Raw genomic sequence first — 48,428 nt, 5'->3', positions numbered from 1 at the left:
CGCCCATTCGAGCGAGTTGCCGTAGCCCCACGGGTCGTCCACCGTGACGATCTCGCCGTACCGGTAGCTCTTGAAGACGTTCCAGATGAACGGCAGCGTCGAAGCACCGAGGATGTACGCGCCGATCGTCGAGATCGTGTTCAGCGTGGTGAACCCGTCCGACTGCAGGTAGTCCGCGTACCGGCGCGGCATGCCTTCGGCACCCAGCCAGTGCTGCACCAGGAACGTGGCGTGGAAGCCGATGAACGTGGTCCAGAAGTGCCACTTGCCGAGCTTCTCGTCCATCATGCGGCCGGTGATCTTCGGGAACCAGAAGTAGATCCCGGCGAACGTGGCGAACACGATCGTGCCGTAGAGCACGTAGTGGAAGTGCGCGACGACGAAGTAACTGTCGGAGACCTGAAAGTCGATCGCGGGGGCCGCGAGCATCACGCCGGTGAGCCCACCGAAGAGGAACGTGACCATGAATCCCACGCTGAAGAGCATCGGCGTCTCGAAAGTCAGCTGCCCTTTCCACATCGTGCCGATCCAGTTGAAGAACTTCACCCCGGTCGGGACCGCCACGAGGAAGGTCATGAACGAGAAGAACGGCAGCAGTACCGAGCCGGTCGCGTACATGTGATGAGCCCACACGGCAACGGACGTGGCGGCGATGCCGATGGTGGCCCAGATGAGTCCTTTGTAGCCGAACACGGGTTTGCGGCTGAAGACCGGAAGGATCTCCGACACGATCCCGAAGAACGGTAGGGCGACGATATAGACCTCTGGATGGCCGAAGAACCAGAACAGGTGCTGCCAGAGGATCACGCCGCCGTTCGCCGGGTCGTAGACGTGGGCTCCGAGTCGGCGGTCGGCCAGCAGGCCGAACAGTGCCGCGGTCAGGATCGGGAACGCGATCAGGATCAGGATGCTGGTGACCAGGATGTTCCAGGTGAAGATCGGCATCCGGTACATCGTCATCCCCGGGCAACGAAGGCAGACCACCGTGGTGATCATGTTGACCGCGCCGAGGATGGTGCCCAAGCCGGAGATCAGGAGACCGGTGATCCAGAGATCGGCGCCGACGCCGGGCGAGTAGATGGCATTGGACAGCGGCGTGTAGGCGAACCAGCCGAAGTCGGCCGCGCCGCCTGGGGTGAGGAAGCCGGACATCACGAGCAGGCTGCCGAACAGGTACAGCCAGTACGAGAACGAGTTCAGGCGGGGGAACGCCATGTCCGGGGCGCCGATCTGCAGCGGCAGGATGAAGTTCGCGAAGCCGAAGATGCTCGGCGTCGCGTACAGCAGCAGCATGATCGTGCCGTGCATGGTGAACAGCTGGTTGTACTGCTCATTGGACAGAAACTGCATCCCCGGTCGGGCCAGTTCGCTGCGCATCAGCATCGCGAGCGCGCCGCCGATCATGAAGAAGGCGAACGATGTGACCAGGTACAAGATGCCGAGCTGCTTGTGGTCGGTCGTGCGCAGCAGGCGAAGGAGAACGGAGCCCTTCGGTGACGCAGTGCGTTCCGATCCGGGTCGCAGCGCGATGGGAGCGGGTTTGACGACCATGGGGCCTCCGTCCGAGTAACTACTAGTTAGAGTAGTAGATGCTCGGAAGGAGGTGAGCGATCAGGTCTGCCTTGGCGTCAGTCGGAGCCGGAGCAGACGATGGCGGGCTCAGGTTCGTAGCGGACATTGTGGGTCGTGCGGGAGATCTCGGCACCGTTCAGGTCGCGGATCACCCGCGTGTCCGAGGTCGTGAACCCGGACTTACCCTTCGCCGGTCGGCATGAGCCGGCCGACTTGGTGACGGTCGGTGGGCTGGTGTAGCCGTGCTTGGGGCCGGGGATCGATTCCACGGTGACATGCTTCGTACCCCAGAGTCGTACGGTGATCGACGAGTTCGTCCAGACCGTCTGGATCGCCACGCCGGTCGGTGCGTCGTTCTTGAACTTCAGGTCGATGACACTGCTGCCGTCCGGATTCTGGAAGACGGTCGCCTCCCGAGCCGCCGGATAGCGGCTGATGTGGAAGCTGTGCTCTTTGTGGCCGGCGTCGGTCATCCCGGCGAAATACGAGGCGTTGTAGAGAGTCGTGGCGAACTGCGAGATGCCTCCGCCGACGGCGCGCGCGGGTACGCCCTCCTCGATCACGCCCGCCTCGACGTAGCCCTGGGCGCGGCCACGCGGGCCCGTAAAGTCGTTGAGGCTGAACGTGGACCCGGGTTCGACGATCGCGCCGTTGACCTTCTCGGCGACCACGCGGATGTTGACCCCGGAGTCCCTGGCGAAGCCGCGGGTCGTGAACTCCCCGATGACCTCGTTGATGCCGAGCTTGGCGATCTCGTCGGTGGTGACTTGTGCTTGGGTGTTTCGGTACTCGGCGACGGCGACCCGGTTCCCGTCTTTGGAGATGGCCTTGACGAGGGCGGGCAGTGTCTTGTCCCAGTCGACCACGCGCCCTTCGCTGGCGGGAACGACCTGGGGCTTGTCACCCTCGAAGGTCATCCGTGCGTCTTGGCCGGGCTTTTCGGTCGGGGCGAGCTGCTCGGCGAGCTCGCCGAGGTTCGCCTTATCGAGGCTGGGCACCAGCTTCCCGTCGTCGGACGGGGTGAACGTCAGCGCCTCCGCAATATGTGACGCGGACACTGTGGACTCTCGGCCATCGCCCCGTACGGTCGCCGGTCCGGACACCGCCGGGATCGCCACCTGCTCGACCGCCATCTGCACGCTCTCCGCGGTGGCCTTCGGCCGGACCGTCTCGACCGGAAGCTCGAGCCGGTCCGCGGAGGCCCAACCGCTCAGTAACGCATGCCGTGCCACCGCCGGGTCCAGCCGTCGGCCTTCTTGCGGGAGCACTGGAACGGGAGCCAGCCCGTCGAAGCGGACGTTCCCCTCCACGAGGGCGCGGTCGATGCCGGTGCGCAGCTTGTCGATCGTCGCGGTCAGGGCCTGCTCATCGCCTTGCGCGACGACGGGGAAGCTCTCGCCGGAGAACAAGGACGTGAGATGTGTCCAGGGGTTGGCGGACGGTGTTCCCGCCTGGGCGACCGAGGCCGTGAAGTCCACGGTGACGCTCGCGGAGTTCGGGACGAACGCGGTCTCGCGGCCGTCCACCACGATCTGGACGGGCTTGGACAGTCGTGGCGTGAGCGCCTCCCGGAGCGTCTGCTCCGCAACGGCTGGTGTGAGCCCGCCGATCGAAACGCCACCCACTGACGTCCCACGGGGGACCTCGCCCGCCGTCAACGCGACGTCGAGGCCGTAGAGCACGGCCAGTCCGCCGAGGACTCCGGCCGCGACGATCGTGGCAGTGTGCCGCCACCACGGGCGCATATTCCGGTCGGTACCCGCTGGGGGCTCGACCTCGAGCTGAGTGGTGGTTTCTCCAGCGTTTTCCCCTGACGGAACCACAGCTTCCCCCGGTCTTCTCGCAGCGTCACGTATTCCGGAGCCGCATCGTCCGGAACGTGACCTAGGCTACTATCGAACCTAGTTGACCTTGTCGCTGGAGGCACGTTCGCCGGTCAGAACAGGGCCAGTTCGCCGTGCAGTGCTCCCAGAACGACACCGGCCAGCGGGCCAAGGGCCACGGACGTGATCGTTGCGACGTAGGCGGTGTTCGCGGCCCACCGGTCGACGGCAGGTGCCGCACTGTCCCCTGTGGACCGCATCGCCGGAGCGATCCAGCGGAGGTAGTAGAAGACGCTCGCCACCGTGTTGACCGCCGCGACGACGACCAGCCAGGCGAATCCGCCGTCGAACGCGGCGGTGAAGACGGTCAGTTTCCCGACGAAGACCGCCGTCGGCGGCGTGCCGACCAGCCCTAGGAGACAGACCGCCAGGCTGACCGCCAGCCATGGCTTGCGCCGCACCAGCCCCCGGTAGTCGTCGATCAACGGTGCCCTCGGCAGGGCGCACACCACGGCGAACGCACCGAGGTTCGTCACCGTGTAGGCCCCGACGTAGAACAGCAGGCCAGGTAGTGCCAGGGAACTGCGTGTCGCGACGACGACGGCCATCAGCAGGTAACCGACCTGGCTGATCGTCGAGTACGCGAGCAGCCGCCGGACGTTCCGCTGGAAGAACGCGGCGAGATTGCCCAGCGTCATCGTCGCCGCGGCGACGATCGCGATCAGCAGCGGCCAGCCGACGGCGGTCTCGGACATACCGGAGGCGGCGAGCCGGTAGGCGGCGATGACGCCGCCGATCTTGGGGACCGTGGTGAGGAACGCCGCCACGGGAGGCCGGGTGCCCTCGGTGACGTCCGGAACCCAGAAATGCGCCGGGACCGCGCCCATCTTGAACAGCAGTCCGGCGAACACCCCGACGAAGCCCACGGCCACCGCGACGCCGGGTGCCGTCCCCAGCGGCTTGGCGATCTCCGGGTATGCGGTCGCGCCGCCGACGCCGAACAGGATGGTGGCGCCTGCCAGCATCGTGATGCCGAGCAGCGCGCCGAGGAGGTAGAACTTGAGTGCGCTTTCGGTGCCCGTATCGTCCTTGGCGAATCCGGCCATCGCGTACAGCGGGATGCTGGCCAGCAGGAACGCGGCCACCAGCAGCAGGAGATCGTTGGCGCCGGTCATGAGGACCGTTCCGAGCGCGGCCAGCAGCACGAGCACGTACAGCTCGCTCTCCCGTGGCGATGACCGGAACTCGCGCGCGCTCACGCCCAAGGTCAGCACCTCGGCGATGAGGACGATCGCGCGCCCGGCGTTGGTGGCGACGTCGATGGCGTACGTGCCACCGAACACCGTCCGGTCCGGACCTGCCCACGCCAGGACCGTGGCGATCAGACCACCGGTGCAGGCAAGGACGGTGAGCAGCCGGACAGGCCATTGGCGCTCGCGTGGAAGGTACGACCCGAGCAGCAGCGCGATCACGGCGGTCACCGCCAGGATGATCTCGGGCAGCAGTGCCAACGGGTCTTCGTCCATCATCTCCACGGCGCGCTCACCGGGCCAGGAGGTTCAGGACGGATCGGGACACGGGTTCGATCGCGTCGAGCAGGAACCGGGGGAAGATTCCGATGACGACCGTCAGCACCAGTAGTGGCGTGATCGACACAGCCTCCGGGACGGTCAGGTCGGCTACCGGAGCCGCTTGTGGCGGCCCGAGGAACATCTTCTGGAACGCGCGCAGGAACAGCGCGGCGGTGATCAGGATCCCGAGGAACGCCACGATCGTGGCCACCGGTGCGGCGCCGAGCGAGCCGGTGAAGATCTGGAATTCGGCGATGAACCCGGAGAACCCGGGCAATCCCAGCGACGCGAAAGCGGCGACGGCGGTCAGCCCGGCGAACCGGGGAGCCGTCCGCGCGAGCCCGCCGTAGCGGTCCATGTCGTAGGTGTCGCCGCGCTCGTACAGCACGCCGGCGAGCAGGAACAGCGCTCCGGTGATCAGGCCGTGGCTGACCATCTGCGTCACGGCTCCGGTCACCGCCAGCTGCCGGGCCTCGGCGGCCGAGTCCGCCACCAAACCCGCCGCGCCGACCGCGAGGACGATGTATCCCATGTGGTTGACCGACGTGTAGGCGATCATCCGCTTGAAATCCCTCTGCGCCAAGGCGACCAGCGCGCCGTAGACGACGCTGACCACGCCGACGATGACGAAGACGAGCGCGTAGCGGCGCCAGGCCTCGGGAAGGATCGGCATGGCGATCCGCACGAAGCCGTAGGTGCCCATCTTCAGCAGCACCCCGGCCAGGATCGCCGAGCCCGCGGCGGGCGCTTCGGTGTGCGCGGGAGGAAGCCAGGTGTGGAACGGCACCGTCGGGGTCTTGATGGCGAACCCGATCCCGAGCGCCAGCAGGATCAGGCCGGCGGCCCACCCGCTGCCCGCGACCGGGTTCTGCCTGGTCAGCTCGACGATGTCAAAGGTGTGCGGCGACGCGGCGAGGTAGAGCGCGATGAAGCCGACCAGGAGTGCCAGCGAGCCGACGAAGGTGTACAGGAAGAACTTCACCGCGGCGCGCGCGGCATCTCGATGTCCCCAGCCCGCGATCACGAAGTACATGGCCACAATGGACAGGTCGAAGTAGACGAAGAAGAGGATCAGGTCGAGCGCGACGAACAGGCCGAGGCTCACCGTCTCGAGGAACAGGAACAGCGCGGCGAAGGAACGCACCCGCTTGTCCTGCCGCAGCGAGTAGATCGCGCAGGCGAGGAAGAGGCCGCCGGTGAGGGCGATGAGCGGAAGGCTCAACCCGTCGACCCCGATGTGATATCCGGAGCTGACGCTGGGGATCCAGCGCAGGTTGACCTCGTAGACGTAGCCGTCGGAAACCGGTGCCGCCACCCAGAGGGCCACGATCACCACGAACTCCACCGCGGAGACGCCGACCCACCACAAGCGGACGAACCGGGCGGAGGCGCGTGGCACCGCGAACAGGACCACCGCCGCCGCCAGCGGCAGGAACACCACGACGCTGAGCACGCTCTACCTCACGTTCTTCACAGGATCATCAACAGCACAGCGAGGACACCCAGTGCGACCGCGGCCTGGGCGTAGTACTGGTGCAGCTGTCCGGTCTGGGTCTTGGGGGCGAGCCGGCCCAGTGTGCGCGCGGTCCGCGCCACACCGCGGACCGCGCCTTCGATCGACCACTCGACACGGACGTTCGCCAGCCGCCCGAGCGCCGTGCCTGTCGCCGCGGCCATCCGGACGCCGCCGTCGACGACGTGATCGTCGAACCGCGCCAAGGCACCGGCCAGCTGCATCGTCGGCCTCGCGACCACGATCTCCGTGAGCCGTTCCAGACGCAGCCAGTCGGCGAGCACTCGGTTTCGGGACACCGACAGCGCGGGCCGCGACCGTGTCCAGATACCTGCCGCGACCACGCCGACCACCGCGACCGCACCCGATACCAGCAGCTCCACGGCGTTGGGCAGTTCCATAGGCGGACCGCCCAAGAGCTCGGCGAACCAGGCGGCGGGACCGGGCAGTCCGCCGATGCCGAGCAGAGCGGCCGCCGCCGCGAGTACCGGCAACGGCGCGAGCAGCAGCGGACGCAACCGCGTTGCGGAGCTCGCCTCGGTGGGTAGCCACAGCAGCGCCAGGACCCGGCCGACGTAGGCACCGCTCAGCAGTGCGGCAGCCAAACCAGCGACGTACAGGGCGGGGGAGTCGGCGAGTGCCGAGGCGAGAACCGCGTCCTTGGTGACCCAGATGGATAGCGGCGGTATCCCGGCCAGGCTCAACGCGCCGATGGTGAACACCGCGCCCAGCAGGGGAAACCGCCGTGCCGCGCCGCGAAGCCGGTCGAGATCCTTCGTGTCCAGCGCCAGCAACCATGCCCCCGCGCCGAGGAAGAGCAGGCACTTGGTCGCGGCGTGCGCCACAAGCTGACCGGTCCCCGCCGCCGGTCCGCCGGTGCCTGCCGCGAGCACCATGAACCCGATCTGGGAACAGGTCGACGCGGCGAGCACCTGCTTGAGGTTCCGCTGCACCAGCGCCACGGCACCGAGCACGACCGCAGTGCTGACGCCGATCCACGCGACGACGTCGGCTGCCCAGACCGTCGAGGCCAGCAGCGGCTCCACCCGCACGAGCAAGTAAGCCCCGGCGGCGACCATGGTCGCAGAGTGCAGCAGAGCCGAGACGGGGCTCGGACCGTCCATCGCCCGGGAAAGCCAGAAACTGAACGGAAGCTGGGCGGACTTCCCGATCGCGGCCAGCACGATCCCGGCCGCGACGACGTCGCGCCACCCGGCCGCCGCTTCAGGCAGTCCCGCGAGCGTGAGACCTCCGACCCCGCCTGCCAGCGCGGCACCCGCCGCCAGATACAGCCCGAGGTCGGCCGATCGGGTGGTCAGCAACGCGATCGTTCCCGAGTCGACGCGGTGGGTCTCGCGCCACCAGAATCCGATCAAGGCGTACGAGCACGCGCCCATGACCTCCCACGCCATCAGCAGCACGACGAGATCCCGTGCGCAGACGGTGACGAGCATCGCTCCCGCGAAGACCAGCATCAGCCCATGGAAGCGGGCTCGGGACTCGCCGGCGCCGAACTCGGCGGACGCGAACACGAGCACCGCCACCAGGATCACGGCCACCGTGAGCACCATGACCGCCGATAGTCCGTCCACGGCCAAGCCGACACGCAACCCGGCCAGTAGCGGCGCCGAGGCCTCCGGCCGGGTGATCGCCGCAACCACCGCCAGCGCCGCTGTCAGGGCCGCCGATCCGACGCCGAGGGCAGGCGCGAGCCGGTCGGCCGGGTGACCGATGACGAGGAAAACACCGCCGACGACCAGGGGAAGCGCTACGAGCAGCCACAGGACCATCGGCTCAGCCCTTGAGATCCGCGGCGGAGTCGGTCATGTCGACGTCCCGGCGTCGGAAGATCGCGGTCGTCACGGCGAAGCCGACCGCCATGTCGAGCGCCATCAGCGTGACCGCGACGAGCACGACGACCTGCCCGTCGGGCCGCATCGGCGAGACGAAGTACCAGAACGCCGCGCCGGCCACGATCACCGCGTTGGCCATCAGTTCAAGGCCCATCATGATCATGACGATCGACTGCTGGGACAGCGCGCCGTACAGGCCGACACTGAACAGCGCCGCCGCCAGATAGAGAAACACTTGCAGGGTCACCGGTTCAAGCCCCCTCGCACCGGGTCGTCAGGATGCTTCGCGTCGAGCCGGTCGCCGTAACGGTCGTAGCGGCCGCGGTTCGTGGCCAGGATGACCGTGGCGACCATCGTGGCGAACAGGCACAGCCCGACCACCATCATCACCAGCATCTTCGAACCCATCAGCGCCTCACCCAGCGCGCGCGTCGGGTCGGCCGGGCGCGCCGCGTCCGACGACGGCCAGCGGACCAGCGAGATCCCCACGGCGAGCGCCACGAACACGCCTCCGGCGATGGCCAGCGACCCTTTCTGGTTGTGCACCATGGTCATCGGCATCAGTCCGGCGGGGTTCATCATGTACATGATCATGAAGACGACCATGACGACCATCTCCATGATCATCATCAGGATGACCAGGACGCCGAGGTAGGCGAGATTCAGCAGGAAGACCGTTCCCGCGGCGAAGATGAAAGACGCCAGCAGAGCGAACGTCGCCCGCGCCATCGAATCCACCCGGAACACGGCCACGCCGGTGGCCACGGCCCCGACGGCGCACACCCAGAAGGCGATCTGTGTCCACATTCAGCCGGGCTCCTTCCTCATCGGGCGATCACCACGATGGCGACGACGAGTGCCTGCAGAAGGGTCAACGGGATGAGGACGATCCACGCGACCTCCTCGTACCGCTCCATCCGCACCGTCTGGACCCGGCGCCGGACCCACACCAGCAATCCGAGGACGGCGACCGTCTTCAACAGCGTCCACAACCACGAGGGCAGTAGGGGGCCGGCGCCGCCACCGAGGAACAGCGGAACCGCGAACGCAGCGCCGGAAACCAGAAGCAGCCACCGGCCCGCGGTGAACACCAACCGGTCCACTCCGGACAGTTCCGCCATCGCCCCGCCCGCGATGTCCGCACCGACGGCTTGGTCGAACGGTCCCCAGAACGACATCGCCAGCACCGACAGCAAGTACACGACGAAGGCGATCGGCATCCACACGACGAACCACAGCGAGTCCTGCGCGGCGACGACGTCGGACACCCGCAACGAACCCGCCCCGAGCGCCGCGGTGATCAACGCGAACATATGCGGCAGCTCGTAGGCGAGCCCCTGCGCGATGAACCGGTAGCCGCCGACGAGACCGTACGCCGAGTTCGCGCCCCAGCCGACCATCCACACCGCCGCCCAGGCGACGACCTCCATCGCGTTGAACCACACGATCCCGACCGAGAAATCGGCCACCGCCCATCGCCCGAACGGCGTCACCAGCGACGCGAGTACACCGGCCACCACGAGGGCGATCGCGCCACCACGCCAGAGCATGGCGTCCGCCGCGAGCGTGCGACGTCGCTGCTGGACCAGCAGGCCACCCGCCTCGCGGAACGGCAGCGTGAGCGCTGACCTGGCGTTCGCGCCACTTGCCCGCGCGGACAGCAGCGAATCCCAGGACGCCGCCGCGGCGACCAGGACTCCCAGCGCGAGGGGCAGTACGAGTCCGCCCCACCAGGGCAGTTCCTCAACCATGGGCCACCCGCAGACGCTCGAGGTCGGGATCGAGACTCGCGACGATCAACCGTGCCGTGGCGACCTCGGCGCCGGTCAGCAGTCGGGGCAGCGCGTCCAGGAGTGCGGCCGGGTCGTCGTCTTCCGCCGCAACAGGGGACAGCCACTGCATTAGCCGGTCGTACGCGTCACCGGCCGCCGTCGAGTCGGTCCACTTCGGACCGTCCAGGACACCTACGCCGGACAGCGACCAGCGCAGCGTCCGGGAACGGCGAACCCGGCGTGCCCATCGCGTGACGTCGCTCTGGACGTCCTTCCCAGCCAGGATGTCGTCCCTCAACCGGGCTGCGGTGATGGCCGCGTCTTCCCAGCCCGCCACCGTCAACAGTCGTGAACAGCTGTCGAGCCGGCGCGCGGACTGTCGGTTTGCGCTCGCCCAGAACGGCTCCGTTTCCGATGGAGGATCACCGAGTACCTCGACCGCGGCCTCCTGGATCACGTCTCCCTGGAGTTTGGCCCGGACGAGGAGCCCGCTTGGCCAAGCGGGTAGACCTGGTCCTAAAGGGACAGTGAGCTGGTCGAGCTTGAGTTCGTCACGGTCGGGAGCCCGGTCCGCCATCGGAATGCCGCCGGGCATCTCCATACCGCTCATGTCGTGTCCGGCGTGACCACCATGGTCATGGTTCATCGCCATGGGGTCCTGCTCGCGGTGGGACATCGCAGTGTCGTGCAGGTGCTGTTGTTCTCCGTGCTCGTGGTGCGAGTGGCCGTGCTCAGCCATCGTGTTGGACTCGACGTGCGCTTGGCCGCCGTGAGCTGTGATGACCTCAGCCTCTGGCTGTTCGTCCGTTGAACGCACCTGATCCGCACCCGTGGCGAGTTCCGTTTCGACCGCCGTTGGATCCTCGAGATGGATCCGCGCCTTGGGGGCCGGAATCTGCTTCCACATCGAGTCAAGGAAGGGTGCCATCGTCGGATCGACTGGACCAGCCACGACCAGCAGATTGGCCTCCGCCGGATTCAGGGCAGGCCGCCAGCCGCGGATCCGTGCGACGCGCTCGGCAGCGAGCCGCACGTTCGTACCACCCAATGTGGTGACGAACAAAGGGTGTATCGGGGTATGCCGCAGCAGCCAGGTTCTCACGTCCATCGGAACGCGCCTTCTCGCCAGGCGTACCACACTCCGGCGACCAGAACGGCGAGGAACAGGAACATCTCCACGACGGCGGGCGTCCCGACCTCGGCGACGACGAGCGTCCACGGGTACATGAAGACCATCTCCATGTCGAACGCGAGGAAGACCATCGTGATCGTGTACCAGCGGACGTGATACCGCGAGACCGCGTGCTCGGCAGGTGATCCGCCGGAGAGGAACGGCGCCACGTCCCGCACCATCGGAGCCAGCCTGATCAACCTGGCGAACCCGTAGACCGCGGCGACGAGCACGACCACGGCACCGAATGCTGCCACCGCACCCAGCACGGTCTCACCTCACTCGACGTGGGATCTACTACGGAGGCTAGCGGAGCGATCGCATCTCGGCTGGGTGAAGAATCGCCTGGCTCAGGCGGTGACGAACTCAGTGATGCGTTCGGTCCAGGTCTTGATGTCCGCCACCGACGTCGACACGTGGAGCAGGGACCCGGGGATGAGCTCGTGCAGGCGTTCGGCCGTGGACGCGGGGTGCAGGGGATCAGTGTCCCAGGCAAGGATCAGCGTCGGGTGGGTCAACGTCGCGATCGCCTCGGGTGCGGGCAGGTCCGACCTTCCGACGCCTCTCAGAATCGAGGGAAGTAGTTCGTCCGGCACGTCAGGGGAGAACCTGTAATTCGGGTAGCCGGCGAAGATCGGCGGCGGCTCGGCGTGCGCCCATTGCCGGCGCCATTGAGCCGCTCCGACTGCTTCGATGCTGTCCGCGCTGTCGAAGTACCACTGCTTCGCTTGCTCGGCATCAGACGTCCAGGCGACGGGCGGGATCATCAAGACGAGTCGACGGAAGCGGTGCGGGGCCGCGATTGCCGCACGCAGGGCCGTATCGCATCCCAGTGACGATCCGGCGAAGTCCATGGGCTCGGTGATCTTCAGAGCGTCGAGGAGCGCGAGCAGGTCCTGCGCGAAGTTCTCGAAAAGGTAGTCCTCGGTGACTGGACGGCCGGTCGACTGGCCGTGGCCGCGCTGGTCGTAGACCAGCATGCTGCGGCCTTCGCCCAGCGAGTCGAAATCGAAGAGCTCCAAGCTCCGCACGGCTTTCCGGCTCAGCGGAACGCCATGGGCGTAACCGAGCGGGGCCCCGGAACCCTCGAACTGGTAGGCGATCGACGCTCCCGCACGCTCGAAGTACTTGTCGGATGGCACATGCACTCCCTTCCTATACTCTTAGGGGGTATATGTGCCGTAGCGCGCAAAGTGAGCTGTCGACAAGCGGTCCGCTCAGACGGAGTGGGGTTGGGGTCGTCCTGCGGGCGGTCTCATGACAGGCTGTGGGCATGACCAGCAGCGCGACCCGGCTTCGTGACGGCGCCATCGGCGTCGGATACGAGGGACAGGAGATCTCCGAGTTCGTTGACGGGCTCGTGCAGCGTGGCGTGACGCGTCTGGTCGATGTCAGGTTGACGCCGATCTCGCGCAAGAGGGGTTTCAGCAAGACGGCGTTACGTGCCGTGCTGGCCGAGGCCGGGATCGAATACGACCACCGTCGCGAGCTCGGGAACCTCAAAACGAATCGGGCCGGCTTCGCCGGTGACGAGACCGAGCTCAAGCAGGCGAAAGATCGGTACGTCGAGCTGCTGGAGAACACCCAGGCCCAAGCCAGCCTGGACGAGCTCGCTCGCCTGTCTGCCGGTGAACGTGTCGCCGTACTGTGCTTCGAAGCTGATCAGCGGCGGTGCCATCGTGACGTCGTGCTGGCGGAGATCGCCAGCCGCCTACCTCTGAACTGACCGCGGCGGCCAGTAAACGCCGAGGACACTGAACGTCCGGGGATGCGCTGCGACGTTGCCCACGTAGAAGGCGACGTCGCGGTCGGGGCCGCAGACTTCGTGCAAGAACCGCTGCTCGAGCAGTTGGGCCGCGTCGGCGTCGTTCATGCCGCGGAGGTTCCGGATCTGGAACGCGACGAACTCCCAGTCGATGAACCCCTGCTTGTGGCCGTTGCAATCGCGCTCTTCGCACTCGTAGTGGTAGGTGCCGGCGAACCGCGGTGCCCGTAGCGGCGTCCGGTCCTCGTTGCCGAACAGGTCGAGCTGGCCGACGTAGGTGTCGATCTTGGCTTGCTGGGCTTTCGACCAGCCTTGATGCCGGGCAATCCGTAACGCCGTGATCCTCTTCGGACGGATCAGGGCCAGTGACTGCGTGCTCATGGTGGCGCCGCGAACGAGGCGGCACATCGTGGTCTGGTTGCTGATCGCCGGATCGATCCACGGGCGGCGGTGCGACCACTTGGTCAGGTGTTTCCCGAGCCTCAGGGTGGGCATCCGTGGTCGCCAGCTCTCCTGCCTGCTGTCCTGCCTGGCCGGTACTGCCTCGACCGAGACGACGTCGTACTTCGCGAAGCTCGCGTCGGGGCCGAGCTCCCGAAAGTTGATCGGGTAGAGGCGGATCCAGCCTGGGCGATCCGGGTCGAGGCTGAGCCCGGCCACGCAGACCGTTTCGCCGTACTTTTCGGACGGGTTCGGGGCCGCCTTCACGGTGATCAGGACCTGCAGCGTGACGGCATGATCGCCCGCTGGTTTGGCGGTGGGTGTGTCCGGTGGCTGGCCGAACATCGGAAGCTGCGTCATCGGACCTCCCCGATCCGTCCACGTGAACTACCCAACGTAACTCCGGCAGTGTCACCGTGTGAGCGGCCAAAGGGGTGATCTGGTTAGCGCGACAGCGTCGCCACCTCCTCGAGCACCTGGCAGAACCGGTCGATTTCCTCGATCGTGTTGTAGTAGTGGACCGACGCGCGGACGACCTCGTCCAGACCTCGGGTTTCCATGTCCCAGCGCGTCGACGCCACTCGCGAGACACTCACGTTGATGCCGTGGCTCGCCATGAACGCCTTGATCTCCTCGCCGGACAGGCCTTCCGCCGTGAAGGACGTGATACCGCACCGCTCCGAGCCGACGTCACGGACCTCGACTCCGCGGATGGCGCCGAGACGATCACGCAGGCCATCCGCCAGGTGGTAGACCCGATCGCGGATGCGCGGAAGCCCCCAGCCGAGCGCGTAGTCGATCGCTGTACCGAGCCCGATCTTCGCCGCGTAGTTGCACTCCCACGACTCGAATCGGCGCGTCCCTGGCCGGACTTCGTAGCTGTCGCGGGTCACCCAGGTCGCTGCATGCAGGTCGAGCATCGGAGGGCTCAGTTCGTCGAGCCGGTCGGCCCGGACGTACAGCAGGCCGGTGCCGCGCGGCCCGCGGAGGTACTTCCGCCCGGTCAAGGACAGCATGTCGCAGCCGAGGACATCGACGTCGAGCGGCATCTGACCGGCCGACTGGCACGCATCGAGCAGATAGAGGACTCCGGCCTCGCGGGTCACTCTGCCGACCTCGGCCGCTGGGTTGACCAGGCCGCCGTTGGTCGGTACGTGGGTCAGCGACACCAGCCGGACCCTGTCGTCCATCAGCTCGCGAAGGCGCACCACGGACAGCTGTCCCGACTCGTCGTTCGGCGCGACCTCCACCTGAACGCCGTATCTTTGCGCCACCTGCAGATAGGCGATGAAGTTGCTGGCGTACTCGGCTTCGCTGGTCAGGATCCGGTCGCCACGCTGGAACGGGATCGAGTAGAACGCGAGATCCCACGCACGGGTGGCGCTATCGAGGACCGCGAGCTCCGGCGGCGTGCAACCGAGCAGGCGGGCGGCCGAGGTGTACACCCCGCTCACCTCGTCGGCCGCCTCCGCCGCGGCCTCGTAGCCGCCGATGCGGGATTCGAGGCGGAGATGATCGATCACGGCGTCCAGCACGGGCTGCGGCATCAGCGACGATCCCGCGTTATTGAGGTGGATCACCGAAGCGCAGCCCGGCGTCTCTTTGCGGGCCAACTCCACATCGAACGTTTCGCCCGTCATACCGCCTCCTCCCCGCGACGCGGTGCCGGAGCCGAAATCACTGCCGAATGATCAACGAGGCGGAGGAACGACCTGGCTCGTTCCTGCGACGGTCGCGTGAAGAACACGTCCGGAGCGGCCTCCTCGACGATCACCCCGCCGTCCATGAACACGATCCGGTCGGCGACCTCCCGCGCGAAATGCGTCTCATGGGTGACGATCACCATCGTCATGCCATCGCGAGCCAGACTCTGGATGACGTCCAGGACCTCGGCGTGGAGTTCCGGGTCGAGCGCGGAGGTCGGCTCGTCGAAGAGCACGACCTCCGGTTCCATGGCCAGCGCACGGGCGATCGCGACGCGTTGCTTCTGCCCGCCGGAAAGGCGCGACGGGTACTCACCGCTCTTGTCCGCCAGCCCTACCCGGTCCAGAAGTCTTTCCCCCAGCTTCTTTGCCTGGGCCTCGGACAGTTTCCGCACCTGCCGTGGCCCTTCGATCACGTTGCCCAGTGCCGTCATGTGCGGGAAGAGATTGAACTGCTGGAACACCATCCCCGCGTGCCTGCGAGCCCGTTGCTCCAATCGCTTGCGCCCCCGGTCACGTCGAGTTCCGCATTTGAAGTCGCACCCGCAGATCCGCACGTGACCGCCATCGGGCTCCTCCAGGAGGTTCATACACCGGACCAGGGTGGTCTTCCCCGAGCCGGATGGGCCCATCAACACCACCACCTCACCCCGTTCGACGGCGAGGTTCACACCACGCAGTACGTCGAGTTCACCGAAGCTCTTCCGGATGTCCGTCAGTTCGATCGTGAAGTCGTTCATGCTCAGTACGCCCTTCCCAGCCGCCTTTCGAGCATCCCCTGCCCGATGGACAACACCGTGTTGATCATCCAGTACATCAAGGCCGCGACCAGAAATGCTTCCATGTATCGAAAACTGGCGTTGCCCACGCTCTCCGCAACCCGCGTCAGCTCGACTACGGTGACCGCGGATGCCAGTGAGGTGTCCTTCATCAGTGCGATGAACCGGCTACCCACGGCAGGGGTCGCGATTCTGATTGCCTGTGGAAAGACGATCCGCCGGAACGTACGCCAGTACGGCATGCCGATCGACGACGACGCTTCCCACTGTCCTTTGTCGACGCCCAGGATCCCGCCGCGGAAGTTCTCGCTCAGGTAGGCGGCGGAGAACAATGTCAGTGCCAGGATCGCGGAGGGGATAGGTGCCAGCTGGATTCCGAGCTGCGGAAGTCCGAAGTAGAGCAACATGATCTGGATCAGCAGCGGAGTTCCCCGAAACACCGAGACATAGGAGATCGCCACCGCTCTCAGTGCCCGGAAACCGGAGATCCGGGCAAGAGCGATCAGCGCCCCGAGAAGAGATCCGAAAACGAACGATGTCACGCCGAGCAGGACGGTGACACCCAGCCCCTGCAACAACATCGGGAACGCGCCGGCCAGTAGGTCCACGACTTCCTCCTCACCACACGTGTTGACTAACCTCTCAACCTGCCGGCAGCGCCTTCAGTTCGGCCGCCATGTCCAAGCCGCCCAGCCACTTCTGGGAGATCCGCGTGAGCGTTCCATCCGCGATCATCTCGTCGATCGCCTTGTCGACAGCCTGCTTCAGAGCTCCGGAATCCTTCCGGAAGGACATCCCGTTGACCTCGCTTTCGAGCAGGGGGCCGACCGGCTGGACACTCAGGCTGTTCTTGCTCGCCAGATAGGCGCCCTGGAAGCGGGAGACCAGCATGGCGTCGGCGTTGCCACGGGACAGGTCCGTGAGGCCGAGCGTGGCGTTGTCATAGGTCTTCACGCGTACGTCCTGGATCTTTTCCGTGGCGTATTTGTGCTGGGTGGTTCCCGCCGACACTGCGACGGCTTTCCCCTTCAGATCGGCGAGTGAGCTGATCGATGTGTTGCCCGTGGCAACGAAGATCGAGATCCCGTTGACCTCGTAGGGGCGCGAGAAGTCGACTTGCTGTTTGCGTTCGGCGGTGATGGTCTGCCCGGAGATGACCATGTCGAACCGGTCGGCCTTCACGCCCTCGATGAAGGTCTGGAAGCTGGCTTGCACGAACTCGACGCCACTGGCGCCCAGCCGCCTGGCCAGATCGTGCGCCACGTCGACGTCATACCCCGCCGGCGTGCCCGAACCTTCGACGAAGTTCCACGGTGGATTCGCCTGGGTGAGTGCGACACGGATCTTCCCGCCGCTTCGCAGCTTTTGGAGGACGTCGCCGGACGCGGTACTTGAACATGCCGCCACAGAGCCGATCGAAGCGATGACGGCAGCGGACAGGAATGCCCTTCGGGATAGGTGGATTGGTGACTTTCGCATAGCGTCTCCCTCACGAACGAGGGCCTGCGGCGCTGCCGCACGGCGTGCCGCCCGGCGGCGTCCGAAGCTGCCGCCGAGCGTCAAGCGCGGCCCTGTGGTGGTGCACTTACGCGTCACTCGAGTGAGTGGGACTGTATGCCCCCATAGGGTATAGGTCAACACGGTTTGGGTAAGCGCACGGCTAAGTAACCTCGTCGCAACAAGCCAAGCCACCGAAGGAAACCCGATCGATTGTTCGTCCACGAAGTGTCTTAGTAGGACTCTTGGAGGCTGGTTTATGGTGTCGTTGAGGGAAACCGTGTAGACGCTGCACTGGGGTATAGCTGTCGTGTTCGGTTGCGACCCAAGGAGGTCTACTATCGAAGTTTGTAACTCGACTGAGACCGTGCGGTCGGCGGTGAAAGCTGTGACAACCCTTGTCCGCTGCGCGTCACGGGAGGTCGCAGCTCCGGTCTCCGCTGTCGCATATTCGGTCTCGGAGTGGTAACCGCCGTAACGGCAGGTAGTGGGCCTCCGACCCCTGAGGGCAACGGTCTAGCGGTCGTCGAGGTCACTCGGGGCCGGGCAGGGAGCGGGGTGTGAATCGTGAATGTGGACCCGTGGGGCGAAGACGTCGACGAGACGACGTACGCGCAGGGCAGGCTTCCCAGTAGGACCTACGCGTCGGCCAGCTTCCCGATCTCGTGGCCGAACTCCGCAGACAACGGCCAGCCGGCCCGGTTCGTGTGCAAGGTGTTCGATCCCGAGGTGGAGACAACCGCGGAACTTGATGGTGAGCAGTGGCTGGTCTCCGAGTCTCCGGCCGGCCGGTACCAAGTCAAGCTGCTGATCGCGCGGGAAGCGGGCAACGTCCGTGAGCTCTGGGTGCAGCGGGTACCGGCCAAAGGTCAGGGAAAGGTGGAGACGAGGCTGAACCTGAGGCAGCCGGAAGCGGGACGGCTGGTGGAGTTGCTACGCACCCTTGAGTGCATTCCGGTCGACGGCGAGCAGACCGTACGGGTTGATGACTCCCTGGTGCGGGAGCTGTTCGCCAATCCGGAGTCGTTGGCGAAAATCTATCGTGAAGACCCGTCGCAGCTGCGGCAGTTGATCTCCGACGATGAGTCAGCACGCGATGTGATCGCGTTGTCGCATCGCCGCGGTCAGCTGCAGAAGTTCCGGCGTCTGCTGAGTGATGACGACTATTTCGACGCTGAGGTCGAGCAGGCACCCGGGAGGCGGCGGGAGGGGGTGTGGCAAAGGTTCTTCGAGGACAACCCATGGATACTCGGAGTTCCGCTCATCGGCCAGTTGCTCACGTCATGGAGTGACCAGAAGCTGGAACAGGTCGTCGCTGGCGCATCGGTCGTCAGCGTGGGCAAGCGGGCCGACGCGCTGCTCCGTACCTCCGGCCGGATCAAGTCGATGGTGTTCGCCGAGATCAAGACCCATCGCACCGCGCTGCTGTCCGCCAGCGAGTACAGGTCCGGGTGCTGGCCGCCCTCCGACGAGTTGGCTGGCGGAGTAGCACAGGTGCAGGGCACGGTGCATCGAGCGGTGAACGAGATCGGTGAACGCCTCCAAGACGTCGCTCCCGATGGCTCGGACGTGCCAGGCGGGTTCACCTACATGCTCAAGCCCCGGGCATTCCTGGTCATCGGCTCGCTTGACCAACTTCTTGGACATGACGGCGGGCATCATCGCGACCGCATCCGCTCCTTCGAGCTGTATCGGCGACAGCTCCACGAACCCGAAGTGGTGACCTTCGACGAGCTCCTCGCCCGTGCGGAATGGCACGTCACGATGGCTGAAGACGACGCCGCGCCCCGAGAGACTTAGCGTCGGAGGGACCCGGCGCTTGGGTGACCCGCTCGGCCAGTGCTCTGGGCAGGTCGGCATCCGAGGTGTTCTTCGCCGACCGCCCTCCTGAAAGCTGGATGCGAACATGTGTTCTATTGTCGTGCTAGGTTCGTGGTCAAGCGCCGCATGGCGTGCAGGTCAAGGAGGTGGACGGGCTGGGCTGGCTGGTGCGCGAGCGTGTCACCGGGCGTGAGTGGCGCGTCGAGACAAGTGACATGGCGTGGGAAGCTGGAGGCTACGACCTCAGGCGTTTCGAAGTCCACGTCATCGGTGAACGGGTGGTGGGCGCTCCAGACGGTTACCCAGACCGGACGTCCTCCGAGAGCTTCACGAGGGGACGTTGAGGCGGCGGAAGGGTCGCGACGGAGACTGTGCTGTTCGACGACGACGGCGGCAGAGCCGGGCTGGGCCCGCTGGTAAGCGTGCGAAACCTCACTGAGGGGGTCCGCGAAGTCGGCTTCCGCCTTGGCGGCAACGTCGAGTGTGGCCTAAACGGCTGCAAGCGGCTGGAGATTGCCGGCCAGTGTAGTCATCCATGCGATTGATTCATCTGCGTCCAGTGCGTGGGTTTTAAGCTTCTTGAACTCGTCGCTGTAGAACCTGACCTCGCTTTCGTCCTGGGAAAATATAGTCGCGAAGGGTGTTTCGATCTTCGTCAGCGCAGGGAGTTCGGAGTCTTCGAAAAGTCCTACTGGCCCGGGTATGACTGGAACGGGAATGTCTGCTGGTATGATCCTGATGCAACATTGCGAAGTCGATGCCATGAATGCCAGGTGTAATAGCTGGTCTCGTATCATCGAAGCGTCAATTGGTTGACGACACAAGCCTCGCTCATCGAGATAGAAGGTTGCTTGCATGCCGTTGACATTGGAGAACCGTCGCTGCCGGAGTTTTCGTGCTTCGAGCAAGGATTCATGGGCGCAAACGGGGGTGTCGAGCGTCGCGAGTTCAGCTCGGATGTACGACTCGGTCTGGAGAAGGTCTGGTACTCCGGTGGGGTCGAAGATCATCGCGTTCGCCGCTCGCTCCTCGAGTGCGAGCAGTGGGCCGACTTGATCGGGGAACCTTGCAGGGTGCCTTAATGTGCAGGTCTTTGAGGATGCAAGCCCCGCTAGGGTCATTGCGTCTGAGAATTCCCCGGGTGTTGCTTTGATGAGTCCGAGAATAAACGCTACCTCGAAATTGTTCAGGCTCCGGGCGCCCTTCTCAAGTCTCGAAATGCTTGATGACCCGATGCCGGTCATGCGGCTAATGTCGACTGCTTGATACTTTGCACGCTTCCGTATGCGACGTATCTCGCTGCCGAGAAGTCGGCTTGGGAGGGATGGGTCATCTTTGCTCATAGCTGTCTTTCCTTTTGCTGCCTGAATGTTCGCGGGATGTCAGTTCATGATGATCCAAACGCCGCTGCTCTCTGACGCTGCGAAGCTGGATTTGCAGCCTGGCCATATCTCGATACACCAGGTTGAGCCCGACAGAGTACTTCTGCGCAATTGCCCGAACTGATCTCTGGTCTCTTTCATATTCGGCTCGGAGTTGCGCGTCGGTGTATGGTCTGGGCTTGCGTCTTGCTCCTTTGGGGCGGAGTTCGACGCCAGAATTTTCGATTGCCCTCTGTATCCATGAGGGTGACGTCCCGTAGTTCTTTGCGAGTTTCGCCGCGGTGAGGTTGTAGTCGCGCTCGTACTCTCGTGCAACACGTTTCTGTAATTGGGGGCCGTAGACGTGGTGTGCTCGTACCTCGCGGGACGGAAGGTTCACCAATGCCCAGTCAAGGTCGAACGTCGGACGCGTCCTGCTCGACGCCTGAATGTCTGGTCGTTGGGCCTCGTCGCAGTGCGTCGACGAGGAGTTTCCGCTGGTGAACATTGATCCTCTCGATGAGTCCGTACGACGGCGCGAAAAGTGAACGCGAACGCTGCGTTGCTACAGACTTCGACCTGGTGTCCAGAGGAGGCGGTCCGCGCGGGCAATGGCGAGGGAGGGCGCACGGGAAGATTCCGGGGGCGGCAGTTCGTTCAATCGGTCCACAACGTCCGCGAGGCCGCCGTCCTGCTGCCACACGATCTCGTCGTCGGGATTCACCCGAAGCGCGGCGGCATCGCTGCTGTGGCGAACCAAAAGCGCGTCGGCCCATCCGTGCACCCAGGCGCGTACTCCGCGGATCTCGGTGACTTCGCTTGCCGTGACGACGGGGAAGAAGGACCACTGGGCGGTACTTCGAAGATCGATCAGCTTGCGCAGTACCGGGAACTCCTCAACCGCTCGGCGCTCCGCTTCGGGCGCGCTCATGTGCTCGCCAAGGGCAAGGCCCGTGGGCACCGCTGCATTCCGTCCTGTCGACGCCCCGTGGCCACTCCCCGCTCGAAGGCAGGCGTCAGCAGGGTGCAGGTCGGCTGTTCACCCATCGCTCTTGTCCTCGGAGTGGTCATATGTCCACCCTGGTTTCGAGTTGCCACCTGGCGGAACGCCGGATGCCTGGGATGTCAAGGGGAGGATCAGGGGAGGTTTACAGGGAGAGCTCGAAGGAGTAATGGGCCAGTTACTGTGCGATCATCACGAGAGACGAGCACTCCCGGGAGGCGGTCGTGTCTGGACCGAACGATCAACTTCGGCAACTTCGAACGCGCACGGAATCGGCGCAAGTGCCAGGCGAGTTCCTGAGCCGGGCTGAGCTTGCCGAGCAGGTCAACGCCTGGGTGCATGATCATCTGAACCGGAAGATCGAGCTCGACGGCAACTACATCGGCAAGCTGGAACGTGGTGCTATCAGGTGGCCGCAGGCGGACTACCGAGACGGACTTCGCGCTGTGCTCGGCGTCGCTACGGACGCCGAACTCGGCTTTCGTCGGTCACGGTCGAGGGTGGCTAGCCTGGGCACCGTGAAACGGTCCGACTTCTTGCGTGCCGCTCTGGGGGTCACCGCCGGAGCCATGGTGGCCCCGCTGGGCGAGGCGCTGCTGACGCAGCAGCCGACACCGGTTCCCTCCGTCGTCGGTCAAAGGGAGATCGAGCAGGTCCGGACCGCCGCGCAGCTCTTCGGCACTTGGGACCATACGTACGGCGGCGGCCTGGTTCGTGAAGCCGTCGCAGCCCAGCTGCGGTATTCCGCCGGACTTCTCAGCGCCCGGTGCAGCGATCGACTCCACAGCGACCTGCACTCGGCTGTCGGGTTCTTAGGCCACACCGCGGCTTTCATGGCGTTCGATGCCTACGCCCACGACGACGCTCGCCGGATGTTCGAGTTCGCTCTTGGCTGTGCCGAGGAGGCCAACGATTGGCATCTTCGCGCGAAGGTGTTGTCCAGTATGGCCAGGCAAGAAATTTGGTGTGGGAATCCCGATGCCGGGTTGACGCTGGTCGAGCTGGCAATGGTTCGCGCCGACAGGCTCACGGCGTCCGAACGAGCCATGCTGCTGACCGCGCGCGCTCGAGCACTCGCCAAGCTTCACCGGGTCTCTGAAGCTGCATCCACGGTGGGCCTCGCAGATGAGCAGTTCGCCAATGCCGAGCCCGACAACGACCCCGTCTGGATGCGGTACTACGACGAAGCCCAGCATGCCGGCGACACCGGCCACGCTCTTTTCGATCTCGCTGTCGACGGGCGTTTCGTCGGCGAAGCACGCGATCGCCTCGCACTCGCCGTCGCCGGCCATTCTCAACCGTACGCGCGGTCGCGCGCCATCTCCGGTATCAAGCTGGCCTCGCTGACGATGCGCGCGGGCGATCCGGTCGAAGCAGCCCAGATCGGGACGCGGGCCTTGCGGGAGGCGGGCACGATCACTTCGAGGCGAGCCGCCGACGACCTGCGGGAGCTGCGCACATTCGCACACGAACACCATCGAGTGGCCGAAGTGGCTGAGCTGCAAAGTGGAATCGGTGATCGGCTCGGGGTCGCGTGACCGGGCTGACTGACGAACAGGACGCCCTGAATCTACTGACACGCGCGTGCGCGATCGCGGGACTCGATACGTCGAACGCTTCGGTCATCCGCCTTGGCGAGAACGCGATCATCAGCGTGGCGCACGGCCTGGTCGCCCGAATCGCCCGTACCGGCCAGGTCGCCTCAGCTCGCAAGGAGGTCGAGGTCGCTCGATGGCTGAATGAGGCGCGCATCCCAGCTGTCGAGCTCGCAGGCCCTCCAGGCCAGCCTGTGATCGTGGATGGCCACGCGGTGACGTTCTGGCGAGAACTGCCGCCGCATAAACATGGGACGCCCGTAGAAGTCGCCAAGGCGCTCCGGCGGCTCCATGATGCCGACCCACCCCGAACCTTCGAACTCTCAGAGATTCAGCCCTTTGTGAGGCTCGCCGAGCGGATCGATCTGGCAACGACGCTCAACTCGTCGGACCGGGACTGGATGCGGGACTTGCTCGGAGATCTCAAAGACCGTTGGGTCCGTCGTCCAGACGGCTTGCCATGGTGTGTCGTACACGGCGACGCCTGGGTAGGCAACGTCGTGTCGACCGCTGATGATCGCGTCGTCTTCCTCGATCTCGAGCGGGCCGCGATGGGCCCGCCTGAATGGGACCTCGTGCACACGGCGATCAAGTACCGATCCTTCGCTTGGATAAGCCGGGAAGAATACGACGGCTTCTGCGCCACCTACGGACACGACGTGAGTCAGTGGGACGGCTTCGATCTGTTCAGAGACATCCGTGAGTTCCGGATGACGTGCATGGCGGTGCAAGTCGCAGCGCGAAACCGCGCGGCACAGGAGCAGGCGGTATGGCGTCTCGAATGTCTTCAGGGCAAGCACGGAGAGCGCCCCTGGCACGGCTGGCGTGCTCTGCCGTAAGCCTCACGTCTGTGCCCGCGCCGAGTACTGATTTCGCTTCAACTGCGCGGTGTTCACAGCTGGTGATCGCCTTATTACCTTCGATGGAGTCGAGCTTTTCCGAGCCCATTGGAGGTCCTGCTGTGTCTGTACCCCTTGTTACCCAGTCGGAGGCGGTCGCCGCGTCAGACGAGCGGCTTGAAGTGACCGAGCTGGCGGCCCTGGTCGCCGAGACGATTCCCGTCCGGAACGGACTGGATCGGATGACGCCGTCGCGCCTCGAGGAGTTCATGACGCCGGTCGCACTGACCGCGCACCTGTAGGGCGATGGGACCGCGAGCTGGAAGGACGTTCTTTTGATGACTAGTGATCGGCAACGTGTCAGCTTGGAGTTCACTGCCGGCCCGCGGTCCCTCAAGCCACCTGAGGCGTGGTCGCTGGCGGACATGCTGTTGGCGAACCAGTTGCCGCCTTCGTTGTTTCAAGCCTATGTCGTCGACGATCAAGAGGGATTGCGGCCGACGCCGATGACGACGGTGCTGAACGAGGTGCCGGCGGCTCACCGGGTAGTGCTGCGGTGCATCCGGAACACCGACATCACCACACTTCGAGCCCCTCAGGTTGACCTCGTCGCCCACGACGAGAATCCGGTTGTGGCACTGCCGGATCTCGACGTGGGCAGCCACCAGCCGATGGCACGGGCACATCTCGTAAACGAGACCATGTTGCGGGAGATGGTGGCGAGCAGGATCGGTCACTTCCTTGCCCAGTACGAAGTCACCGGACCGATCATGGCCGGGATCTCCGGCGGCGGGGACAGCAATACCTTGGTCAACGGACTCAAGCAGTTCGTTTCCGCGACCGGGCAGCCGGCCGGCAACGTCGTCTGCTTCACGCTGGCGATGGAGCCCTTGTGGCCGGAGTCCGCGGTCGATCGTGCTCGAGAGCTGTGCGAGAGCGCGGGGTTCGAGCACGTGGTCCTGTACGCGCAGGACATGGCGGATCTACTCGGCATGACGAAGTCCCCGGCGGAGTTGTGGGAGTCGTTCAGGAGGGATTTCGGCCCGGACACCGTGCACTTCTTCGGGACGTTTTTCGTGAACCTGGTCGGGCGGCGCCTGTGCACGGATCGGGGAGCTCGCTCGCTGGCGGTCGGCTACAACCGGGAGGACCTGGCGGCCGAGCTGCTGTTCTGTCTGTTCAACGGCCGTAAGCCTCTTCCTTATCCGGTCCGGCGGATGGGCACGGTGGACTGCTTGTTCCCGCTGTGGGAGATCCCGAAGTACCTGCTGGACGCCTGCTATCCGCGCTACAGCGCGAGCAACTACCGAGAGCGGGTGGACTCCACGACGCCGCAGCGGTCGGCGATCTACGTCCTGGCGCACGCCCTCGACGCGCTCAACCCGCAACTGTCGTTGTCCCTGCTCAAAGGTGTCTCGAAGCTCATGAACGACGTCGGCGGCTGGGAGCCGCTGAACCCGATCGAGGGCACGCCACTGATGCGGACCGGGCTCAGCGACGAGGGCAGCGAGCGGCAGGTGCTCAGCCTGCTGCGGGAGTTCTTCGGGGACTGGCACGAAGCATCCTGACTGGGGCCGGTCCCGTCACCAGGTCGGGTGTTCGGCCAGAATGACCATTCAATCCACTACGTGTGAAGGGCTGGTTCATGGCGAAGGTCGAGCCACCATCAGGTACCCGCGACTTCGTAGGCGACGAGGTTCGTCGCCGGAAGCTCGCGTTCGACCGGGTGAGCACGATCTTCGAGCATCATGGTTTCCAGCCCTTGACCACACCGGTGTTCGAGCGGCTCGAGGTCTTCGCCGGGAAACTCGGGGAGGAGGCGAGCAGCCTCATCTTCAAGATCCTCAAGCGCGGTGTCCACGAGGCGACCGGAGAAGCCGACCTGGCTTTGCGCTACGACCACACCGTCCCGGCCGTCCGCGCGGTGGTCACTCATGGGAGCCGGTTGTCGCTGCCGTTCAAGCGGTACGTCATCGACAACGTGTGGAGGGCGGATCGCGCCGCCCGCGGGCGATTCCGCGAGTTCGTCCAATGCGACATCGACATCTTCGGCTCGGCGTCTCCGTTGGCCGACGCCGAGATCGTGTGGGCGATCAACAGCGGACTCGAGGCACTCGGCGTCAAGGAGTTCGTCTTCCAGCTCAACTCCCGGCTGGCACTGGCCGGTCTGCTGGAGGCCTACGGCATCCCGGACGAGCTGGGCACGCGCGTGCTCGGATCACTGGACAAGCTGGACAAGGCCGCCCCGGAGGCTGTGATCGCCGAGCTGGTCGAGCGCGGTCTGACCACGACCGTCGCTGAGAGTTTGGTCGCTGACGTGATCGCTCCGGACAGCGAGCGGGTGCGCGAGCAGCTTGGCACCACCGAGCGCGGCCGCGCCGGTCTGGCCGAGGTCGACCGCTTGCTCGCCTTGACCGAGGACCTTCCGGCGGGCCGTGTCCGGTTCACGCCGCGCATGGTGCGCGGCTTGGACTACTACACCGGTCCCATCTGGGAAGTCTCCGCAGTGGGGTACCCCGGCTCGATCGCGTCAGGAGGTCGCTACGACCAGCTGGTCGCCAAGCTCGGCGGGCCGGACATGCCGGCCTGCGGCGGTTCGATCGGCCTGGAACGCATCCTCGCGATCCAGGAGGCCGAAGCGCCGACGGAACAGGGCCTCGACGTCGCCCTGACCGTCCTTGGCGCTGAACGCGAGATCGTGAGCTTGGCCGGCCAGCTCCGCGGCCGCGGCCTGCGCACGGCTGTCTACCTCGGCTCCTCCGGCAAGCTGGCGAAGCAGATGAAGTGGGCCAACGAGCAGCGTTCCCGCTGGGTCCTGCTCTACGGCCCGGACGAGCAGGAACGTGGGACGGTGACCGTGCGGGACATGGAGTCCGGCGAACAGAGCCAGGTTGCGTTCGCCGACGTCGCCGCAAACCTCGCGGGACGGATGGCGTCGAACCCGTAGGCGCCTCTCCGCAGTCGACGAGGTCTTCGGAGAACGGGCCGAACGAGGCCCGTTCTCCGCGGATCAGCGGCCGGCTGTCAGCTCGACCTCGGCAAGCGGAAGCTTCCGTTGGCCACGCCGCCGACGAACGCCTCCCATTCGCCGTGATCGAAGACCAGCACGAAGCCGTCCGGGTTCCGACTGTCCCTGAGGCCAACGGCGTCCTTGGTGATCGAGACCTCGACGCACTGGTTGTCCGGCGGATTGCTCAGAGGGGACTTCTCCCACTCCTTGAAATCGGTATCGAGGTGGTCTTTATGGGCGTCCTGGATGTTCATCTACCTGCTCGTCCCCTTCTGATCTCGACGAAGCCGCAACCGGCTACAACGACGAGGCGATGTCGAGCAAGGTGCGGCGCGTCTGCTCTGGCCCGCTGGCAGCTGCCTTCTGGTGGTCCCAGAGCGTCAGGTACCGCGCCGTCCGCTTGCTGTTGTCGACGTACTCGCCGCCGTCATGTTGCTCGAGATAGATGATGTCAACCGCGGGGTTCGTGTCGTAACCGAAGATGGTGTAGTCGTGCCCTTGGCCCATGTAGTAGCCGGTGGCGAACGGCACGATCTGCAGTTCGATGTTCGGGCGATCGATGGTCTCTATGAGCTTCTTGATTTGGGCCTTCATGACTGGACCGCCTTCGGTCCGATGGAGCGCAGCCTCGTCGAGGATGAACCAGAACTGCTGGTCGGTGTTGTCCAGCACTCGTTGCCGCGCCAGACGATCGGCGGCGTACTTGTCGATCTCCTCGGGAGTCAGCGAAGGCCGCCAGGCACGCGCGTTCGTGCGCATGTAGTCCTCCGTCTGGAGAAGTCCGTGGACGACGAGTGCTTGGTATGAGGAGTACCTGAGGCAGCTCGGTTCCATGTCGACCAGCAGTCGCAGGTACTGGCGGAACCGGGTGCTGAAGGCGCCGCGCTTGGTTCGGCGGTTGCTCTCGGCTTGAAGGTCCCGCGCGTAGGCCCGGTCGGACTCGTTCGCGTCATAGCGGTCGAGCAGCGCGTTGAGCTCGATCAGCTTGATCCCGCTGCCGCTCTCGATATGAGCGATCTTCTGCTGAGTGCATCCCAGAACCGTCGCCGCGTCGTCTTGCGTAGCCTGAGCGGCTTCCCGCAGCCTGGCCAGCTGGTTGCCGAGAACGACCTTCATGACGGGCGGCGGCAACTGCAGGTGTTGCGTCACGGAGTCCTTCACCTCCACAGGGTGTCCTGTCGCGGAGCGTATCCGCAATTCACTCATTCGGTGGCCTAGTTAATTTGAGTACACAAGTTACAGTCGAGGTGGAGCGGATAACACCAGGTCCCGAAGGAGCGTGAAGCGATGTGTACACAAGTTAGCATCGCCGCTGCGAAGGCCGTGGTCGTCCCCAGTGCCTTCGAAGCCCCCACTGAAATGTCCAGGGGGTCTGGGGTGGCGATCGCAGTGGCGCTCCTTCTTCTGGTGGGCTGCGTGGTCGGAGTCGGTGTCGGCTGGTGGTACGTGGCTGAGCAGCGCCGGATTCAGCGCTGTCGTCATTTGCCATCGCGTCCAGCCCCCGAGGCGCCGCTGACGACGTCGGACTCGACCCTCGCCTCCCGGGGTCTCGAGCACCTCGTCGCCCGGCCGCGCAGCCCACGGCAATCCGTCAGCAACGAGCGATTCGCGACTCACGGATTCGAACCCAAAGCGCGCCCCGCGCTCTCTGACCGCCCCTGTGCAGAAGGAGGTGGCTTGCGGTGACAACTTCGACGCCTGGCGGCCCAGCTACATGTTCGGGCTCAACTCCGGAAGAGCGGTGCGCCTTCTACCGCAACGAATATTGCCTGCCTGCTGCCGTTGATCCCTTCGCGCAGCGGATCCTCCTTCCCGTGGGAGGCTTGTTCGGCGCGGTCAGCATGCCCCGCGACCTTGGTCGTCGAGTGCTCGCAGGCCTGCGCGTTCGAATTCTCGCGGGTCCTGTGATCGAGCGGCCCCATACCGAGCGGTGGACGTTCATCACCGGGCCCGGCCATAAACCGAACGAGGCCGTCTTCGCCGATTTGCTCCGGTTCGGTGCGTCCGTCGCTCCCTCGGGAGACCACGTCGTCCTGCCGTCTCCGGACGACGAACGGCTCGATCTCTGGCGCTGGGAGTGCAAGCCGACGGCGCGAGGTGACTTCCCGCCACAGTCCGCGGTAGTCGCCACCACAAGAGCGATGGCGACGTCCGTCGCTCGGTGACAGACCTGCTCCCGCGGCACTGCGGGCGCTTTACAACTCCGGTGGCCCGATGTGGCCCCCGATCCGGATCGGGCCACCGGTTCCACTTCTGCCGCTCTTCCGCTCACGAAAACGGCGCCATGGAAGGAAAGATCAACGGTGATGCCTTCGCTGATTTCGTGGGCTCAGGCGGCTGGGCGTCACCAACATGTCCGTCGAACCGCGTGGGTTCGGTGAACCATGCGGCAGACGCAGGTGCAGCCATTGCTTTTCTGGGGTACCAACCAGCAGGGCGGGACTGCGGACCGTTACGCCGGTCGTGTCCACGTCGTCTGGCCGAACGACGAGTGCTTCGGTCTATGCGGGCTTCCGATCGAAGAGATCTGGGAGCAGCGACCACCGGTCCCGGACACCTTGTGCCCGCTGTGCTGCGTGCGCGCTATGGCTGCTCTCTTCCCGGCCTTCGCTGTTTCCTTGCTCGGCTCAACTGGGCCGGGGCGACACGAGCTCGCTGAACCTGGCGATTCGCCTCCCTGACAGCAGTCAGGCAGGAATGCGCTTTTGTTGACTCAGAACGGAATTGGGGTACGCAAACGGTGGTTCAACTTATTGATCGTTCTGGCGAGAAGGGCGGCTGGCGTAGGCGTGTTCGCTGTACGCGTCGGAGTGCCTCGGGAGCCCAAGCATCCATTAGCGAAGTTCCGGGGAGAAGCGACTCCCGGCTGATCATCGCCGTCCGGAACGGAGACATTACGGCGTATGGAGAGCTCTACGAGCGGCACGTCGCGTCGGCTCGGAACCTGGCCCGTCAGCTTGCTCGTTCGAGCTTCGAGGCTGATGATTTGGTGGCCGAGGCGTTCAGCAAGGTTCTCAAGATAATTCGTTCTGGCCGAGGCCCTAGTGCCGCTTTTCGTCCGTACCTGCTCACGGCACTGCGTTACACCGCCTATACGAAGACGCGCAGAGATCGGAAAGTCGAGCTGTCGGAGGACATCACGGCGACTGTCGATCCTGTGCTGGTTAGCGTGCCCTTCAACGACACGGCGATAGCCGGCCTGGAGCGGGGTTTTGCGGCCAGGGCGTTCGCGCGGTTGCCTGAGCGGTGGCAGGACGTACTCAGGCGCATCGAAATCGAGGGTAGGACACCTGCGGATATCGCGCCCGAACTGGGGCTCACGGCCAATGGCGTGTCGGCTTTGGCTTACCGAGCACGAGAAGGCCTTCGTCAAGGTTATCTTCAGGCTCATTTGACTGTCGACAACGCGAAACGATGCGCTCCCACAATCAAACGCCTCGGGGCATGGACCCGGGACGGCTTGCTGAAGCGCGAGGCCGGCCAGGTTGAGGAGCACCTCAGTGCTTGCGAATCGTGCCGTTTGCTATCGGTGGAACTGGCCGAAATCAATCGTGCCTTCCGCATCGGCAGACGAACTGGCGCCGGTCCTTTGTGGCCGGTCAAACCTCGTGTTCACGATGAGTGACAGGGTGCCTGCGATCGGGTGAAAGTTCGCTGATGGTATCCAGATGGCGACTCTCCGGGCATACCGTGGCTGGTCCAGACGTGTGACGCCTTCACGGCGGACTGGAGCACAAACCGCGCGTGGTGGGGAGGCCAAATGCGGCGTGTGAGAGGGGCCGGACTGATCGACTCGTTGAGAGTCGGCGAGTTTCGTGCGCTCTGGTCGGCCGAAGCCGTGTCGATCCTCGGTGATCAACTTGCGAGGGTCGCTCTCGCGGTTCTCGTCTTCGACCGGACCTCCTCGGCCGTACTCACCGCGCTGACCTACGCTCTGACGTTCGTTCCTGCCGTGCTCGGCGGTTTTCTGTTGTCCGGCCTGGCCGACAGATTTCCGCGCAAGCGCGTCCTCGTACTGACCGATCTACTGCGTGGCGCATTGGCGGCGTCAATGGCCATTCCCGGCATGCCGCTATGGGTACTGTGGGCCTTGATCGGCTTGCTGACCATGGCGGCGGCCCCATTTAAAGCGGCGCAACTAGCTCTGCTGCCGGACGTGCTGGGCGATGACCGATACCAGCCTGGACTAGCGCTTCGTCAGATGACGGTCCAGATCGCCCAGGTGGCAGGGTTCGGGTTCGGCGGCATTCTCGTCGGCGTGATCAGCCCGTCAGGTGCGCTGATCGTCGACGCCGCTACCTTCGGGCTGAGCGCGTTGATCATCTCGACGGGCGTCCGATCGGGCGAGGCGACGAAGAGGGCCGCGGTCGGCGAGGTCGGCGCCGATGCTTACCAGCGCGGCATCGACTTCAGGCTGGCGGTGCCGTTCGTCCTGGGGGCCTTGATCGGGCTCTTCGTAGTGCCCGAAGGTCTCGCCGCTCCGTACGCGGGAGCTCTCGGAGCGGGAGCGGTCGCGATCGGCCTGCTGATGGCAGCCGATCCCGTGGGCAGCGTCATCGGCGCATGGTGGGCGGCTAAGACCGGCTCGTCGACAACGCCGACTCAGCGTTCTGTCGTGGTCCCGGCGGCGCTGGCGGGTGTGCCGCTTATCGCCTGCGCGTTCTTGCCGGGAATCGCCTGGGCGATCGCGTTGTGGGCGCTGTCTGGCGTCTTCTCGACGATCTACTTGATCCGTTTGCAGCCCATGATCGTGGCTCTTGTCCCGGATTCCCGCCGCGGGGCCGTGATGGGGAAATTCAGCACGACCGTCTACGCAGGTCAGGGCGTTGCGATCCTGGGCGGCGGAGTCGTCGCGGAACTGATCGGGCCCAGGTACACCGTCGCGGTCGCGGGCGTGTTGGCCACGGTCCTGGTTGTGGCCGTCGGCGCGGCCTGGAAGATGGCTCGTCCTCGACGCGTCAGGATTACCGAGGACGAGCCTGCACAAGCTGATCAGGCGGCGCGAAGATCATCAGACTTCCTTGTTACGCATCGCGGCCTCCTCCCGGGACGTCCGGCTGAAGGAGGAGGTCCCGCCGACCAGGAAGCGGCGACTTCGGAGACCGGCCCCTCCTCCGAAGGGAACGGAAGTGCGGTCAGTATGCAGGGGAAGTCACAGAGCGCGCATGGGGGTAGCCCAATTGGACGCGTAGGTTGGTCTGTCTGGTCTCACTCTGTGTATGCGCGTGCGTTCGTCGTGTTCATCGAAATGGCCGCAATTGCGGCGGTCGGCGTCAGCGCAGCGCTTGATCCGCCCTCGTGGGCAGACGTTCGCGTCTGTCTGTTCGTCATGGTCTTCGGGGTGATCGCGGCCGAGTTGGCGCGCAGCGTTGAACGGCGTCGGAGGCGCTTCGCGGACACGCCACACGTCAATTTCTCGTCAGTGTGGACGCTTGCAGGCGCTCTCATCCTGTCCCCGTCTCTCGCCGCCGGTCTCGCTGTCGTTCTTTATGTCCATCTGTGGCTGCGTTGCTCGCGTGGCGTGGCCGGGACCTTCGCGTCACGGTTCGCGTTCAATGCGGCCAACGTGATCCTGTCCTGCCAAGTCGCGGGGTGGCTTGCCAAACAGATGCACCTCGTGCCGATGACGCACGAGTTCGACGGTTCGGATGCGCTGGCGTGCGCGGCGGTCGTCGTTGTGTACTTCACAGTCAACTCGCTGATCGCCGCGATCACGATCGGGATCGTGCGTCCCGACAGGACCGCGAGGAGGCTCCTCGGTCCGTTCAGCGAGAACGCGCTCGAACTCGCGACGTTGTGCATGGGTGTCGTGACCGCTCTCTTGCTCAGCATGCACCCCACGCTCGTCGTGCTGATCTTCGTGCCGCTGTATGCGCTGCACAGGTCGGTGCTGATCCGGCAGTTCGAACACGCGGCCACCATCGACTCCAAGACCGGCTTGCTGAACTCGACCGCATGGCACGCCCTCGCTGAAGCTGAGTTCACGCGAGCTGAACGCACCGGTACGAGGGTCGGTGTGCTGATGATCGACCTTGATCACTTCCGCCGGATCAACAATGCCTTCGGCCACCAAGCCGGAGATCGAGCACTTCGCGCCGTTGGTCAGGTTCTCCAGAGCGTCGGCGGGGAGGACTGCAGCGGCCGCTTCGGCGGCGAAGAGTTCGTTGTGATTCTTCCCGACGTAACTCAGGACGAGCTCAGAACCGTTGCCGACCGGACGTGCGAGACCATCTTCGGCCTGCGCGTCGACGGGATCCACGATCACGCCGCGGGCGACCAGCACCCACTCAGTGCATCCATTGGAGCCGCCCTGTACCCGGATGCCGGGAAGAGTCTCGAGGATGTGCTCCTGGCTGCCGATCTGGCCTTGTTCGCCGCGAAGGACGGTGGGCGAAACCAGGTTCGCCTGATGACTACGTGATCAAGTCTCGTCGGCCTTGCGGGCGGCTTCTTTCGCCAGGCTGTCGCGGTTCTGCTGCGCCCATGTCGCCAACGGCCGCAGGGCGCGCAGAAGCTCCTTGCCGCTGGGAGTGAGCCGGTACCAGACGCTGCCGCCGATCTGGCTTCCCTCTGCACGGCGCACGACAAGCCCGTTGTCCCGAGCCCGTTGCAGGGTGTCGGTCAGCACTTTGTCCGTGACCGGCTTCGGGTGCGAGACCCATCCGACGCGCTCCTCGACGCCGTTCACCTCGGCCATCAGATCCTTGTAACGCCGCTCGCCGAGCGCGAGCGTGGCCAATACCGCCACCGTCCATTGACCGGAGAGCACGGCCAGTGCCTCGTGCAGGCTTTGGCGGTACGGGACGTCCCAGTCATTGGCCACGGCCACTACCTACCACGAGAGGACTTGCGCCGGGGCAAATATGCGGTCTGGTGTCCACTGTTCGAGTGAAGATCAACGTACTGAGCCAAGGCTCAGTACGTACTTACCTTGCAGATAGTCGGGGCTGACCAGCTAGAACGGACTGGCCCGGACGTTTCAGCTCCGGGGACGGAAGTAGGTGACCGGCTCGGTTCGGAGCCGGCGATTGCTCCGGACCAAGCCGGTCACCATCACCGACAAGGAGGGCGAGGCCATGATTCGCTCGTGCTTGCGCGCTTCGCTGGGGAGTGCCAACAGTGCCGACCTTGGAATCTGTAGTCGGAGTCGGGAGCTTCGCAGCAGGGCCGGCGTTGCTCGCCGCTGCGGAGCGCTCGACGAGCACGGTCCTGGTGACCAGGCCCCGTGCACGGTTCGCGGTCGCGGCCACGATGTCGACGGCGACGGCGGCGGCCAGCTGGATCGGCTGGCTTCGGATGGGCACGACGCCGAGCTGGCTGGTCTGGTGCTGGGTCTGCGCGCTGGGATGCGGCCTCGCCCTCACGGATCTCCGGTGCCGACGACTCCCGTTCCCGATGGTGACGGCGCTGGCAGGCGGTTGTGCCGTGGCGTTCTTCGGCATCACGCTCATGGACGAAACTTGGTCGAGGTTCGGTTTCGCCTGCGCGGCTGCCGTGGTCGCGTTCGGTCTCGCGTCTCTGGTTCAGGTCTTCGCGCCGGACCACACCGGCGGAGGCGATACGGCGCTGTACGGCGCGCTCGCGTTGTTCCTCGGTTGGTTCGGATGGGACGGTCTGCTGCGAGGTCTGCTGATCGCCACCGGACTGACCGCAGTGGTCGCCCTCGTGGTCGCGGTGTCGTCCAAGAGCGTGAATTCCACGTTCGCCGCCGGGCCGTCGCTGCTCGGCGGAGCGCTGGTGAGCGTCCTCATGGCATAGACATTCTTGTGACCGTGCTGGCGAGGTCTGGCTCGGCATCGGAAGCACTAGGGGGAGGAATCTGTGAGCAACCCTGGCCCGCGTTGGTGGCTGCTAACCCTCATCTCGAGCGGCGTGGTCATCCTGCTCTCCGCAGGGTGCGGAGGCGACGGCGCGCCGACATCGTCGACCGCGCCCACGTTGTCGGCTCCAACACAGGCACCATCGACGCTGATGTCATCCGGTCAGGATCAGCGGCAGGCTGTCGAAGCGGCTTATACCCAATTTTGGCCGCGGTCGCTGGCCGTGCCGAATTCTCCGGAGGACACGTGGCGGGATGCAATGGCTGCGCTCGCGGTAGACCCGCAACTGTCTACGACCCTAGAAGCCATGCGCCGAAACAAGCTGGTTGGGGTTAAGCCGTATGGGGATGTCACCACGCGAATCAACAGCGTTGATGTTCGCGGCGATCAGGCTACGGTGCAGGACTGCCAGGACGGATCTCGCTCGGGGCAAGCCGACGCGACTACCGGTGACCGCAAGACCGTCGGTTCTCCTCGTATCCCCATTCACGCCCAGATGGTTCGCGATATGGCGGACGGGCGTTGGAAAGTGTCACAGCTTGACTACCCAGGCGGGCCGTGCTGATGAGGATTCGGAACGCAGTTGCCTATGCGGCAGGGGTTGTCGCTGTTGTCGGTGGCACGGTTGGACATGCGGCAGCGTCGGCAGAGGCTGCCCTTAGCCAGCCCAGTCCGCAGGACGACGGCCAAGTCATTGTCGTCCCTAACAACACGGATCAGTTCGGTCAGTACGCTCCGCCACGCGTTGACATGCGGGCGTTAGACCTAGGAGGTCAGGCACCTGTGCGGCCAGGCGGACCGGGGCGGAAGCCGAGCAGTCAGGATCGGCAGGCGGCTGGTTTGAGCGGATCACCGGAGTCGTCGGACGGGCTTCCTGCGGGCTGTTCGCTCGGTGGTTTCGGTGTGGGTGGTTCACCTGGCGTTGGTCGGCCGGGTGGCAGTGCGTTCGGCATCCGCTGCGTCCCCTCGCTGCCTGTCGACGAACTCGCGGCTTCAGGTGGACCGGCGGCTCCGCCCTTGCCGACTCCGGCGGAGCTTGCTGCGCGCGCATTCGAGCAGCTGCAGTTACCGTTGCCGGTTCCTCGGCATTCGCCGGATGTGCGGTTGCCCGATGGCAGGACCGCCACGATCGTGGGGGAGAACACCTGGATCTGGACCGATCGCAGCGTATGGAAACCGGCAGTTGAACGGGTGCAGGTCGGCCCGGTGTGGGCCGAGGTGACCGCGACACCGACGGGCATGACGTTCAACTCGGGTTCCAGCGGGTCCATGAGCTGTTCGGGGCCGGGAACACCGTATGACCGTTCTCATGGACTGCACGCCGCCAGCCCTGATTGCGGCTTCGTGTACACCCGCAGTTCGGTCGGACAGCCCAACGACCAGACCACTGCGGAGTGGGCGATCCAGTGGTCGGTGAGCTGGATCGGCTCGGATGGTTCCGGTCCCGTGGGCGGTGACTTCCCGCTGATGCAGTCCCGGGCGAGGGCGGCCTTCGCCGTCGCCGAGGTTCAGGCCCTGCGCACGAAGTAGACCCCTGCGAAAACGCAATTAACTGCGTTCTAGCCGCAATTCTGAATTGTGGAGGAATACCACTATGGGTACCGCTTTGTCTTTTTCCCGACCATCGAAACCGCACGGCGGCGAGTCGGGCTTCGTCGACCAGCTCGAGGACGACGAGGTACCGCGGGTGCCACGACGACGGCGCTGGTGGTTGTTGGGCGTTGCGGTGGTGCTGGCGGCGGTCGTCGCGTTCGGCAACTACGCCCTGATCACGGGGCAGGACGAGCGCGTCGATGTTCTCGCACTCACCCGCGAGGTGAGCTGGGGGCAGACGATCGAGGAGAGCGATCTCGGTGTCGTCAAGGCCGTCCCGGACCAGCCGCAGGCCTTCATCCCGGTCAGCGACAGGGACATGGTCGTGGGCCAGGTCGCGCGATCGATCTTGCCCGCGGGGACGGTTTTGATGCCTGCTCAGCTCTCCGCACAGCCGATTCCAGGGCCAGGGGAGCGGCTGGTGGGGTTGCCAGTGCGGCAGGGCCACCTGCCTGCCCGTGGCTTCTCTGCCGGGGACCTGGTGCAGGTCAACCCCGTCTCGAGCGGCGCTGGACCCGACGTCGGGCAGGCCCCGGCGAGCACGTCCGGTCCGTTTCGTGCGCGGGTGCTCGGCGTCGGCCCGCCGGATTCCGCCGGGGCGGTGACGGTCGATGTCGTCGTCGGCGATGACGCCGCGCAAGCCGCGACGAGCGCCTCCGCTGGGCAAGTCGTCATGGTTCAGCTCGGGCCGGGCGCGTGAGAACACCAACTGCCGAAGGAGTGGTGAGGGAGATGGCGATGATCACGATCGTGTCGGGCAAGGGGTCGCCCGGCGGGACTGCGACGCTGGCCGCGTTGGCGGTGTCCTGGCCCGCACCGGTGCTGTTGGCCGACTGCGACCCCGCCGGGGGCGACCTGGCGCCGGGCTGGCTGGGACATTGGGTCGTGAACGGGTTTCTCCGTACCGACGTCGGTGTGTTGTCGCATTTCATCGCGACCCGGCACGCGACGTCCGGGGACCCGACGTCGCTGATCGAGCACGTGCAGGCGGTGCCGCCGGCGCGGCATGTCGGTCTCCTGTCCGGGCTGGGCACGCCGAGCCAGCACACCGCGATCGGCACGGCCGGATGGACCCGCCTGACCGTCGGCTTGGCCGCCTTCAAGACCGCGGCCGGGCATCCGGCTGACGCGCTGGTCGACCTTGGTCGCTTCAGCTCGGCGACGCCGTGGCCGGTGCTGCTCGCGGCGGATCTCGTGCTGGTGGCGGTGCGCCCGACGCAGCGGCACGTGCTGGCCGCGCGCCCTGTACTGGCCGAGCTCGCCGAGCGGATTCTGCCGCAACGGCTGGGGCTGGCCGTCTGTGCGACAACGCCCGCGGGCACCCGCGAAGTCCGCGTGGCGCTGGGACGGGAGGCCGCGGTGGAAGTCCCGATGGCCGCGCGAACGGCGGCGGTGTTCTCCGACGGCATCGACGGAGGAACACCTCCGCACCGGTCACCGCTGCTGCGCACCGCACGCCGCGTCGCGCGCCGCCTGCACGGCACTTACCACAGCTACGCGCCGAGCGAGCCGCGCATTCCGGCCGCGGCCGCACCGTCCCGCCTGCTTTCCGGAGGTACACGATGACGTTGCCACGCAACGGGTTCCGCTTACCACATGATCCGGTGATGCCGCCGTATCCAGTGACGTTGCCGCCTCCGCGCAGCGACTCGGCGGGACCCGCAACAGCGATACCGCGTACACCGCCGCGGGACAGTGTGCAGACAGGGCGGCTCGACCCCGAGGTTGTCCGGGAGATCCGGGAAGCGGTCGCTGCCCGGCTGGAGCGCGTCGCTGCGGGCGAGTCCCATGTGGACACACCACTGACGGGCGAGGAACAGCAGGCGCGGATGCGTGCCTACGTGGCCGACGAGGTCTCCGGCTGGGTGCAACGCCGCGCGACCGCCGGACACGCGCCGCTGCCCGTTGCCGAAGAACGCCGACTGACCCGGGCGGTCATCGCGGCGTTGAGCGGGCTGGGTGCCTTGGAGGAGCTGTTGGAACGCGACGATGTCGAGAACATTCACGTGCACGGCTGTGACCGGATCCTGCTGGAGCTGGCGGACGGCACGGTCGAGCAGTGGCCGCACCCGGTTGCCGACACCGACGCCGACCTGGTGGAGATGCTTGCGGCGATGTTCGCCCGCCAAGGCCAGACCTCCCGGGAGTTCAACGCAGGCCGCCCGCTGGGAAACCTTCGGATCGGCGCTGGTGGCCCATTGGGGGCGCGGGTGGCCGCGGTGATGGAGGTCTCCGACCGGCCGCGAGTGGCGATCCGCCGCCACCGCCTGGTCGACGTCGGCCTGAACGATCTCGTGGCCAACGGCACGCTCGACCCGCTGCTCGCGGCCTTCCTGCGCTCGGTGGTACGGGCGGGCTGCAACGCGATCGTGTCCGGCGGCCCGGCCGCGGGCAAGACGACATTGCTGCGCGCGCTGTGCACGGAAATCCCGGACTACGAGCACGTTGTCACGGTGGAGGAGGAGTACGAGCTGGGGTTGCACATCGGTGCCCGGCCCTTGGTCACCCCCTTGGAGGCGCGTCCGGCGAACTCGGAGGGGATCGGGGAGATCTCCTTGGACGACCTGCTGAAGCAGACGCTGCGACACTCGCCGAGCCGGGTGATCGTCGGGGAAGTCCGGGCCGGGGAAGTCACCGCGATGCTGCGCGCGCTCGGGAACGGCGCCACGGGCGGCATGTGCACCCTGCACGCCACGAGCGCTACGGCGGTGTTCGACCGGATCGGCGCGCTCGGGCAACTCGCTCATCCACCGCTGGCGATCGACGCCGCTCACCAGTGGACTGCCTCGGCGATCGACCTCGTCGTGCACGTCGCCCGCGCCGACCACGCCACGGCTGGCGGGCGGCGCAGGCAGCGGTTCGTCACCGAGATCATCGAGGTCGGCCCAGTCGGGGATTCCGGCCGACCGGACACCACCAGGATCTTCGCCCCACGCCCGGCCGACGGCCGCGCCGTCCCGGCCTACCCACCGACCCGTGACCTGCTGGAGCGCTTGACGAGGCACGGGTTCGACCGCCACATGTTCGACACCGCCGGAGCCGACACCTGGCAGACCACCGAGCTGCCGGGCGGAGGCAGGCGATGACGGGCGTCTGGGCCGGCGTGCTGGGTGTCGCCGCGGTAGCGGCGATCGCCTGCGCCGTCGTCGCCTTCCGCCCACCCGCCGCGCGGTCGACCACACCGGCCACAGCACGCAGCACGCGCTGGAGGACGTTCGCGGCGAGGATACCGAGGCGGCGGGTCGTCGTCGCGGTGGCCGCGGGCGGTGTCGTGTGGTGGAGCACCGGCTGGCCGGTCGCCATCGTCCTGACCGTCGCCGCGGTACTGACGGTCCCGATCCTGGTCCGCGGGCACGACGCCCGCCGCGTGATCGCGAGGCTGGACGCCCTCGCGAGCTGGGTCCGGCGTCTCGCCGATGTGCTTGCCTCCGGCGCCGGCGGACTGGAGCAAGCGATCGCCACCTCCGCCCGCACCGCCCCCGAAGCACTAAACAGCGAGATCGAAACCCTCGCGGTACGGCTGCGGACCCGTGGCCTGGAGGCCGCGCTCCGCGCCTTCGCCGAGGAGGTGGGCGACGAAGCCGCCGACGAAGTCGTACTAGCGCTGATCCTGCGTGCCCGCGCGGGCGGACGCGGACTGGTCGACATTCTCGACAGCAAGGCCACCGCCCTGGAACGCGAGGTCGTCGCCCGCCGCGACATTGAAGCCGACCGCGCTAAACCCCGCACCGATGTCCGCGCCATCCTCGGCATCACCGCGCTCCTGCTCACCGGCCTGGTGGTCTTCGCGCACGAGTTCCTCACCCCGTTCAACGACCTGCTCGGCCAGCTCGTGATGGCCGGAATCGGCGGTCTGCTGGGTGCTTCCGGGTGGTGGATGCACCTGCTCACCCGAACCCGCCGCCCCGCCCGCCTGCTCGGCGCCACCTCGAGGATCCCTCCCGGGACACCGAAACCAAGGCGCACCGTGGCGGAGGTGCCACGATGAACCCCGGGATCACCGCAGTCGTGCTCGGTGCGCTGGGCGGGCTGGCTCTGGTCTGCGTGCTGTTGGCGCTGCTGCGCCCGGCACCGGTCAACGTGGCCGCCGCGGTCGCCGAGCTGGACGACCGTGCCGCCCGCCGTGCTGACGGGTCACCGCCACGCAGCCGCTGGTCGACCCGGATCGAACGTCTGGCCGGGGTCTCCGGACGGTCGTCGAACCGCTGGTGGGGCATTCCCGCCGCAGACCTCGACGTCCTCGATCAGAGCGCCGACCGCTACCTGGCACGCCGCCTGACCTGGGCTGCTGCCGCTGCCGGAACCGTGTTCGTGGTGGCCGGGCTTGGTTGGTTCGGCGGCATCGACCTCTCCGCCACGGTGGTGGCGTTGGCCGTGATCGCCGGTGCGGCGGCCGGATCGGTGGTGCCGGTCCTGGCCGTGCAGGAGGATGCCGCCCGGGCGCGGGAGGAATTCCGCCGTGCCACCGCCGCCTATCTCGACCTCGTCGCGCAGGAACGCGCCACCGGCCGAGCCCCCAGCCAGGCCCTGGGGGAGGCCGCCGCAGTCGGGGACTCGTGGGTGTTCGCCCGGATCAGCCGCACCCTCGGCCGCGCGACACGGGCCGGGCATACCCCGTGGGAGGCCCTGTCCCGCCTCGGGAAACGCATGGGAGCCATCGAACTCGCCGACCTGGCCGACATCCTCGCCACCGCGGCCGACGGCGCCGCCATCTACACCACCCTGATCGCCAAATCGAGCTCGCTGCGCGCCGCCGCGCTGGCCACCGACAAAACCGACGCCAACGCCCGATCCCAACGCCTCGCGCTCCCCGTCGCGCTGCTCCTGGTCGCGTTCCTGCTCTTGGTCATGTACCCCGCCATGATCCGGCTGGCCGCAGGCGGTGGCTAGCCGGTACGCCACCGACATCGCGAACTTTCCCGCTCAGGGAACAAAACTGTTTCTTGTTAAGGAGAAACTGATGCGCCACCACGATTCGCCTGCGACGGTGCCGCCGGTGCTCGACTGCGTCCTCCCTGACGGCTACGACACCGTGCTGCTCAATCCTTCGATCACCCTGCGTCAGTGGCGGCGCAGGCAAGCTCTCGGGCTCGTCCGCCTCATGACCATCCTCAAAGGACTCTTCGCCGCTGGTCTGGCCGTGCAGATATCCAGCGCAGGCCACGGATTCGGCGAGAAACTCGGCATCGGCCTGGTGACCTTGATCCTGGTACTGGGTGTATTGCGCGTCCTTAGCCGCCCAGCTGGAGAGAGCCCGTTCGAGCGCGAAGGAGCGCCACGGCCTCGGCTCCGGAAAGGGGAGTTTTTTCAGTGCCACGATTTCGACGACCTGGATACCGGCTCTCGTGAACTGGTAGCAGAATTGCTGACAGGGCTAAAGGAGCTGTACCGCAGCCCGGCACGCGCCTGGCTTGACCCCGCTCTGCCGAGTGAGGTCCACACAGTGGTGTGGCGTGCCTTGTGCTGCCTTGACCGCAGCCGCGAGACCCGTGCTCTTGCTCAGGAAGTCGACTCCGAGTTCGACACGGGCGACGACCTGGTCGCCGCCACGCGACGAGCGGTCGACGACGTCGACGCCGGCCTGCGAGGGGTAGCTCGGCATGTGCGTGGTTGCGTCGTGCTCTGCCGCGCGTGGGAACAGAAAATGCGGCGACACGACCTCGCTGCCCGGGCGGGCCACACGCTGGCCTCTGTTCCGGGACAGGACCACCTCGCCAGGCTATTGCGAGCTTCCGAAGTGTTGCCGCGAAGCGTGTTCGCTCACGTAACCGCAGCACGGGATATCACCCGTGCTGGGTCGTTCCCGTGGGAGCAGCCGCAGTCCCGATGGACCGACCTCGTTCTCTTTCCGTCACACGAATCCTCAACCTCACCGACTGCCAGGAGACGACCATGAGCACCTGCCAGACAGAGAAGCTTTGCAAGACACCCGATTCGTCGGGAGGGAGTTCGATATCTATGCACAACATCGTGAACCGCTATGTGACCACTGTCCGGCGATGCGGCGTCCGGCTCGGACTGATCCTGACCAAGTGGGTGCTCGCTCTCGTGATCGCTACAGAAGAGCAGTGCACGCGAGCCCGCGCGTCGGGAGACCGCGGATCGGAGTCCGTGGAGAAAGCGGTCCTCGTTGCGATTGGCCTTGCTGTGGCGATCGGGCTTGGCTTCGCGATCCGCGCCGCCGTCCAGACCTATCAGGGCCAGATCAAGTGAACCTTCCGCAACCGGAAGCCCTGAAGAACAAAGGAGTCCACCATGCCTACCGCCGAGGAGATCGAACGACGTGTCGAAGCAGCCGACGCTGCCCGGAGCGAGAGGAGGTCTGCCGCGGCGCGACGCGTCGGCGACTTGGCAGAGCGTCACGCCGAGCTCGCCGAGGAACTCGGCGAGCTCGAACGAGAGCTGGGTGAAGTGCTGTCAGAGTCCGGTGACGTCATTGAGATCGAAGAGCTGGCAGTGTTTACCGACATACCCGCCTCCGACCTTGTCCGCTGGCTGGACAACACCAAGCCCAGCCGTACCAAGCGGAAGAAACCCGCCGGAACGAGCCACACGAAGACCGCCCAAACCCGGAAACCGGATGCGCCCAACTCACCAGCGAAACCAAAACCCGCCGCGGCACGAGATGTTCCGCTCGCGCGCGACGCCATCATGCCCACACCGGCGGTGGCGTCGTGATCACGCCAGCACTTCCTCGGCGAGCAGGCGAGCGGCCAGTGTGGACACACTGTCGCGAATTCTGGCGAACGCGGATGTACGACGACAGGGGAGCTGAGTCTGTCGGCCTGGCCGTGCTGTTCCCGTTGGTGCTGCTGCTGATTCTGGCGGCCGTGCAAGGCGGGTTGTGGTGGCACGCGCACTCCGTGGCCGCTCAGGCAGCCCAGGCTGGCGTGGACGCCGGGCGTCCAGTCGGCGCTACCCAGTCCACCGCGGCCGCGGCCGCGCGGTCGTTCGCCGAACGCGCCGGCCGCGGCGTCCTCGCCACACCAGGGGTCCGCGCCACGGTGTCCGCCGACATCGTGCAGGTCGCGGTGTCCGGTAAGACCGTCCGGCTGCTGCCGATCCCCGGCCTCGATATCGAGGTCGAAGTGACCGCACAAGCGGCCAAGGAGCGCTTCACCACGTCGCTTGCCGGGGGTGGCTCGTGACCAGCCAGGCACGCGCGTATCGCATCGGTCGACTGTGGACAGACGCGGGTTCCGTCAGCGTCGAAGCCGCGGTGCTCGTGCCCGCCGTCATCATCGTCGGACTGCTGATCATCGCCGGTGCCCGGATCAGCTCCGCCCAGCAAGCCGTCGACAACGCCGCCACCGCGGCTGCACGCGCCGCCTCGATCGCCCGCAGCCCTCAGGCGGCCCAGCAGGCTGGAACGGCTGTGGCCCGTGACCGTCTCGGGCGCGAAGGCATTACCTGCCAGGAAACCAGCGTGGCGGTCGACGCGAGTCAGATCGCCGTCGGCCGCGCCGGCATGGTGCGGGCCAGCGTGACATGCCGCGTCGCGCTCCACGATCTCGCGCTGCCTCTTCCTGGCGGGACCCGCACGATCACCAGTTCCTTCACCAGCCCCACTGATCCGTACCGAGGATCCCCATGACCGCCCCGGCACGGCCACGTGATGCCGGGTCGGTCACCGTGATGATCGCGGTCCTGGTGCCCGCGCTCCTGTTCGTGCTCGCCCTGGTCGTCGATGGTTCGGCCCGCCTGCGGACCATCGCCCGCGCCGATGCCCTGGCCGCCGAAGCCGCCCGCGCGGCGAACACCGCCGTGGACACCCGCGGCCCGCACGTCGGCATCGACACCGGCACGGCCGCCCGCACCGCGGCCGGCTACCTCGCGCGAGCCGGGCACCCCGGCCAGGTCACCGTCACCGGAACCCGCACGGTCCGCGTGACGGTCACCGTCACCGAGCCCGCGCCCATCGGACTGCTCGGCCGTAGTGTCCAGGCCACCGGAACCGCGCTGGCCGAACTCGGCGTCGGCACCCGCGACGGCGGTTTCCCATGACCTCCCCGGCGGCACAGCGCGTTCGCGGCGTGCTCGCCGCGCTGGCGCTGCTCGCCTTCGTCGCCGGCATCCCGAATGGACTTCTCGTCCTCGGTGCTGATCCCGCCCGCCTGATTCCCGACCGCTGGCCTGACCCGGTACCGATCGACCGCTGGCCCGAACAGATCTGGGCCACGCTGCGCTGGGCATGGATCACTGGTGACCTCATGATCTGGCTGGTCGTCGCCGTGGCATGGGCAGGCTGGCTGGCACTCACCCTGTCCGTGATCGTCGAAGTGATCCGCCAGACCGGACACGGCGTCCGTACCGCCCGCGGTCTGCTGCGCCGAGTACCGCGTGGCCGATGGATCGCCGGACTTGTGGCCGCCGTTCTCGTGGCCACCTCCACCGGTACCGCAGGGGCATCGACAGCCTCGGCAACACCCGCTGCGGCCACCGCGCCGCCATGGCCACACGAACACCCCGTTGCGGCAGCACGGGGCTCCGCGACCGATCAGCCTACGGGGACCGTCGGCGCCGCGACCACGCCGGTTCTCGCGGCGGCGCGAACATACGACGCTGTGCCCTACACGGTGGTACACGGCGACACCTTGTGGGACTTGGCCGAACGTCACCTCGGCCGTGGCACCCGTTACCACGAGATCGTGCGGCTCAACCCCGCCCTGCTGGCCGATAGCCCCGGCGATCTGGAACCGGGGTGGACGCTGTTGTTCCCGCCGGACGCCATCGCCTTGCACCGTCCTGCGGGCATCACCACAGCGAGCGGGCGCACCGTCCCCGTCGAGCCCACCGACACGCTCTCCGCGATTGCGGAACGCGAACTCGGCGACCCAGATGCCTGGCCCGCGATCTTTGACCTCAACGCCGGCCACACCCAACCCGACGGCCGCGCGCTGCGCCACCCCGACCAGATCCTGCCCGGCTGGCACCTCATCCTGCCCGCCCAAGTGGCACCGCCACCAGAGCAGCCCGCGACGCCACCGAGCAGCCCGACGCCCGCGCCCGCCCCAGAGGGCCCGGCTACCTCCGCCGAGGAGCCCGCCTCGCCGGACGCACCTCGAGGAGAACAGCCGGCTCTGCCCGAGGCACAGCCCGGAACCGGTATCGCCCTGCCGACCGGTGCGTTCGTCGGCCTCGGACTGGCTGCCCTGATCACCGTCGCGATGATCACCGTCCGACTTCGGCGCCGCCGCTGGTACCACCCTGGCGTACGCGACGAGGCTGACCCTGCCGGCCTCCCGGTCGTCCGCGCACTGCGCATCGCCCACGACACCGCCACGAGCACGCCCGCTGACGACGACAACCCGACCGCTGCACCCACATCACCCGGCCACGCACGACCGGCCGACATCCACATCCGCGACCGAGCCCGAGCCACGGTCCGTGCTGTGCTCCCGGCATCCCAGAACACCGCGCTCGGCGTACGCGACGGGCACGCCATCGCACTCGACCTCGCCAGCACGCGGGGACTGGGACTCACCGGTCCCGGTGCCCACGCCGCCGCACGGGCCTTGATCATGACCCTGCTCGCGCAGGCCACGAACGACGGCCTCGACGCGATGATCGTGATGCCCGCCGACGATGCCCGCGCACTATTCGGACACGACCTGGCGGATCCCGTCCCGGACCGGCTGCTCATCGTCGATGATCTGCCCGCAGCGCTAGCGACGTTGGAGGCCGAGCTGGTCGCCCGCACCGACACCAGCGACGTCGCGCGGGACGACCCGCCAGCGAACAGGGCGCACCCGCGCGGCGACATCGGGCCTGCCGTGGTAGTGGCCACGCCCACCGCGGACAGGAACCGGCGCGCGCACGCCGTCCTCGACAACGGCGCGCACCTCGGTCTGGCTGGCGTGTTCCTCGGCCCCTGGCGCCCGGGCGGCACCGTGCGCGTGCGCGACGACGGCACCGTCGAAGCGACCAGCCCCACCCTGAGCGAAGACTTGGCCGACGCCCGACTGTTCACACTGCCGGACGCCGACGCTCGTGACCTGCTCGCACTCCTGCACGCGGCCGAGCCCGGCAGCGACGACCCGATCCGAGACTTCACCCTCGCCTGCAGCGCCGTGGAACCGGGCACACAGCGGCAAAGCCGGGCCGAGAGCACGACTGCGAGTGTCGAGCCACTCGTCTTCGAGTACGAGTTCGCTACGGCACCCGACGCCGCAGCCGTGGCCCCACCGACGGAGACCGCCAGCGACAACCGCGGCGAGAACCCGACGACCGGGCCGTCCGGACCGGCTGAATCAGAAACGACCGAGCCATCCCCGCCGGAGGCCAGCAACCACCCGCGCCCCTCGGCCGCCCAGCGCGACGACGACCAAACGACCGCGCCGCGCCCGGCCACAGATCCAGCCCCGGTCCCGCCGCTGCACCTGCAGGTGCTCGGCCGACTGCACCTGACCAGAGTGACCCCCGAACCCCGTGACCTCATCGCCGTTCTCGCTCCGCGGCAACGCGAGATCCTGGTCTACCTGGCACTACACCGTGACGGGCGCCGACGCGAAACCCTCAGCGCCGCGCTCTGGCCGGAAGCTCCCGGCGAACGTCCCTACAACAGCTTCCACGCGACCCTGTCCCAGCTACGCCGCAGCCTTCGCCAGGCGAGCAACGACGACACCTTCGACATCATCGTCAACCAGGACAGCCACTACCGGCTCGACCAGACGATCCTGACCGCCGACCTTTGGCGGCTCCAGGACGCCATCACCGCCAGCCGCCGAACCTCGGCAACAGAGGCCGTCGAGGCCTCGAACCGCGTCACAGAGCTATACCGCGGAGACCTCGCTGAAGGCATCACCGCGGACTGGATCGACGGACCCCGCGAAGCACTCCGGCGAGACGTCCTCGACACGCTCAGCACCCTGATCCGCAAGCTCAGAACCGACAACCCCGAACAGGCACTAGCCCTGCTGGAACAAGCCCGCCGTCTTGACCCCTACAACGAGGCGATCTACCGCGACCTCATGCGCCTACAAGCGCGACTCGACCAGCACGACAGCATCCCACGCACCCTGCACCTGCTCACCACATCGCTGGCCGAACTCAACCAACGCCCCGCCCGAAGTACCCTTAGCCTCGCAGACGCCCTGCAACAGCCGAGAAAAAACATATCTAACCGGCAAGCCAGCTAAGCGAACCTTGCGCCTCGCAATGGAAATAGCCTCGATTTTCATTGCGACTTCCCAGTTTCCGGAGGCTACCTCGGGAGGCTGTCCTTCACGGGCCAACCTAGTTATACTGGGCTGGTTCCTTGCGGAGGCGTGAACGCCGTGACCATGAACATATTCGTGTATTCCGGGGAAGCAGCGATGGCGGCCGCAGAGGAGATCCGCAACAGAACTCAAGGCCGACGCTCTGCCGTGTGTACAACCGGCACGGGTCGGTGGCGAGAGCCGGTAGACCTCTCGCCCGTCCACCTTCCTCTCCGCCTTCTTCTCTGGCTTCCCCTGTGGGGTCCCGCTAGAGGAGAAGGGGGAGCCTCGCCCCTTGTAGTAGGTCAACGGCTCGCTGCGCCTGCCACCGTGCCCCCCGACTTCGGCGCCGGCAGGCACATGAACAGTCGGCTTGGGTGGTATGTGAGTTATCTGGTTGTCGCCTTGTCGCTGCCTCTGCATCTTTAGGCTCTGGTCCTCTTTCTATTGATCATTCCACTTGTTTGCTTTTTCTTTCATATTCCTTCTTTCGTCTTCTCTTGTCGATTGAGTGGCAACGGCGGGTCGACGCCTTCGGTGGTTGCATTCCCGTTCGCGAAAACCTGGGATTCCAGAAAAGTATCTGTCGCAATCGGTTGACAATCACAGAATTCGCACACATTCAAAGGCTCTGCTTGGGAAATTTGAAGAATGTGCATTGGAAAATTTCTGCGTATGCAACCGGGCGTCTCGATAACTTGCGCGCGCGGCTCCCCGCTTCGGGCGCG

At 66.2% G+C, this 48,428-nt stretch carries 46 protein-coding genes; 24 read left to right on the top strand and 22 right to left on the bottom strand.

What is annotated here, in order from left to right; genetic code table 11:
• The 11 genes from ctaD to ACFVM3_RS13670 form a co-directional block, all read right to left on the bottom strand.
• The coding region (gene ctaD, locus ACFVM3_RS13720; protein WP_378438520.1) for a cytochrome c oxidase subunit I at positions 1 to 1,551 on the bottom strand (1,551 nt) is incomplete at its 3' end.
• Positions 1,552 to 1,628: 77 nt separating this feature from the next.
• Entirely contained in the window at positions 1,629 to 3,317 is a 1,689-nt protein-coding gene (locus ACFVM3_RS13715; RefSeq protein WP_378438518.1) for a VanW family protein, read from the bottom strand.
• Between the two features lie 191 nt (positions 3,318 to 3,508).
• Positions 3,509 to 4,924, bottom strand: coding sequence for an NADH-quinone oxidoreductase subunit N (locus tag ACFVM3_RS13710; protein WP_378438528.1), 1,416 nt, complete (start codon positions 4,922 to 4,924; stop codon positions 3,509 to 3,511).
• 13 nt (positions 4,925 to 4,937) lie between these two features.
• Positions 4,938 to 6,419, bottom strand: a complete 1,482-nt coding sequence (locus ACFVM3_RS13705) for a NuoM family protein (protein ID WP_378438517.1) — start codon at positions 6,417 to 6,419, stop codon at positions 4,938 to 4,940.
• 17 nt (positions 6,420 to 6,436) lie between these two features.
• Entirely contained in the window at positions 6,437 to 8,269 is a 1,833-nt protein-coding gene (locus tag ACFVM3_RS13700; protein ID WP_378438515.1) for an NADH-quinone oxidoreductase subunit L, read from the bottom strand.
• Between the two features lie 4 nt (positions 8,270 to 8,273).
• Positions 8,274 to 8,579 carry an NADH-quinone oxidoreductase subunit NuoK gene (nuoK, locus tag ACFVM3_RS13695; protein WP_378438513.1) on the bottom strand — a complete coding sequence of 102 codons (306 nt, stop codon included), beginning with the start codon at positions 8,577 to 8,579 and terminating at the stop codon, positions 8,274 to 8,276.
• A complete protein-coding gene (locus ACFVM3_RS13690; RefSeq protein ID WP_378438511.1) occupies positions 8,576 to 9,139 on the bottom strand; it encodes an NADH-quinone oxidoreductase subunit J in 564 nt (187 codons plus the stop codon). Before ACFVM3_RS13690 ends, nuoK begins: the two co-directional genes overlap by 4 nt.
• Positions 9,140 to 9,156: 17 nt before the next feature.
• Positions 9,157 to 10,083: a complex I subunit 1 family protein gene (locus tag ACFVM3_RS13685; protein ID WP_378438509.1), complete on the bottom strand. Its 927-nt coding sequence runs from the start codon at positions 10,081 to 10,083 to the stop codon at positions 9,157 to 9,159.
• Complete coding sequence (locus tag ACFVM3_RS13680; RefSeq protein ID WP_378438507.1) at positions 10,076 to 11,212, bottom strand: hypothetical protein; 1,137 nt, start codon at positions 11,210 to 11,212, stop codon at positions 10,076 to 10,078. The genes ACFVM3_RS13685 and ACFVM3_RS13680 overlap by 8 nt, the downstream gene beginning before the upstream one ends.
• Positions 11,203 to 11,532, bottom strand: coding sequence for an NADH-quinone oxidoreductase subunit A (locus ACFVM3_RS13675; protein WP_378438505.1), 330 nt, complete (start codon positions 11,530 to 11,532; stop codon positions 11,203 to 11,205). Before ACFVM3_RS13675 ends, ACFVM3_RS13680 begins: the two co-directional genes overlap by 10 nt.
• Before the next feature lie 93 nt (positions 11,533 to 11,625).
• The gene (locus ACFVM3_RS13670) at positions 11,626 to 12,297 is read right to left on the bottom strand and encodes an alpha/beta fold hydrolase (protein ID WP_378438503.1); all 672 of its coding nucleotides are present in this window, start codon (positions 12,295 to 12,297) and stop codon (positions 11,626 to 11,628) included.
• Positions 12,298 to 12,548: 251 nt separating this feature from the next.
• Here ACFVM3_RS13670 and ACFVM3_RS13665 point away from each other — a divergent pair, with 251 nt between their 5' ends.
• On the top strand, positions 12,549 to 13,001 hold the full coding sequence (locus tag ACFVM3_RS13665) for a DUF488 family protein (protein ID WP_378438501.1): 453 nt from the start codon (positions 12,549 to 12,551) through the stop codon (positions 12,999 to 13,001).
• Here the strand turns inward: ACFVM3_RS13665 and ACFVM3_RS13660 are convergent.
• The 5 genes from ACFVM3_RS13660 to ACFVM3_RS13640 all read right to left on the bottom strand — a co-directional run bounded on the left by ACFVM3_RS13660 (position 12,987) and on the right by ACFVM3_RS13640 (position 17,526).
• Entirely contained in the window at positions 12,987 to 13,841 is an 855-nt protein-coding gene (locus tag ACFVM3_RS13660) for a hypothetical protein (RefSeq protein WP_378438500.1), read from the bottom strand. The two genes, ACFVM3_RS13665 and ACFVM3_RS13660, sit on opposite strands and share 15 nt — an antisense overlap.
• An 83-nt stretch (positions 13,842 to 13,924) precedes the next feature.
• Positions 13,925 to 15,121, bottom strand: a complete 1,197-nt coding sequence (locus ACFVM3_RS13655) for an aminotransferase class V-fold PLP-dependent enzyme (protein WP_378438498.1) — start codon at positions 15,119 to 15,121, stop codon at positions 13,925 to 13,927.
• A complete protein-coding gene (locus ACFVM3_RS13650; protein WP_378438496.1) occupies positions 15,118 to 15,924 on the bottom strand; it encodes an amino acid ABC transporter ATP-binding protein in 807 nt (268 codons plus the stop codon). The genes ACFVM3_RS13655 and ACFVM3_RS13650 overlap by 4 nt, the downstream gene beginning before the upstream one ends.
• Before the next feature lie 2 nt (positions 15,925 to 15,926).
• On the bottom strand, positions 15,927 to 16,571 hold the full coding sequence (locus tag ACFVM3_RS13645) for an amino acid ABC transporter permease (RefSeq protein WP_378438494.1): 645 nt from the start codon (positions 16,569 to 16,571) through the stop codon (positions 15,927 to 15,929).
• 34 nt (positions 16,572 to 16,605) lie between these two features.
• The gene (locus ACFVM3_RS13640; protein WP_378438492.1) at positions 16,606 to 17,526 is read right to left on the bottom strand and encodes a transporter substrate-binding domain-containing protein; all 921 of its coding nucleotides are present in this window, start codon (positions 17,524 to 17,526) and stop codon (positions 16,606 to 16,608) included.
• 501 nt (positions 17,527 to 18,027) lie between these two features.
• Between ACFVM3_RS13640 and ACFVM3_RS13635 the strand changes: the two genes are divergently transcribed.
• On the top strand, positions 18,028 to 19,260 hold the full coding sequence (locus ACFVM3_RS13635) for a Shedu immune nuclease family protein (protein WP_378438491.1): 1,233 nt from the start codon (positions 18,028 to 18,030) through the stop codon (positions 19,258 to 19,260).
• A gap of 509 nt (positions 19,261 to 19,769) precedes the next feature.
• Here the strand turns inward: ACFVM3_RS13635 and ACFVM3_RS13630 are convergent.
• Together ACFVM3_RS13630 and ACFVM3_RS13625 are read right to left on the bottom strand one after the other, a co-directional pair.
• Positions 19,770 to 20,525, bottom strand: coding sequence for a DUF5753 domain-containing protein (locus ACFVM3_RS13630; RefSeq protein WP_378438489.1), 756 nt, complete (start codon positions 20,523 to 20,525; stop codon positions 19,770 to 19,772).
• A gap of 682 nt (positions 20,526 to 21,207) precedes the next feature.
• The gene (locus tag ACFVM3_RS13625) at positions 21,208 to 21,603 is read right to left on the bottom strand and encodes a hypothetical protein (protein WP_378438487.1); all 396 of its coding nucleotides are present in this window, start codon (positions 21,601 to 21,603) and stop codon (positions 21,208 to 21,210) included.
• Between the two features lie 266 nt (positions 21,604 to 21,869).
• On the opposite strand from ACFVM3_RS13625, the gene ACFVM3_RS13620 reads away from it, so the two are divergent.
• The 4 genes from ACFVM3_RS13620 to hisS all read left to right on the top strand — a co-directional run bounded on the left by ACFVM3_RS13620 (position 21,870) and on the right by hisS (position 27,026).
• The gene (locus ACFVM3_RS13620; RefSeq protein WP_378438485.1) at positions 21,870 to 23,183 is read left to right on the top strand and encodes an XRE family transcriptional regulator; all 1,314 of its coding nucleotides are present in this window, start codon (positions 21,870 to 21,872) and stop codon (positions 23,181 to 23,183) included.
• Complete coding sequence (locus tag ACFVM3_RS13615; protein WP_378438483.1) at positions 23,180 to 24,079, top strand: phosphotransferase family protein; 900 nt, start codon at positions 23,180 to 23,182, stop codon at positions 24,077 to 24,079. Before ACFVM3_RS13620 ends, ACFVM3_RS13615 begins: the two co-directional genes overlap by 4 nt.
• Before the next feature lie 365 nt (positions 24,080 to 24,444).
• Positions 24,445 to 25,647 (top strand): hypothetical protein, encoded by a 1,203-nt coding sequence (locus tag ACFVM3_RS13610; RefSeq protein WP_378438482.1) that lies wholly within the window; start codon positions 24,445 to 24,447, stop codon positions 25,645 to 25,647.
• A gap of 77 nt (positions 25,648 to 25,724) precedes the next feature.
• Entirely contained in the window at positions 25,725 to 27,026 is a 1,302-nt protein-coding gene (hisS, locus tag ACFVM3_RS13605; RefSeq protein WP_378438480.1) for a histidine--tRNA ligase, read from the top strand.
• Between the two features lie 77 nt (positions 27,027 to 27,103).
• Here the strand turns inward: hisS and ACFVM3_RS13600 are convergent, their stop codons facing one another.
• Positions 27,104 to 27,343 (bottom strand): DUF397 domain-containing protein, encoded by a 240-nt coding sequence (locus tag ACFVM3_RS13600; RefSeq protein WP_378438478.1) that lies wholly within the window; start codon positions 27,341 to 27,343, stop codon positions 27,104 to 27,106.
• Positions 27,344 to 27,386: 43 nt separating this feature from the next.
• A complete protein-coding gene (locus ACFVM3_RS13595) occupies positions 27,387 to 28,250 on the bottom strand; it encodes a DUF5753 domain-containing protein (RefSeq protein ID WP_378438476.1) in 864 nt (287 codons plus the stop codon).
• 743 nt (positions 28,251 to 28,993) lie between these two features.
• Here ACFVM3_RS13595 and ACFVM3_RS13590 point away from each other — a divergent pair.
• The 3 genes from ACFVM3_RS13590 (at position 28,994) to ACFVM3_RS13580 (ending at position 33,510) form a co-directional block, all read left to right on the top strand.
• A complete protein-coding gene (locus ACFVM3_RS13590; RefSeq protein ID WP_378438474.1) occupies positions 28,994 to 29,254 on the top strand; it encodes a hypothetical protein in 261 nt (86 codons plus the stop codon).
• Positions 29,255 to 29,922: 668 nt separating this feature from the next.
• Complete coding sequence (locus ACFVM3_RS13585) at positions 29,923 to 30,714, top strand: sigma-70 family RNA polymerase sigma factor (RefSeq protein WP_378438526.1); 792 nt, start codon at positions 29,923 to 29,925, stop codon at positions 30,712 to 30,714.
• A 135-nt stretch (positions 30,715 to 30,849) separates the two neighbouring features.
• Positions 30,850 to 33,510, top strand: a complete 2,661-nt coding sequence (locus ACFVM3_RS13580) for an MFS transporter (RefSeq protein WP_378438472.1) — start codon at positions 30,850 to 30,852, stop codon at positions 33,508 to 33,510.
• Here ACFVM3_RS13580 and ACFVM3_RS13575 read toward each other — a convergent pair whose 3' ends face one another.
• Positions 33,511 to 33,912, bottom strand: coding sequence for a winged helix-turn-helix transcriptional regulator (locus ACFVM3_RS13575; RefSeq protein WP_378438471.1), 402 nt, complete (start codon positions 33,910 to 33,912; stop codon positions 33,511 to 33,513).
• Positions 33,913 to 34,301: 389 nt separating this feature from the next.
• Here ACFVM3_RS13575 and ACFVM3_RS13570 point away from each other — a divergent pair, with 389 nt between their 5' ends.
• From ACFVM3_RS13570 to ACFVM3_RS13500, 15 genes are all read left to right on the top strand, one after another.
• Complete coding sequence (locus ACFVM3_RS13570) at positions 34,302 to 34,847, top strand: methyltransferase (protein WP_378438469.1); 546 nt, start codon at positions 34,302 to 34,304, stop codon at positions 34,845 to 34,847.
• A 63-nt stretch (positions 34,848 to 34,910) separates the two neighbouring features.
• Positions 34,911 to 35,474 carry a hypothetical protein gene (locus ACFVM3_RS13565; protein ID WP_378438467.1) on the top strand — a complete coding sequence of 188 codons (564 nt, stop codon included), beginning with the start codon at positions 34,911 to 34,913 and terminating at the stop codon, positions 35,472 to 35,474.
• 566 nt (positions 35,475 to 36,040) lie between these two features.
• Positions 36,041 to 36,439: a hypothetical protein gene (locus ACFVM3_RS13560; protein ID WP_378438465.1), complete on the top strand. Its 399-nt coding sequence runs from the start codon at positions 36,041 to 36,043 to the stop codon at positions 36,437 to 36,439.
• A 64-nt stretch (positions 36,440 to 36,503) separates the two neighbouring features.
• Positions 36,504 to 37,202, top strand: coding sequence for an SAF domain-containing protein (locus tag ACFVM3_RS13555; protein WP_378438463.1), 699 nt, complete (start codon positions 36,504 to 36,506; stop codon positions 37,200 to 37,202).
• 38 nt (positions 37,203 to 37,240) lie between these two features.
• The gene (locus ACFVM3_RS13550) at positions 37,241 to 38,068 is read left to right on the top strand and encodes a hypothetical protein (protein ID WP_378438461.1); all 828 of its coding nucleotides are present in this window, start codon (positions 37,241 to 37,243) and stop codon (positions 38,066 to 38,068) included.
• A 41-nt stretch (positions 38,069 to 38,109) separates the two neighbouring features.
• Positions 38,110 to 39,588, top strand: coding sequence for a CpaF family protein (locus tag ACFVM3_RS13545; RefSeq protein ID WP_378438460.1), 1,479 nt, complete (start codon positions 38,110 to 38,112; stop codon positions 39,586 to 39,588).
• Positions 39,585 to 40,490 carry a type II secretion system F family protein gene (locus ACFVM3_RS13540; protein WP_378438458.1) on the top strand — a complete coding sequence of 302 codons (906 nt, stop codon included), beginning with the start codon at positions 39,585 to 39,587 and terminating at the stop codon, positions 40,488 to 40,490. The genes ACFVM3_RS13545 and ACFVM3_RS13540 overlap by 4 nt, the downstream gene beginning before the upstream one ends.
• Positions 40,487 to 41,392: a type II secretion system F family protein gene (locus tag ACFVM3_RS13535; protein WP_378438456.1), complete on the top strand. Its 906-nt coding sequence runs from the start codon at positions 40,487 to 40,489 to the stop codon at positions 41,390 to 41,392. Before ACFVM3_RS13540 ends, ACFVM3_RS13535 begins: the two co-directional genes overlap by 4 nt.
• 70 nt (positions 41,393 to 41,462) lie before the next feature.
• Positions 41,463 to 42,398, top strand: a complete 936-nt coding sequence (locus ACFVM3_RS13530; protein WP_378438454.1) for a hypothetical protein — start codon at positions 41,463 to 41,465, stop codon at positions 42,396 to 42,398.
• A gap of 62 nt (positions 42,399 to 42,460) precedes the next feature.
• On the top strand, positions 42,461 to 42,715 hold the full coding sequence (locus tag ACFVM3_RS13525; RefSeq protein WP_378438452.1) for a hypothetical protein: 255 nt from the start codon (positions 42,461 to 42,463) through the stop codon (positions 42,713 to 42,715).
• A 42-nt stretch (positions 42,716 to 42,757) separates the two neighbouring features.
• Positions 42,758 to 43,180 (top strand): hypothetical protein, encoded by a 423-nt coding sequence (locus ACFVM3_RS13520; protein ID WP_378438450.1) that lies wholly within the window; start codon positions 42,758 to 42,760, stop codon positions 43,178 to 43,180.
• Between the two features lie 74 nt (positions 43,181 to 43,254).
• Entirely contained in the window at positions 43,255 to 43,650 is a 396-nt protein-coding gene (locus ACFVM3_RS13515; RefSeq protein WP_378438449.1) for a TadE/TadG family type IV pilus assembly protein, read from the top strand.
• Positions 43,647 to 44,096, top strand: coding sequence for a TadE/TadG family type IV pilus assembly protein (locus tag ACFVM3_RS13510; protein WP_378438447.1), 450 nt, complete (start codon positions 43,647 to 43,649; stop codon positions 44,094 to 44,096). The genes ACFVM3_RS13515 and ACFVM3_RS13510 overlap by 4 nt, the downstream gene beginning before the upstream one ends.
• Positions 44,093 to 44,506, top strand: coding sequence for a hypothetical protein (locus ACFVM3_RS13505; protein ID WP_378438445.1), 414 nt, complete (start codon positions 44,093 to 44,095; stop codon positions 44,504 to 44,506). The genes ACFVM3_RS13510 and ACFVM3_RS13505 overlap by 4 nt, the downstream gene beginning before the upstream one ends.
• Positions 44,503 to 47,640 carry a BTAD domain-containing putative transcriptional regulator gene (locus tag ACFVM3_RS13500; RefSeq protein ID WP_378438443.1) on the top strand — a complete coding sequence of 1,046 codons (3,138 nt, stop codon included), beginning with the start codon at positions 44,503 to 44,505 and terminating at the stop codon, positions 47,638 to 47,640. Before ACFVM3_RS13505 ends, ACFVM3_RS13500 begins: the two co-directional genes overlap by 4 nt.
• Before the next feature lie 536 nt (positions 47,641 to 48,176).
• Here ACFVM3_RS13500 and ACFVM3_RS13495 read toward each other — a convergent pair.
• A partial coding sequence (locus ACFVM3_RS13495) for a hypothetical protein (RefSeq protein WP_378438441.1) occupies positions 48,177 to 48,428 on the bottom strand: 252 nt, incomplete at its 5' end.

Source organism: Amycolatopsis sp. NPDC057786 (genome assembly GCF_042797905.1).
Taxonomy (GTDB): domain Bacteria; phylum Actinomycetota; class Actinomycetes; order Mycobacteriales; family Pseudonocardiaceae; genus Amycolatopsis.
The sequence above is the reverse complement of the archived record's forward strand: the minus strand, read 5'-3'. Positions and strand labels throughout refer to the sequence as shown.

What these genes read in the sequence shown, in the direction of transcription:
- ACFVM3_RS13525 (WP_378438452.1), top strand. Translation starts at nt 42,461, where the DNA reads ATGCACAACATCGTGAACCGCTATGTGACCACTGTCCGGCGATGCGGC.
- hisS (WP_378438480.1), top strand. Translation starts at nt 25,725, where the DNA reads ATGGCGAAGGTCGAGCCACCATCAGGTACCCGCGACTTCGTAGGCGAC.
- ACFVM3_RS13535 (WP_378438456.1), top strand. Translation starts at nt 40,487, where the DNA reads ATGAACCCCGGGATCACCGCAGTCGTGCTCGGTGCGCTGGGCGGGCTG.
- ACFVM3_RS13715 (WP_378438518.1), bottom strand. Translation starts at nt 3,317, where the DNA reads ATGCGCCCGTGGTGGCGGCACACTGCCACGATCGTCGCGGCCGGAGTC.
- ACFVM3_RS13505 (WP_378438445.1), top strand. Translation starts at nt 44,093, where the DNA reads ATGACCGCCCCGGCACGGCCACGTGATGCCGGGTCGGTCACCGTGATG.
- ACFVM3_RS13710 (WP_378438528.1), bottom strand. Translation starts at nt 4,924, where the DNA reads ATGATGGACGAAGACCCGTTGGCACTGCTGCCCGAGATCATCCTGGCG.
- ACFVM3_RS13580 (WP_378438472.1), top strand. Translation starts at nt 30,850, where the DNA reads ATGCGGCGTGTGAGAGGGGCCGGACTGATCGACTCGTTGAGAGTCGGC.
- ACFVM3_RS13500 (WP_378438443.1), top strand. Translation starts at nt 44,503, where the DNA reads ATGACCTCCCCGGCGGCACAGCGCGTTCGCGGCGTGCTCGCCGCGCTG.
- ACFVM3_RS13650 (WP_378438496.1), bottom strand. Translation starts at nt 15,924, where the DNA reads ATGAACGACTTCACGATCGAACTGACGGACATCCGGAAGAGCTTCGGT.
- ACFVM3_RS13700 (WP_378438515.1), bottom strand. Translation starts at nt 8,269, where the DNA reads ATGGTCCTGTGGCTGCTCGTAGCGCTTCCCCTGGTCGTCGGCGGTGTT.
- ACFVM3_RS13690 (WP_378438511.1), bottom strand. Translation starts at nt 9,139, where the DNA reads ATGTGGACACAGATCGCCTTCTGGGTGTGCGCCGTCGGGGCCGTGGCC.
- ACFVM3_RS13665 (WP_378438501.1), top strand. Translation starts at nt 12,549, where the DNA reads ATGACCAGCAGCGCGACCCGGCTTCGTGACGGCGCCATCGGCGTCGGA.
- ACFVM3_RS13515 (WP_378438449.1), top strand. Translation starts at nt 43,255, where the DNA reads ATGTACGACGACAGGGGAGCTGAGTCTGTCGGCCTGGCCGTGCTGTTC.
- ACFVM3_RS13530 (WP_378438454.1), top strand. Translation starts at nt 41,463, where the DNA reads ATGCGCCACCACGATTCGCCTGCGACGGTGCCGCCGGTGCTCGACTGC.
- ACFVM3_RS13660 (WP_378438500.1), bottom strand. Translation starts at nt 13,841, where the DNA reads ATGACGCAGCTTCCGATGTTCGGCCAGCCACCGGACACACCCACCGCC.
- ACFVM3_RS13545 (WP_378438460.1), top strand. Translation starts at nt 38,110, where the DNA reads ATGCCGCCGTATCCAGTGACGTTGCCGCCTCCGCGCAGCGACTCGGCG.
- ACFVM3_RS13630 (WP_378438489.1), bottom strand. Translation starts at nt 20,525, where the DNA reads ATGACCGGCATCGGGTCATCAAGCATTTCGAGACTTGAGAAGGGCGCC.
- ACFVM3_RS13550 (WP_378438461.1), top strand. Translation starts at nt 37,241, where the DNA reads ATGATCACGATCGTGTCGGGCAAGGGGTCGCCCGGCGGGACTGCGACG.
- ACFVM3_RS13600 (WP_378438478.1), bottom strand. Translation starts at nt 27,343, where the DNA reads ATGAACATCCAGGACGCCCATAAAGACCACCTCGATACCGATTTCAAG.
- ACFVM3_RS13540 (WP_378438458.1), top strand. Translation starts at nt 39,585, where the DNA reads ATGACGGGCGTCTGGGCCGGCGTGCTGGGTGTCGCCGCGGTAGCGGCG.
- ACFVM3_RS13555 (WP_378438463.1), top strand. Translation starts at nt 36,504, where the DNA reads ATGGGTACCGCTTTGTCTTTTTCCCGACCATCGAAACCGCACGGCGGC.
- ACFVM3_RS13655 (WP_378438498.1), bottom strand. Translation starts at nt 15,121, where the DNA reads ATGACGGGCGAAACGTTCGATGTGGAGTTGGCCCGCAAAGAGACGCCG.
- ACFVM3_RS13685 (WP_378438509.1), bottom strand. Translation starts at nt 10,083, where the DNA reads ATGGTTGAGGAACTGCCCTGGTGGGGCGGACTCGTACTGCCCCTCGCG.
- ACFVM3_RS13520 (WP_378438450.1), top strand. Translation starts at nt 42,758, where the DNA reads ATGCCTACCGCCGAGGAGATCGAACGACGTGTCGAAGCAGCCGACGCT.
- ACFVM3_RS13680 (WP_378438507.1), bottom strand. Translation starts at nt 11,212, where the DNA reads ATGGACGTGAGAACCTGGCTGCTGCGGCATACCCCGATACACCCTTTG.